The sequence below is a fragment of the Sphingomonas sp. BK069 genome (assembly GCF_014193405.1).
Taxonomy (GTDB): Bacteria; Pseudomonadota; Alphaproteobacteria; order Sphingomonadales; family Sphingomonadaceae; genus Sphingomonas.
Genome location: NZ_JACHZH010000016.1, coordinates 1 through 46,350 on the forward strand (window position 1 = coordinate 1; position 46,350 = coordinate 46,350).

Below are 46,350 nucleotides of genomic sequence, written 5' to 3' on the forward strand. Positions count from 1 at the left end.
TGATCGTCCGTCAGCCAAAACAGGTCGCTCATCCGGGTCTCCTTGCAGAGCCTGAATCAGATCGCGACGCTCACATCAATGGGTCCTGACCCTAGGGATGCGACACTAGGCCTTCTTCTTGCCGGCCAGCTCTTCAAGCATCTGCACTAGGGCCCGCGCGCCGGCGAGAGCCTCCTCGGCGCGGCCGTGAACCTCACCCAGGTTCTCGACATCGTGGCTCTGACGCATGGCAACGAGCTTGGCGTAGGCCTGATCGAGCGCCGCCTGCGTCTCCTCGATCTCTTTGAAGGTGTCCATTGGCTAGGCTCCCACGAAGCGCCAGCAAGCCGAATTGTGCTGTCATTGCAATGGGATCGGACCAGAGCGGAGGCATCTTCTCGCACCCGGTCTACAGACAACGTGCGCGCGATCGAGGCCAACTAACGGCGCAGTGCTGGGACCGCCGATAGCGAGGCATGACCCCGCCGACCGCAGCCTCGACAGCGTAACCGGATCATCTTGGCAGCGACCTCACCGTCACCCTTGAAGCGCTCGAGAATCCTCTCCGCTGGAAAGTTGATGGTGCGGCCGCACGCGCAGACGATCCGCATGTCGGCGCGATCAGCCGCCCACTCGCCAAGCGTTCGATAGGAGGTGTCATTCGTCGGCCGGCTGCTCACAGCGGCGAAACGTCCTCGTACCGTCCGGCTTTCCGCAGCTGCCTCACGATCCCGTTGAAGGCCGCGGTCACGCCCTGGGCGCGCCCGATCTCATTGGCCTGTGAGGCCGCGTCCCAGTAGAGCTCCAGCGGCCAGCGCTCAGGGCAGTGCGGCAGCAGGCATCGCAGCGCGAGGCGCACCTCGATCCCGTCGACCTTCGTCTCCGAGCATTTCGCCACGCCGGCACGCAGGATGTGCACCGACAACGCGATCACGACGCGCTGGTGCCGAGGCAGCGTCGCCACGGATCAGTGGAAGTCGTGCGACTTGAAGCGCACGACATCCTCAGGATCCATGCCCTCGGCATGCGGCGGCCAGTAGCAGTTGCGCGGCTCGGGGCTCCACTCCTTGTCGCCGCGGTCTGGGGAGCCGGGGTGCTGGGCGGCATCGCCGCGGCCGGTACGATGTGGGAAGGACATGTCACCCACGCGGTGGAGCAGGTCGCCGTGGTCGACGATGCGGTCGCAGATGACGTGGATGACCTCGCCCTCCTTCTGCACTCGCCCCTTCAGGCCGACCATGGAAGCCGACATCACGGTGCGACGCTGCGCTTCGAAACGGTCGGGCCAGAGGATGCCGTTGGCGATTCCGGTTTCGTCCTCGATCGTGATGAACAGCACGCCCTTGGCCGAGCCGGGCTTCTGGCGGACGAGAACGATGCCGGCGACCTCGACGTGGCGGCCATCGCGCACGCTGGCGAGATCCGCACAGCGCGTCACGCCGCGGCGCGTCAGCTCGTCGCGCACGAACGACAGCGGATGCGCGCGTAGCGACAGCTGCAGGTTGCGGTAATCCTCGATCACCTCACGGCCGTCGGTAAGCGAACGCAGCTGCACCTCGGGCTCGATCCCCTCGGCGCTCTGCGTCTCGGCCGCGCGGTCGGCTGCAGCGAACAGCGGCAGCGGTGCCTCGCCGAGCCCCCTCACCTTCCAGAGGCCCTGCCGGCGATCGGCGCCGAAGCTGTGGAAGGCATCGCCGTCCGCGAGCCCCTCGATCGCGGCGCGCTGCGCGCCGGAGCGGCGCCATACATCTTCGACGCTCTCGTAGGGCGTGGTGCTGCGCGCGGAGACGATCTTGGCGCCGTCTGCGTTCGACAGCCCTCGGATCTGTCTTAGGCCGAGCCGCACGGCCAGGTAGCGCCCGCGCGTCGGCTCGAGCGTGCAGTCCCACCGGCTCGCGTTAACGCAGGGCGGTCGCACCTCAACGCCGTGCTCGCGCGCGTCGCGGACAATCTGCGCGGGCGCGTAGAAGCCCATCGGCTGCGCATTCATGAGCGCGGCGCAGAAGACGTCGGGATGGTGGTGCTTCATCCAGCTGCTCGCGTAGGAGATCTTGGCGAAGCTGGCGGCGTGGCTCTCGGGAAAGCCGTAGGAGCCGAAGCCCTCGAGCTGGCGGAAGGTGCGCTCGGCGAACTCGCGCGGATAGCCGCGCACGACCATGCCCTCGACCAGCTTTTCACTGAAGTGGCTGACCCCGCCTGTGAACTTGAAGGTCGCCATGGCGCGGCGCAGCTGGTCCGCCTCGGCCGGCGTGAAGCCGGCGCCGACGATCGCGACCTTCATGGCCTGCTCCTGGAACAGGGGCACGCCGAGCGTCTTCTCGAGCACCGCGCGCAGCTCGGGGCGCGGGTACTCGGGCCGCTCGAGTCCTTCGCGCCGGCGCAGGTAAGGGTGGACCATGTCGCCCTGGATCGGGCCCGGCCGCACGATCGCGACCTGGATAACGAGATCGTAGAAGCGCCGCGGCTTCATGCGCGGCAGCATGCTCATCTGCGCGCGGCTCTCGATCTGGAAGGTGCCGAGCGTGTCGGCCTTCTGGATCATGGCGTAGACGTCTGGATCGTCGTCCTGCAGGTCGGCCAGCCCGACGCGGATGCCCTTGTCCTGCTCGAGCAGGTTGAAGGCGCGGTTCATGCAGCCGAGCATCCCCAATCCGAGAACGTCGACCTTCATGAACTTGAGTGCGTCGATGTCGTCCTTATCCCACTCGATGATCTGGCGGTCTTCCATGGCCGCGGGCTCGATGGGCACCAGGTCGTCGAGGCGGTCATGCGTCAGCACGAAACCGCCCGGGTGCTGCGACATGTGACGCGGCACCCCGATGAGCTTGCGCGCGAGGTCGAGCGTCAGCCGCAGCCGGCGATCGGCGATGTCGAGGTTGAGCTCGTCGACCTGCTTCTCGCCGACACCCTCGGCCGACCAGCCCCACACGAGGCCGGCGAGCGAGGAGGTCAGATCCTCTGGCAGGCCGAGCGCCTTGCCCACGTCGCGCACGGCCCCGCGCGCGCGGTAGCGGGTCACGACCGCCGTCAGCGCGGAGTGGTTGCGACCATAGGTTTCATAGATCCACTGAATGATCTCCTCGCGGCGCTCATGCTCAAAGTCGACGTCGATGTCGGGGGGCTCGCGGCGCTCGCCTGATACGAAGCGCTCGAACAGCAGCTCGTGCTTGATCGGGTCGATCGAGGTCACGCCGAGCACGAAGCACACGCAGCTGTTGGCGGCCGAGCCGCGGCCCTGGCAGAGGATCCCGCGCCGGCGCGCCTCGCGCACGATGGCGTAGACGGTGAGAAAGTAGGGCGCGTAGCCGAGCTCGCCGATCAGGCGCATCTCATGGGCGATCTGCGTGGTGTAGGCTTCCGGCACGTTGCCGTCGAACATCCGCTCGACCGCCTCGGTCGCCAGCTTCTGCAACGCCTCCTGCGCCGTCAGCCCCTCGATCAGGCGCTCGTGCGGATACTGGTAGGCCAACTCGCCGAGGTCGAAGGTGCAGAGCCTGGCGATATCAACGCTGGCCTGCAGTGCATCGGGGTAGGCGCGAAAGCGTCGGACCATCTCATCAGGCGATTTCAGCGCGCGATCGGCGTTCACCTCGCGGCGGTAGCCAAGCTCGTCGACGGTGCATTTCTCACGCACCGCAGTGACGACATCCTGCAGCAGGCGTGCCTCGGGCGCGTGGTAGAGGACGTCGCCGGTGACCACGGCGCGCACGCCAGCGCCGCCCGCCTGCCGTGCAAGCGCGTCGATGCGGACGGCGTCACCCGGCCGGCGCCGCTGGTAGAGCGCCATGTAGCTACGGCGCCCGTAGACCGCCTTCAGGTCCTGCAGCGCCGCCAGGTTCTCCTCGTCCGCCTCATGCGGCAGCAGGATGGCGATGACGCCGTCGGACCATGGCTCGAGGTCGTGCCAGTGGAGCAGGCACGCACCCTTCCCTGCCCGCTTCTTGCCGACAGTGAGCAGCCGCGTGATCCGCGACCAGGCGGGACGATCGGTCGGGTAGAGCAGCAGGCGACGCCCGCACGACAGATCCACGCGCGTGCCCGCGATCGAGCGCACGCCGGTCGCCTTATGCGCCTCCCATGCGCGCACGACGCCTCCGACCGTGCCGATGTCGCTGACGCCGATCGCGGGATAGCCGAGCAGGGCTGCGGCCGCGAACAGCTCCTCAGGGCTGGACGCACCGCGCAGCAGCGAGAAATGCGTGAGCACCTGCAGCTCGACATAGTGGGTCATCCGAAGACCCCGTGCATCCACCAGCTGAGGTCGCCGGTGTCCTCCTCGAAGCCGTCGCCGCGGCGGAACACCCAGTAGCGGCCGCCCTCTTCGTCCTCGACGCGGTAATAGTCGCGTACCGCCCACACCTCGGCCTCACGGCGCCACCACTCGCCATGGACGCGCTCGGGACCGTCGCCGGCGACGATCTTGTAGGTCTTGCCGCGCCACTCGAAGCGCCGCGGCGGCTGGTCGGGCATCAGCGCCATGACGCGGGCGAGCGGCTCCGGCCGTGCAAACAGCCGGATCGGCCGCGGCCACTTTGGCCAGGGTCCGGGCGTTTCGTTCGGGTCGAAGCGGGCGACGGCTCGCTCCGGCACATGGCTCTCGACTGGCGCCACGCGGAAGACGGCGCGCGGCCCGATCCTGCCGGCGATCACGTCGACGAGGCGCGCGGGGTCGCGCACTAGCGTCTCGCCGGCGAGCACCGCGCCGAGGTCAATCGCATCGAGCGGCTCGGTGTGCGGCGCCACGAGCCAGAACTGCTCGAGCCCCATGCCGGGATCGATCCGCTCGATCTTGAGCTTCAGCAGCCGCAGCAGGTGCGGCACCTCGCGCGTCGGCCGCGACGTGCCAACGGCGACCACCTGTTCGGTCCCCTCGACGCGCAGGCCGGTGAGCCGGAGGGCGCGCGCACCGAGACCGCGCTCCTGCAGCACGCCGGCGAGATCGCGCAGCAGGTCGCCCATGACCTGCTCTATCGCCTCGGCTGTGCCGATGGGCTCGAGCAGCCGGCGCTCGACGAGCGGCACCTCGGCATCCTCGCGCGGCGTGATCGGCTCCGCGACTGCGCCGAGCGCCTGGTCGAGCCGCGTGATCGCCGGCAGGCCGAGCCGGCGCGCGAGCGGCCCGCGCGCGACCGGCAGCAGATCCGCGATCGTCTCGAAGCCGAAGCGGCGCGCGGCACTGAGCGCATTGGGAACGAGGCGCAGCGCCACGATCGGCAGCGGCGCCAGCGCGCTGGCAGTCGCACCCGGCTCGGCGCGGATGAGGTCGCCGCGACCGTGGCGCGCGAGCGCGTGCGCGGCGCCGGGCGTGTCCGCGACCGCCACACGCGCCGTGAAGCCTGCCCGCCTGCAGAAGGCGAGCAACCGCCGGCAGAAGCGCTCCTCGCCGCCATGCAGGTGCTCGCAGCCGGCGAGATCAATCCAGAGACCATCGCTTGGGGAGACTGCGGCGATCGGCGACCAGCGGCGCACGGCCAAAAGCGCGAGCCGGTCGAGCAGCGCGGCGTCGGCCTGCGGTTCGGCCGGGCGGAAGTCGAGATCGGACACGAGCGCGCGCGCGTGGGTTGCCGCCATGCCTGGATGCACACCGAGCGCGCGCGCACCGTCACAAGCGGCAACCACCTCCTCGCGTCGGCCCACCTTGTCGATCAGCGCTAGCGGAGCGTGCTCGAGCGGCTTGGCGGAGGGCACGCTGATGCGCGGCGCGGGCGTTGCCGCCTTGTAGGGGTGGCTGGCAGCCTCCGAGCGCCGGCCGAGCTCGCGCATGGGCGGCTGTGCATGGGTCGGCAGCGTCGCGATCTGTGCCTCGACGTCGCCGCGTGACGGCATGCCTTCCCGCGCCCAGCGGGCGCCTGGCCGCCATCCCCCGCCCCGCGGCACCAAACAGGCGCCGGTGTCGTCGTCTACCGGCAGCTCGAGGACAGGCCTTTCAGGCTGCCGCGGAGCGGACCGTTCCAGCCGTCTCAGCCGCTCCACGGCCAAGCTCGGCAGGAACAGCGAGACGACCCGTCTCATCGCTGCCCTCCACAATCAGGGAGAAGCCTTCACCCCCACGCTGTCGGACGCACTCCACCGCCCATCTCGCTCTTCCCACACCCGCGACACCCAACCGCTCGGACGGCGCGGCACCGATCCGCCATCGCGTCCACGCGGCGGAGGGCTCGGCGAACACGTCCTGGTTGAGACCCCGCGCGCGGCGCAGCAGCAGCACCGGCATGTCGGCGTCGGCCGCGACGAGCTGGAGGCGGCGTGTCGCCACCATCGAGACCTTGCTCGCCTCTGCCACGATTGCAGCCGGCGTGCCGTCCCGCACCGCATCCTCGACGACCGCCAACAGCGCCGCGTCGTCCCACGGCTGGGCGTAGATCACGTTCGCCGATGGCAAGCCGGCCTGCTCGAGCGCGGGAGCGTAGAGGTCGGCACGGCAGCTAGCCCACAGCACCGGCCCCCCTGCGCCTACCGCCTCACGCGCGGCAATACCGGCGAGGAAGAGCGTGGTGGCGGCATCGTCGACCAGCGCGGCGCTCCGCGCAGTCGCCTCGTGCAGCGCGCCGGCGCGCAAACCCCCTGCCCCGAGCCGACTGTCCAGCGCTTCCAAGCCAAACGGCATGACGCGATAGTCAGCGGCAGGCGTAGCGATCGTCCGAAGATGCGCTATGCTGGGTGCGAAGGAATCAAGGGCGGCGGACATAAGGGACTAGACTCTACTCGTTCCCTTTATGTTCCGTAAATGAGAGCTGCTGGTCAAGCTCCGATCGGCTCGGTTTATCGATTCATGTGGAACGGCACCGCAACGAAGCACCAACAAAGCGGGTAAAAAGCGCTTTCCAGCGGCAGCGACGTGACTCATAGAATCCAGATGCCGATCCGCGCCGAAAACCGCTGGCTGTACCCGATCGACTGGCAGCAGCTGTCAGGCAGGATCCGGTTCGAGCGCGCCGGCAGGCGCTGCGAACAGTGTGGCCGGCCGCACCTTCAGCGTGTCGCGCATCTCGGTGACGGCCGCTGGTGGGATGCGCAGGCGGCGTGCTGGCGTTCGGACCGTGGTAAGCGGATTGCTGTGAAGGGCGGCTTCACGCTCGCCAGCGTACGGGTGACTTACGTCGTCCTGGCCTGCGCGCATCTCGATCATGATCCCAGCAACAGCGCACCCGCCAATCTCAAGGCGCTATGTCAGCGGTGCCACATGATTTACGATGCCGCTGAGCATCGCTGGCAACGCTGGTGGAACGCCTTTCGTCGACGCGCGCTGCGCGACCTGTATGAGGATCCGAGGATCACAAGGGAGCGCCAGGTCGGACGATGATTGCTCGTTGACGGCTGTCGAGGACTGGCGATCATGCATTCGCCAGGAGCGTTCTGTTAGTGCTCTATGAACGGCTCCTCCACGGCGCCGGTTAATTGCTCAGTGAATTGCGCGTGGCGATCGGCACAGCGTCCGCGGGAGACAACGCGGCCTCCTCGCAGCACATCGACGCCCGCCTCGAAGCTCGGATCGTTCGTGCCGTGGAAGCCTGTTTTGACGGTGCGTTCGTAGACGACGTAGGTCCATGGGCCGTTTCGGAAGGCAGCCTGCAGTTCACCTCCGCCTGAGAACCCCTCCTGGGCGTAGCGTCCATGATAGACCTCCAACTCGACCCGTCCCCGCCGTACGGAGCGATATACCAAGTTCGACCCGATCCTGACGACTGCGGCAGTCCGGTCGCCCATGCGGCACGCAAAGACCGTCCGGTCGGATGGGGAGGCTGCTGCTGCAATCAGGAGCGCCAGTAGCACCGTCACGAGCTACACTCGTCAGGGCCCGAAGGGCGATGCCGCCTGCAACCATTCATCGTCATCGCACGACCGTGACAGCGCCTTCCACGCTCACCTGATTGCCGCCGTTCCGCTTTGCGCTTCGGAGCTGCCGCCACGCCGCCTTAAGCAGCGCTTCCACTTCGCGGCCGCGGCTGGCTACGACGCCGGCAAATAGCGAGATCCGGCCAAGGGGCGCGTCGCTCTCGCGCACTTTCATTTCGCGCGCGCCAATCGCCTCGCATGCGGCTGTGACCATCTCTCCTGCGGCGCGCAGGTCCATGCCTTCGATGAGAAGCGCAAACGTGCCACCATCCCACCGGCTGACGAGATGGCTGCGAGCATGATCGGCGAGCGCACGTGCCACGACCTTAAGCAGCCGGTCCCCCACCCCCGGCGAATGACCGTCGTTGACCTGACGCAGCCCATCGACGTCGACAAGCGCGACACAGGTTGGGCTTCTTAGATCGCCTGCCAGCCGTGCTTCGAATGCAGTCCTGTTCGTCAAGCCTGTGAGGGGATCGTGCTGCCCCGCCAACTGAAGCGCGGACAGCTCCGCTCGGATCTGCCGCGCGCGGGCTGCAGCTTCAGCGAAACTCGCCTCGGCGCTCTCCGCGCGGCGCAGCATCGTGGCGAGCAGCGGCCCGGCGCTGGCGCCGGGCTCGTCAAGCAGCGCTGCTGACGCAGTAACCAGCTCACGGCTGAGATCGGTCGTGACCGCCATCGCATCCCCGACGATGTCGATCACGCGCATGGTGATGTGATCCAGCTCGGGGGCAAGCTCCGCCCGTACCGCTGGGCGAAGCTCTTGAACCTGCTCCTCGGTGAGCCGGACACCGCCGTCGATCGCGCCGTCCACCCGCTCTCGTAGCTGCTCATTGTCGCCGTTCAGGTACTCGTGGGCAAAGGCGTAATGGTCAGGGGTGTGGGCGAGACGATGCCGATCGAGGAAGACGAGAACGTCTGGCACGCCCTGCGGCCGCTTACGTCGATCTACCACCATCACCTCCGTCGTGATGCCCGATCCCTCCCCTTCCTGTGCGGGTAAGCTAGCGACTACAGATCTATGTTGCGATCCTTCATCGCCTCCGCGGCCAGGTCACCGATCGGATCCTCGCCACCGACCATCTCGAAAACGGCCGCGACGTCGTGATCGTCGAGCTTCGACAGCATCAGCTTGACCGCGCTGGCTCCCGCCTCATCCAGCACAAGCGTTGTGTCGTCGCTCGCCATCGGTAAGGTCCCCACGCTTTCAAAGGGAGTACGAATAGCATGAACGTTGGTGAGCTGGCCAAGGGCGTCGCAGCTGCGACGGGTACGAGCGAGACGGACGCGAAGAAGACGATCACCGCGGTATTCGACCAGATCGCGGCCGCGGCCGCGAAGGGCGAAGAGGTTTCCATCAACGGCTTCGGCAAGTTCACCGTGAAGGATCGGCCGGAGCGCGAGGGCCGCAACCCGTCAACGGGTGAGAGCATGACGATCGCCGCGTCGAAGAAGGTCGCCTTCACGGCTGCCAAGGGCCTGAAGGACAAGCTCTGAGGCACATGCGCCGGCGGGTTCGCTCGCCGGCGCCGACGGGAGGCGCGGATGTGCAATAGATATAGGCTCACAGCCAAGCAGGCCGAGGTCATGGCGACCTTCGGCATCCGTCCGCCCTATGAGCCCGATGAGACCTTCCCGGTTGGCGACATCTTCCCGACGGGAAAGAAGACGCCCTTCTATGGCGCGGTGATCGTGAAGGACGGCGAAGATCGCCGGCTCGAGCGCATGGAGTGGGGCGTACCAACCCAGGTGCCCAGCAAGCGCGATCCAGCGGTGAAGCTGACCAAGTACGTGACCAACGTGCGCAATCTCAGCTCGAGCTTCTGGCGATCGATGCTGACCACGCCGGCGCGGCGTTGCCTCGTGCCCGTGACGTCATTCTCCGAATACGGGGTCGCTCCTGGTGAGGACGGGAGAAAGCCGCTGCACTGGTTCGATGTGCCGAGCCGGCCAATCTTCGCGTTCGCCGGCATCTGGCGCCCTACAGAGCGCGGCAACGCCTATGGCTTCCTGACCACAGAGCCGAATGCGATTGTGGCTCCCATCCATCCCAAGGCGATGCCAGTCCTCCTCCACGACGGCGATTACGAGCGGTGGCTATCGGATCCATGGGACGAGCTGCAGGATCTCGTTGCCTATTATCCGTCCCAGCTCATGCGCGTTTCAGGAGATTAGGTTTTCGGCCGCCCCAATGGCTATCGCAGGTTGAAGAAGCGAGATTGAAGTGGTCAGAATGAGCCCCGGTGCCATTATCAAAGCACCTATAACACGGTTGCCAGCCTTTCTCGGATTTATATTAGCCCCATACCTCTACTTCACTGGCGCTTCCTACGAAAGCGCCAGATTGGACGAGTACGGACTGACTAACGCTGGGTTTGCGTCTTCTACATCCGACCGTATCTTCTCGGGCTTCAATCTACTTCTGGCCAACGTACTACCGCGGCTTGTAGAAATCCTAGCCTATAGCGTCGGCGCAACGGTTATCGCAGGCGCTTGCTCTTGGTCCCTGCTTACCAGCAAAAACACCAAGATAGTGCGCCTCCGATCGCGCCTGACGAGGGCTAGATCCGCTATGTTTGATCACGTGTCAGATCTCGGCATCGTGTTCTCCCCCTTTGCGGCGATAATTGCCATGATGCTTTTCTTAACACTGCTTCTAGGCTGGTTGAAGTTGATGGACCTAGGTCGGCGAAGCGGCATCTCTGATGCTCAACACCATCTACGAAGGATACAAGAGTGCGTCCGCTCTGCAGGGAAGGTTGCCGGGTGCACGAGACTGCTCGTGCGTTTCGATGGTAAAAGGTCGGAGCAGATTGTTGCAGCTGTAGTAGCTGCGGATAGCAGTCATATTGCTATTTCAAACGGACGCTACGTGCGTCTAATCGAGACGAACCAGCTTATTGCGATGCAGATAAGGAACCTAAAATTAAAGTAGCCTAACGCGGGCCGTGCTCGCTAGCTCCGGCGGCATTTTGCCCGTCGCCGTTCGCTGAGCTGACACACGGAGACGCCCCCCGCCCTCTCGTGCCGAGGACCCATTTGCGGTCATCAAGCAGGCCTGGATCGCTTCCCAATCCCTGCCACTCGTTCATGTTGATTGCCGTAGGTCGTATGTCGACGTGAGTGGTCGGCTGAGTGGCTCCGAGCGGCGAGCCAGCGATCCGCTAGCTAACCGGAACCTGATTGCTGGGCGTCAGAGAACGCACCGCTGTCTCACCGCGGTGATTTCGCGATGGTGCGGGCATGTCAGACCCGCTAATCGGCGCCGGTGCATGTTCCGCTTTGTTCGCTCGCTTCAGGATTAGCCCGCTTTCGCGCGGCGCCGGGCTCGGCCTTTCTTATGACCGACGAAGGCGCGCCTTCGACCCCAATCGAGCACGATATCGTGATTGCGGTGCGCGACGCGGGATGAGCGGGTCGGACGCGGCAGTCACTGGACCCCATGCCACCGACTGGCGCGAGACCGCACTGTACGCACCGGTCAAGGCGTTCCTCGAGGCACAAGGCTTTGCGGTAAAGGGAGAGGTCTGTGGCTGCGACGCCGTCGGGCTACGCGCCGGCGAGCCGCCGCTCATCGTGGTCGCGGAGCTCAAGCTCTCGTTCACGCTCGAACTGGTGCTACAGGCAGTGGACCGGATGCGCGGGGCCGATATTGTCTATCTCGCGGTTGCCGCCTCGCGTCGCGGGCGCGACCAGGACCAGCGGGTCACACGCCTGTGCCGCCTTCTGGGTGTTGGGCTGCTCGCGGTTGACCTGCGTCTCGGCCTTGTCACGATCCTCTGCGAGCCCGTGCCTTATCGCCCCCGCCCTAACTTACCGCTGCGTCGCCGGCTTGTGAAAGAACACACCACGCGGCGGGGTGATCCGAACCTCGGCGGTTCATCCCGCGAGCCGATCATGACAGCCTATCGCCAACGAGCGCTAGCATGCGCGGCCGCGATGCGGGACGACGGCGCGCGGCCGCGTGACCTGCGCCACTTGGCGGAGGACGCTGGCACCATTCTGTCGCGCAACGTCTACGGCTGGTTCGAGCGGGTGAGACCGGGTCACTATCGTTTGTCTGACAGCGGAAGAGCGATGATCGCACTTACCGCCGACGGATCGACGGCGACGGCGTGATCGTCGCGGACATGTCGCGCCTCTGATGCCCATCGACGCCTCGCCGAGCGCCACTCATTTCTCCTCAGAGACGAACACGCACACCGGCGGTTACGCGTCGACCGTTGTCAACAACACCTCGGAGCAGGCCAACTTCATTGTCATTGTAGATTTTAGCGTTCGTGGCGTTCGTGATATCTGCATTCAGCGTAATCATGCGGTTTATATCGTAGCTTGCTGAGATGTCGAGCTGCCCATATGATCGCTGATAGTCGCCATCACCGAACGTGCTGATCGGATCATTCACGAATCCGTTCCGGTAGTTGTAGGAAGCTCGGATGCCGAAGCCAGCCTTCTCGTAATAGCCCGCGATGTTGTAGCTGCGGGTTGATGCGCCGGAGATTGGGATCGCCGGCTCTCCTTGCGTAACGACGACGTCGCCAAGATCGAGATAGGTGAAGTTGCCGAGCACCCCCAAGCCGTCGAGCGCGCCAGGAAGAAAGGTGAAGGGCACCTGCGCGCCGAGCTCGAAGCCCTTGATCTTGCTGCCTGCGCCGTTGCGAGGCTGGCGAAGGAGGAAAACCTGCTCCCTGCTTCCGCCCTCCTCCAGCTGAACCGTCTGCGTCACCGAGGTGGCCGTGTTAACGATGAAGTTCTTCACGTCCTTATAAAAAAGCGCGGCGGACAACAGGCCCGACCCGGCGAAATAGTATTCCAGCGAGAGGTCGACCTGGTTCGACACGTACGGCCGCAGGTTGGGATTGCGCGCGCTGATCGTGCTCGTGTTGGCGTCCACGCTCAGTGTCGGGGAGAGCAGCCCGATGTCAGGCCGCGTCAGCGTGCGCGCGACCGCGCCGCGCACCTTCAGATGCGACGTGAGATCGTAGGAGAAATTGGCGCTGGGCAGCCATTCGGCATAGCTGTTGTCGATCGACACCGGTGTGGTGCCCTGGACCACCGTGATGATCCCTCCCCGACGTACGAGCAGGGTCGATAGGTCGGCAGCATTCCCGTCTGACGTCTGGTCCGTGCGGACGTAACGGAGACCTACGTTGCCGTTGAAGCGGTTCCCCAGCGCCCGTATGTCGACCTGACCGTAGGCGGCGTAGGACCGTTCGGTGACCTGGAAGTCGTTCGCGAGCTGGGTCTGGGGCGGCGCGATCGAGAGCAGCTGCGACAGCGGTAGGCGGTCGAAGAAGGCGCCTAGGTTCGGCGCGAGGTAAACGCCGAGTGACGGCTGGACAAACTTGGAGTAGTCGACCTGTGACAGGATCGGCGCGGCCGACGTGCTGCCGCCCTCGACCGTTGGATTGTAGGCCTGCCCCAGCGCGGTCGCGAACTGCTGAGACGTCAGGTTGAAGGTCCGCGAGCTGAATTCGCTGCGACGGTTCGCGAACATGCCTCCGGCCTTTAGCACGAGCGTCGAATCGGCAAGAGCGACGTCGCGCGCGACGTCGAGGCGGCCATCATAGTTGCGATCGATGCTGGGGGCGCGGTACGTGCCGCCGACTGCGAGGAGGTTGTAGGTTGACGGATCCAGCGGATCGTAGCCGCGATCGAAGGTGACCGCGGGTTCACGCCCCAGGTCACCGCCGGTGTCGTAGCCGACCCGGGCGCGCGAGTTGATGGCGAAGCCGTAGTTGGTCTCGGTACGTCGAGCCTTGGAGAAGGTAAATTCGGTAGAGACCTTGAGCTCGTCGAGGGTCCAGATCCCGCCGATAGCGCCGCTGAACAGTTGGTCGTGCGTGTCGATCGGTCGTGTGTCCGCACGGTGGTCAACGCCGTTGGCATCCAGAGCGGTCAGGTAGCCGTCCGCTACGGTGCTTCCGACGACACCTGCATTAGCTCCCTGGATGTTGGTAAAGCGGACCTGATGTTCGTTGTAGATCGAGTAGTCCTTGAAGTCCGAGAAGAAGCCGTCGGCGTAAAAATTCAGCGTTTCCGTCGGCTTGAACTGGAGGCCACCGATCATCGTCACGCGCTCGAACTTTCCGTCCTGTGCGACCAGGTTCGTGGTGTGGATGAAGCGGTACTGGTCGGCGAGATCGCCATCCAGGTTGTAATCGAGCGGCGGGTTGCGGCGGCTCTCCACCCCGTTCTCTGCGCCGTAGCCGAGATAGCCCGCCGAGAGCACGCGGCGCTTCTCATAGTTGACACCGAAGCTTGCGCCGAAGCGGTCGGTCACAACCTTGTTCACGAACAACGACGCGTGCGGCGTCACGCGATTGGGATTTTCCTCGTAGATGCCCTCCGCGGTGATCGCCACGACGTCACGGCCTGCGTCTAGTGGGCGTGCGACTCGGACGTTGACGAGGCCGGCCAGACCGCCCTCGACCTGCTCGGCGCTCGGCGACTTGATCACCTCGACGGCGCTGACGAAGTCGGACGAGAGGGAGGTGAAGGAGAAGCTGCGTCCGCCACCCGGCGTCGCGATCTGCCGGCCGTTGTACTGCGTCTGGGTGAAGTTCGGGCCGAGCCCGCGGAGCGCTACACGGGACCCTTCGCCCTTGTTGCGCGTGATCTGCACGCCGGTGACGCGCTGTAGCGATTCCGCGAGGTTCTGGTCTGGGAAGCGCCCAATGTCCTCTGAGGAAATCGCGTCGACGATGCCGACGTTGTCGCGCTTGAGCGCGGTCGCGTCCGCAAGGCTGCGCCGGATGCCCGTGACGACGACCTCCTCGCCGTCCGCGCCCGGCTCGACAGCACCGTCCCGTGCCGTGGGACTGGCGGCGGGAACGGTCTGCGCAGCGGCGGAAGACGCGATCGATACGGCCAACAGCGACGCCGCGCTGGCCAGAAGACCTTTAATCATGTTCTCTCTCCCGGTGGTTGCCGCCCGACGCTGACGACGGGTCGGCGATGCAGTGGTCTGGGCTCAGGCGCCTCCGACGGTGAGGATGATGCGGTCTCCGGCCCGTGCAGCCAGGCGTAAAGTTGCGTCCTCGGCACGCAGCGGCACGGCAGCGCCATCGCGCGACGCGGCACGGACACGCCGACCGGTGGGAAGGCGCAGCAGCGTCTCGGCGTCCCTCGCGAAGGTCAGCGCGGCATACACCAGCGCTCCCGAGCTCCAGCGCTGATCGACCGTGACGCCGCCGCGAGCGCGCAGACCACGCACGCTGCCATCTCGCCACGCGGGCGGCAGAGCGGGGAGCAGAGCTATCGCGCCGTCATGACTCTGGACGAGCATCTCGGCGATGGCGGCGGTGATCCCGAAGTTGCCGTCAATCTGGAAAATCGGGCCCTTGTCCGATGGATGCGTGTCGAAAAGGTTGTCGAGCGTGCTGGACTTGAAGAAGGCGTCGACCGAACCCTGACTTCGGGCGGCGTCGCCCATGCGTGCCCAGATGCAGGTCGCCCATGCACGGCTCCAGCCAGTCTGTGCTCCGCCGTTTTCCTCCCGACGTCGCATGGAGGCAGCCGCGGCCCGCGCCCATTCGGGCGTTCGACGGGGGCTGAACTCGTCCCCTGGATAGAGCGGGTAGAGGTGGGAGATGTGCCGGTGTCCCAGCTCGCTCTCGGCGAACTCGCGTGACCATTCCAGCAGCTCGCCGTGCCGCCCCGTCCGATAGAGCTCGAGCCGCCCGCTCAGTTCGCGCAGCCTGGCCGCGAACGCGTGATCCGTCCTCAGCAGCTCCGCCGTGGCGACGCAGTTGGTGAACAGCTCTCGGATCAGTGCAAGGTCCATTGTGCAGCCTGCACTGATCGAGGCCTTCCTGCCGTCAGGTGCGAGGAACTCGTTCTCGGGAGAGATCGACGGCGCTGTCGTCAAACGGCCGTTCGCCGGATCGGCGACCAGCCAGGCTTCGCAGAACTCCGCGCAGCTGCGCATCAATGGCCACGCGCGCTCGCGAAGGAACGTTACATCTCCACCGAAGGCATAGTGCTGCCAGACATGCTGCATCAGCCACGGACCAGCCATCGGCCAATTCGCCCAGACCGGTGTGGCATCACCCTCGCCGACCGGGTTCGCCATCGCCCAGAGATCGCTGTTGTGGTGCAGGCACCAGCCCGGCATCGCGTAATAGCTGGCGGCCACCGCGCGCCCCCGGATCGCCACGCGCTCGATCCAGTCGATCAACGCCGTATGGCAGTCGGCGAGGTTGGCCACCTCGGCCGGCCAGTAGTTCATCTGCGTGTTGATGTTCGTGGTATGATTGCTGCTCCAGGGTGGGCGCAGCTCGGCGTTCCATATGCCCTGGAGGTTGGCCGGCTGCGTTCCGGGCCTGGAAGTCGCAATGAGAAGGTAGCGTCCGAAATGGAAGAGCAGCGCAGCGAGCCCTGGATCAGTGGCGCGCGCGTTTTCCGCACGTCGAGCCGCGACTGTTCCCTCGCGCCCCGAGAGCGTCAGCTCGACTCGGCGATAGAGCGTCTGGTGATCCGCGACATGGCCGGCCAGCAGGGTATCGAACGGCGTTGCACGGGCGGCGTCCAGCGAAGAAACCGCGTTCGCCTCGATTGCCGCGGCTGGCAGATCGGGTGCCTGATCGAAGCGGCGGAACCCGGTTGCCGCCGTGATGCGGATCTCGACGCACGTCGCGCCGCGCACCACGATGGCCTCGCTCGACGCAACGACGCTGCCGCCATCCGCGGCGACATCGGCAGTCGCGACATACATCATGCCCTCGCCGGGCGTATCGTCGTAGCGGATCGGATCGGCTACCTGCTGATAATTCGGTGCGGCGTAGGCCGGTGCCTTCCCGCGCAGTGTAAGGCGGCTACCGCTAGCTTGTGCCGACCCATGAAGCAGCGTGGTTAGGGAAATGTCCGCGTCGATCAAACCGCCGTCGGCGAGCAGCCGCACCAAGATCATCTGCGCCGGGTGCGAGACGAACATCTCGCGCCGATGCCGCACCCCGCCCCGCCGATAGCTGACCTCCGCCATCGCCCGATCGAGGTCCAGCATGCGCGCGTATTCGCTGACTTCACCAGATCCCAACATGGCGATCACCAGATCGCCAAGGGGTGCATAGCTACTGGAATAGGGACCCTGCATGCGCTTGGCATGCTCGTCGGCCAGATGATAATCGCCGCTCATCGCCGCCTGCCGGGTTTTAACCAGCGCTTCGCGAGCGGTAGCGTTGGTGTCGTGGCCAGGCGCGCCTGACCATAAGGTGTCCTCGTTCAGCGATACGACCTCGCGATCGGTGCCACCGCGCACCATCGCCCCCAGTCGACCATTTCCGAGCGGAAAGCCGTCGACCCACCGCGTCGCCGGCGCATCCAGCCAGAGTCGGTGCGAGTCACTAAGAGAATGCTGAGCGCGAGCCGGCAGCGACGCCCAGCCAACAGCCGCGGCGGCGAGTGTACCGCCGGTGAGCACTTCACGTCGCGTTTGGCCGAGTGACATCGCCCCTCCGATCGAACGCCTTCTTCGAGGCTATTCCGGTTCACGATGGTGGCTCATGATTGCTCAAAGGGAAAGCTATTTTTCACCCGCGATGGAGATTCTCACGAATGAAAGTTCCTGCTCCATCAATCTGGTTCTCCCCAGAGCCTTGTACGTGCGGGCGTTACGCCCTGCCCGGCGCCATCTTCCGCTGCGGCTATAGCTTTGACGCGTGCTCTATCCCTCGCGCGGGCGGTCCGCTGCCTCTGGAGTAAAGATTGGCCTCGCTGCTGGAGGACCACTCCCGCCTGCGCCTAGAGCGCCAGTTGAACCATCTTGGCGGAACGCGATGGTCGACGGCGGCTTTGGAGCGGGGACCCAAAGTCGGTCACCAGCCGGTCTTTTGCCTTCTCCTGAAAGCGGTCGTTCGTTCAACTCGGCAGCGGTCTCGACCGACGCGCACCGCACGGATGCTCAGAGCGCGGGGCGGCCGGTCAGATAAGAGGTGACTGGCACGGACCCGCGGCCACTACGACGCATCCCGTGACACCTCGATGGGCGTGCGCCTCCCGGCGAAGATCGGTAAGAGAGGTGCCATCCTGGACGTGGCACCTGAGATCCCGATGATTGCGCCATCTTCGCCGAACCTACCAGCACGGCAGCTCCATCCTCAGGACCCTTGCGCGAGAGATGTTGGTAACGCAGACCGGATGGTCCGTTTTCGGGTCCACGCGCTAGGTCAGACGATAAGAAAATGCTCTTGATAGTCGATCGCAACCTCGAGATCGGCTCTTGCTACTAAGCGAAGGTGAGAACGCCTCGCACGTTCCACTTTTTACTTGATTGCCGGCAACCTTTACTGTTTCGGCGCGTCAATCCATCGACAGCCGAGCTTGCGGCTCTATCAGGAGCGAACCCAATGCCTTTCACGACCGAGAACGCCGCCTGCGCCAAGTGCACCTTCTTCGACACCAATGGCTCGGCTGACCTGGGCCTCTGCCGCTACAATCCGCCGATCAGCCAGCCCTCCGGCGACACCGCCGGTGTGTGGCCGAAGGTCGAGGCTAGCGACTGGTGCGGCCATTTCGAGCCGGCAACCGCCGCTTGAACTAATCGACGATTTTCCTCTGCAGAGAAACGAGGCTGGCTGGGCAGAGCGCCCCGCCAGCCTTTGGTCATTCCAGGGCCATTGACCGCGACCCAAGCGCAAGCTACATGCAAATCACTCGCAGTAGAGGGTGGGCGTGTACGACCTCATCGACCAACGCGTTAGGGATCTACCCGCCTTTGAGCATCGTACGCTGATGCGGCTCAGGCGCTGGGTGCATGCGGTGTCGCAGTCATTGAAGCCGCCTGCCGCCTCGCCTGATGATCCGTTTGGCCGGGCGATGCGATTGCTCGACGAAGGTTCGCGCGATGACCTTCTGATCCTTCGTCCGTGCCATGAGACCGTTGGCGAGAGCGAGGCGATCCTGGTGGCGCTCTGGCGCCTGACTCGCGTCGGCAGCGACGCGCTAGCCCGCGAGCTCGCAGCCAGACTGGTCGGCGCTGTTCGAACCGAACGGCTCGTGTTGGCCATCTCGGCGAGCCTGACGGAGTAGCTCAAACCTCAAGCGTGGAGAGCGGCCTAAGTCTACTCTGTAACGATTTGTATCGGTGCTAGTGACTCGCAAAAGCGAATAGCCTACCTCCGGCGCAGTTTCGGGGGACTAAGACGTGAGAATCTGGCAATTTCTTCTGGCAGCGGGCGCATGGTCCGTCGTCGCAGCCACGGCGCAGGCGGCGGAACACACCGACAACGGCGCGCCAGCGCCGGACGCGCAACGCTCCGACGAGGTGCTGGTCGTCGGCAAGAGCTATGGCCGTGAGGTCGGCAAGACCGTCACCCCGCTCAAGGATACGCCGAACACCGTCAGCGTAATCGAGCGCGACCAGATCGAAGCGCAGAACCTGTTCACGCTCGAGGATGCGCTCACCGTCACCAACGGGATCACCGTGACGGGTATCGGCAGCGAGGATCCGGCGTTCAACTCGCGCGGCTTCGCGATCAACAACTACCTGATCGACGGAGTGCCGACGCAGTCGTTCGGCTTCCCAGGTGTTGTGCCCGACCTCTTCTTCTACGACCGGCTCGAGGTGCTGCGCGGTCCCGCGGGGCTGTTCACCGGCGCTGGTAATCCCGCCGGCAGTATCAACCTGATCCGCAAGCGCCCACTCGAGACGACGCGATTGCAGGCGTCCGCGGGATACGGAAGCTACGAGAACCTGCGCCTCGAGGTGGACGCCTCGACCCGCGTGGGAACGGCGGTCGGGGTGCGCGTCGGTGCGATGGCACAGGATCAGGACCAGTTCTTCGACACCGCGCATCGCAGCCGCTGGGGCGCCTTCGCAGTCGGCGAAGTCGCCGTCGGCGAGCGCACAACCCTGACGGCCGGCGTCTACTATGACCGCTTCAAGCCCGCCATCCAGTCGGGACTGCCAGGCTATGCTGGCGGTGCCGACGGCAGCGAGGGGCGCCTGCTCGACGTGCGCCGCTCCACCTACCTTGGCGCCGATTGGAACCGCTTCGACTCCGAGACCTGGACCGGCTTCGTCGAGCTCGCCCATCGCATCAGCGATCGCTGGACGTTGCGCGCGACCGGGTTGGTCGCCAACGTCGATCGCGTCGACAAATACAGCTACGTTGGCAATGCGGCGATCACGCCCGCCAACGCTGGCCTGACGAACCACATCGCGTTCCTCGGCGACAATGGCCAGCGCACGCGCTCGTTCGACTTCAACGGCGTCGGCACCTTTCCCGCCTTCGGGCGCGAGCAGACGCTGATCCTGGGCGCTGACTATCAGGCGCAGGATTATATCTCCTATTTCGCGCGCATCTCCAATTATGCGCAGATCAACGTATTCGATCCAGTCTACCCGGCCGAGCCGCCGCTCGACCCGCGGGCTGACCTGCCGCCTTATCCGATCCAGGGCACACTCGGCCGGTGTGTCGAGGTGCCGCGTGAGTGCGTTGCCCAGTCGCCGGGAGCTACCCGCACCTACGTTGAACAATACGGCCTCTATGGTCAGCTGCGCCTGTCACCGATCGAACGCGTGACGCTGGTAGGTGGCGGTCGCGCGACCTGGTGGTCGAGCGACGTCGATACGCTCAATCGCTTCACGGGCGCGCCGACCGCACGATCGCAATACGGCTACGAGGCCCGGCTCACGCCCTATGCCGCGGTGCTGTTCGACGCCACGTCGAACCTGAACCTCTACGCCAGCTATGCGGACAGCTTCACGCCGCAGGCGCCACCCGCCAATCGCGCCCGACCCGACGGCCGCTCGGTCGAACCGTTGATCGGCGACCAGTACGAGGTGGGCAGCAAGCTGTCTCTGATGAACGATCGGCTGCTGCTCTCCGTCGCCGGTTATCAGATCCGGCAGACGAACCGGCTGGTCAATCCGCCCGAGCTGCCCGACATCGTGCTGCAGGCCGGCCGTGTCCGCGCACGCGGGATCGAGGCCGAGGCCACCGGCGAGATCCTGCCTGGCTGGCGAATCAACGGCGGGTACAGCTACACCGACACCGAATATCTGGAGGATAACGAACCGCAGTTCGAAGGCATCGCGCTGCTGCCGATCATTCCCAAGCACATGATCAAGGCCTTCACGAACTATGCGCCCGAGAGTGGCCCGCTCGCCGGCGCGAGCATCGGGGGATCGGTCACCTGGTTCTCCTCCACCTACGGCGGCAATCCTGTGCTCTACAACGCGAACGGTTCGGTGCGGAACGTGTCGACGATCGTCCGTCAGGATGCCTATGCCGTGGTCGACCTGCGCGCCGGCTACAAGCTCAGCGAGCAGCTCTCGCTTTCGGTGAACGCGAGCAACCTGCTCGACAAGACCTATTATGCGCGCATCTCCAGCACCGGTCGGGGCAACTTCTACGGCACGCCCCGTACGGTGTTCGGCACCATCCGGTACACCTTCGAGTGACCGCGGGCGACGCGCATGCGCGCGCGCGATGGGCGCGCCGCGGCGACCTGACGCTGCGCGTCATCGCCGCCGTCCCGCTCGGCTACGCCGTCGCAAGTCTCTGGGCCATGGCGCTGGCGCGGCTGCTGCCGGGCACGCGGTCAGGGGCAACCGTCGCCGCCGCGCTCATCGCGCTCGCGCTGTGCGCCGTCGCGGCCATGTGGGCCTTCGCTGCCAGGACAGGCTGGCGCGCGACGTGGACCCTGCTCGCGCTCGGCGCGGTGGCAGGCGCGATAGCTTGGTCCTCGATCCTGACGGGTGGACGCGCATGAGCAAAAGCTTCCGTCAGTCGCAATCCTTCCTGCACACCTGGTCCGGGCTGCTGCTCGGCTGGATCCTGTTCCTCGTGTTCGCGGCCGGCACGATCGCCTTCTGGCGGGAGGGTTTGAACCGGTGGGCGCAACCGGAACTCACGCGGGTCGAGGACCCCGCACGTGTCCTCGCGGGCGCACAGCGCTTCCTCGAGAAGCGCGCGCCTGATGCGAAGAGCTGGCTGATCACGGTCGCGAGCGAGCAGTCGCCGGGAGCTCAGCTGTTCTGGGTGCCCCAGCCGAAGCCAGGAGAAGCCAAGGGTCATGGCCGCCGCGGCGGACGTAGACGCCGGGACAACCGAGCCCTCATCGGTGCCGACGGGCACGTCGCCCATGCCCGCGAGACCCGGGGCGGCGACTTCTTCTACCGCTTCCACTTCGACCTTCACTACATGCCGGTGATCTGGGCGCGCTGGCTGGTGGGGTTCGCCAGCATGATGATGCTGGTGGCCATCCTCACCGGCGTCGTCACCCACAAGAAGATTTTCCGCGACTTTTTCACGTTGCGACGCCATAAGGGGCAACGCTCGTGGCTGGACGGGCACAACGCCACCGCGGTGCTGGCGCTACCCTTCCACCTGATGATCACCTACACCGGTCTGGTCACGCTGATGGCGCTGCTGATGCCATGGGCGGTAGTCGCCAACTATACCGACCAGCGAGGCATCAACGAAGCCTTGTTCCCGACGGCGAGCGAGGGCGTACGCAGCGGCCGCGCCGCGCCGCTGGTCGATCTGATCGGTATCGCGGCCGACGCCGAACGCCGCCTCGGCGCCCCGGTTGCTTTCATCGAGGTGAGCGAACCGGGCGACGCCGCGGCGCGCATCACTGTGAGCCAGAGCCCGAGCGCTATGCTCAACACGCGCACGCCTCGACTGGCCTATGAGGGCGCCACAGGCCGTCTCGTCTGGACGTCGCCGCGACCGAGTGCCGCAGCAGAGACTGCCGGCGTCATGATCGGCCTTCACGCCGGTCGCTTCGCCGGCGATGGTCTGCGGTGGATCTACTTTCTGTGCGGCGTCGCGGGCACGCTGATGGTCGCGAGCGGCCTCGTGTTGTGGACGGTCAAGCGGCGCGAGCGCCTGCCCGATCCGACCCGGCCTCATGTCGGATTCCGCATCGTCGAACGGCTCAACGTCGCGGTGATTGGTGGCTTTCCGCTCGGCGTCACCGCATGGTTCTGGGCGAACCGACTTCTCGCGACTGACCTGCGCGGCCGCGCTGAAAGCGAAATACAAGCCCTGTTCGTTGTGTGGGCCGTCTGCGCATTTATCGCCCTGCTCTGCCGACCTCGCTACGCCTGGAGCGTGCAGTTCGGGCTGACGGGCCTCGCCCTCATCCTGCTGCCCGTCTACAATACGGTGTTCACTGAACGCGGTTTGCTCGCTTCATTGATGAGTGGCGACCAGATGCTTGCGGGCGTCGATGCGACCCTACTTGCCTTCGGGCTTGGCTATCTGGCGCTCGCTCGCCGAGTGGCTAAGGCCCAATCGCCGGCACGTTCCCGCCGAGTTGACCGGAGCCTGTCGTCGACCGTCCAGCTAGCTAAGCCTAAGGAGGTTGTCGCGTGAGCTTCGTTGTCGTCCTGCTGACAGCTGCCGCCTTCCTCCTTCTGGGATTGGCGACCCACGAACACCATCGGCGCCACCTGCCCCTTCCTCTGACACCAGCTTCGCGGAGGCGTGCTCGCGTAGTTGGCTGGCTGCTGCTGGGAGCCGCTCTCCCACTAAGCGTGCTCGATCAAGGACCAATCTTCGGGCCGGTGTTCTGGGTCGCGACGTGCATGTCAGGAGCCGGTTTAGCGTTCGTCCTGCTCAATGTCATACATGCGCCGGATAGCAGGCCAACGAAGCACTAAGCTATCGCCTTTACCCCGTCTAAAAAGCTCGCCTCGTTGCAGCGACCCACAATGCGACATTGGCGACCGCGGGTCCGCGTCTCAATAGCGGACGCCCATTCATGTTTCGGTTGGCTCGCTATCACTGTGAGGACACAAGACTTCTACCATCTATTGGCAGACCTTCCGGGTTTCGCACCGCATCGATGAAAGCGCGCAACGCTGGCGCCATCTGGCGCTGTTGCGGGTAGCACAGGAAATGGCCTGGAAACGGCACCGACCAAGGCTCGAGAAGAGCAACCAGCCCCCCAGCCGCGATTAAATCCTGGACCATATACTCGACCGGGAACGCAATGCCCGCACCGCCGACCGCGGCGCGAATGCTCATCTCCTTATCGTTGACGATCAGCGGGCCATCGACTGTCACCTCGAACCATGCGCCCCTTTCATAGAACTCCCATGCGTAGGGCAATGTCCGGCCCGGCCAGCGCCACCGTATGCAGCTATGGTCGATAAGATCGCGCGGATGTTCCGGCGCGCCGTTGCGCTCGAGATAGGCGGGCGCGGCGACAGCGATCTGGCGCAGCTCGGGGCCTAGCCGCACCGCAACCAGGTCCCGCTCGATCACTTCGCCGATACGGAGCGAGGCATCGAACCCGTCAGCGACCACATCGACCACCGCATCGTCCACGGTAAGATCGAGCACGACGTCGGGATAGGCCGCGGCAAATCCACCCAGCATCGGCGCGATATAACGCTCGGCGGCAGAGCGGAACGCATGCACGCGCACCGTGCCGGCTGGGCGATCGCGTGTCCGCCTCACCTGGCTCAAGGCGCTGCCAAGTTCGGACACTGCCGGGCGTACTCGCCGCAGGAGCATGTCGCCGGCCTCTGTCAGCGCGACACTGCGAGTCGTGCGCACCAGCAGCTGCACGCCAACACGATCTTCGAACCCTCGCACCATCTGGCTGAGTGCGGACGGCGACACGCCGAGCATCTCGGCTGCCCGGCTGAAGCTGAGCAATTCGCCAACGGCAACGAAGGCGCGCAACTGGTTATAGTCGCTGCCCGAGAGTGGCATTTCCACAAACGACCTCCCGATTCTTTAGCCACGCTTATAAGCATAATCAGATCAGCGTGCATTCTGCACCACCCCTGGCTGCGGCATTAGCCCCGTCGAGGAGATTGCACATGAAGACATGGTTCATCACCGGCATTTCGCGAGGCCTGGGATTGGAGCTCGCCAAGGCCGCGCTGGCACGGGGCGATACCGTGATCGGCACCACTCGCGGCGCGCCCCCAGCCTTGGCCGAGGGATCGGGTACGTTGCATGTACTCGCCCTCGACATGGCCGACGCAGCCGGGATCGCGGCAAGCGTCGAACAGGCGTTCGCGATTGGCGGCGCGATCGACGTTATCGTCAACAATGCAGGGTATGGGCTTTTAGGCGCGATCGAAACGGCCACCGACGAGGAAGCCGCCCGGCTATTCGACGTGGACGTGTTCGGTCCATTCCGGGTGATCCGCGCAGCCATGTCGTATCTGCGGGCGCAAGGAAGCGGCCATATCGTCAACATCACGTCGATCGCAGGTCGCGCGCCCGGTCCCGCCTGCGCGCTATACTCCGCTGCCAAATACGCGCTTGAGGGCCTGTCCGCCGCCCTAATTCATGAAGTCGCGCCCTTGGGTATAAAGGTGACCGCAGTCGCTCCCGGCGCGTTTCGTACCGACTTCCTGTCCACACACTCGATCCGCAAGAGCCGTCTGGAAGACGCTGCCTATTCCGGCACGATCGGGCAGGCTTCCGCTGCATTCGACGCGGCGGACGGGCAACAACTCGGCGACCCCGCACGAGCCGCGCAGGTGCTTCTCGAACTCGTCGATTCGAGCCAACCTCCGCTGCATCTGCTGCTTGGCTCAGATGCCCTGAGCCGAGCCCGAGCGAAACTGGATGCAGTCACTGTCGAGATAGATAAATGGGAGTCGATGACGCTCAGCACCGATTTTCCAACGTCGACAAGCTGATCTCAGGGCCGCGCGCGATGGTAGTCTCGCAAGGCTATACGACATGGGCCGTCAGCAACGCGGCTCCATTACATCCGCTCGGATGACCACCAAACATTTGCTCAGCATGATGGCGGGTCGGACCCAACAACGGCCACTCTGGACGTACCGCCCACCTCTCAAATCCAGACGTTCGTTCACCTCGATCTGCAACAATCCTTACAGCGCGAGCGGAAGCAGAAGCTCGACATGGCCGGGAGGCCCGGGCCGTGCGCCGATCTGGCCCCCGTGGAGCAGAACCACCTGACGCGCGAAGCTGAGGCCGATGCCGGTACCCCGTGCCTTGGTCGTGAAGAAGGGGAGGAAGACATCATGGACGAGCGACAGGGGGATACCCGGCCCATCGTCCTGCACCACGAGTCGAACCTGGCCATCCTCCGTCGGCGTAGCCGTCACCGTGATCGACGCCGCCGGCGCGGCCGCCTCGCCCGCGTTCTTGAGCAGGTTGAGCAACACCTGCGACAGCAGTCCGCGGTCACCGCGCAGCGCCGGTAAGGCCGGCGTGACCGTGAGCGCGAGCGTCGCTCCCCCACCCGCGGCACTGGCGCGAAACAGCCGCGCCACCTCGTCGAGCAACTCGACCAAATCGACCGCTTCCGCTGCGATCACCGGCGCCTCACTGAACTGACGGTAGCTGCCGACGAACCGCTCCAGCTCGCCCGCACGCCGCGCCAGCGCCGCGGCTGCGAGCCGCGCGTCGGCGAGATCGGCGCCGTCGTCCGCCATCGCCGCGGCGACGAGCTGCGCGAGCGAGGTCACCGGCGTCAGCGAGTTCATGATCTCATGGGTGAGGACGCGGACGAGATCCACCTGCGCCGCCAGTTCGGCACCGTCGAGTTCGGCCTGGATCACCTTGCACGCGACGATACGCCGCGGCGCGCTGCCAGGCGCCTCCAGCAGGGTCACGTCGATCGCCACCCGCTGCGGCAGGCCACCGAGCGCGAGATGCGCCAGCCGCGTCGGTGCCGGTGCGGTGCGCGCGACCGCATCCGCGAAGTCACGACCGTAGCGCACCAGTGCGTCCGCCGGGCAGGGCCGGTCGCGTCCGAACAGGCGGCGTGCCGCCTTGTTGGTGAAATGAACGCTTCCGTCCTGTTCGACCAGCAGCAGGGCCACCGGGGCGCCATCCACCAGCGCCTCGGCGAAGCGGACCTTGCCGAGCGTGGCGGCGCGCTCATCCCGCAGGCGTGACATCGCGCGATCATAAGCGGCGCCGAGATCGTCGAAATTGGCCCCGCGGCGCGGGCGCGCGAAGGACTGGCTCAGGTCGCCCCGCTCCAGCGCGGCGACGAAGCGCGCCAGCTCGGCGTTGCCCTGATCGATCAGCCGCCACACCGCCGCACCGGCGGCGACGGTGGCGCCGGCGCAGAGCAGCGCAGCGGTCGGCGCGCGCCACCACGCCACCAGCACCGCGGTCACCGTCGCCAGCGCGAGGAACAGCGCGGCGCGTAGCGCGAGGCGCAGCGCGAGCGAGTGGCTAGAGACCGTGCTTCTCCATCCGGCGGTAGAGCGCGCCGCGCGAGAGGCCGAGCGCGGTCGCGGCGAGCGAGATGTTGAAGCCGTTCTTCCGCAGCGCCTCCTCGATGACCTGCCGCTCGACGCGGTCGAGGTTGAGCTCGCCGCCAGTCTCCGACGGAGACGCGGGTGTGGCGGCGGCCGCGGGCGCGCCGCGGGTGAGCGGGAAGTCGACCAGACGATAGCCGTCGCCCTCGGCCAGGATCACGGCGCGCTCGGCGGCGTGCCTTAAGGCGCGGACATTGCCGGGCCAGTCATGCGCCACCAGCTCGGCGAGCACCTCCGCCGGGAGCGCGCGGACCGGCTTGGCGTAGCGCGCGGCATAATCGTCGAGGAAGCGCGCGAGCAGCGGCGCGATGTCGTCGCGCCGCTCGCGCAGCGGCGGCAGCTCGATCTCGACGGTGTTGAGGCGGAACAGGAGGTCCTGGCGGAAGCGCGCCTCGTCGCCCAGCTCCGACAGCGGCAGGTTGGTGGCGGAGACGACGCGCACGTCGATGTCGACCGGCGCGTTGGCGCCGACCGGGGTGACGCGGCGCTGCTCCAGCGCGGTGAGCAATTTGGGCTGGAGGTGGAGCGGCAGGTTGCCGACCTCGTCGAGGAACAGCGTCGATCCGTTTGCCGCGGCCAGCCTCCCCGGCCGGTCGGCACGCGCGTCGGTGAAGGCTCCCTTGACGTGACCAAAGAGCTCGCTGTCGAACAGCGTCTCGGACACCGCGCCCAAATCGACCGTCACCATCGCCGTTTCGGCGCGGCCGGACAGGCGATGCAGCTCGCGCGCGACCAGCTCCTTGCCCGTGCCGTTCTCGCCCAGGATCATCACGTTGGCGTCAGTCGGCGCGGCCTTCTCAATCAGCGAGCGGACGCGCGCCATCGCCGGTGAGTCTCCCAGCAGCGTCGACCCCGTCGCCGCCGCGCCCGCGCTGGCGTCGCGGCGCGAGCGGCCGAGTGCCGCGGCGTTGGCGACGGTGGCGAGCAGCCTGTCGTTGTTCCAGGGTTTGGAGACGAAGTCGGTCGCTCCCTGCTTCATCGCCGCGACGGCAACGGCCACGCTGGTGTGAGCGGTAATCATGACGACCGCGACTTTGGGATCGGCGCGCAGAATCGCACCGAGCCAGCGAAAGCCCTCGCTCCCGTCGGTCGCACCGCGGGCGAAATTGGCGTCGAGCAGGACCGCGTCATACCCCCGTGCGGCGATCATCGCCGGCGTCTCATCGGGCCTGTCGGCGGTGTCGACGCGGCGGAACAGCCGCCCGAGCAGCAACTTGGCCGAGAGCAGGATATCCTCGTCATCGTCGATGACCAGACAGCGATCGAAGCGGGGCGAGTCCATGGAGCTAAGTGCGGGCATGTCCGCCAACAGATCAAGATGCATGCCAAAGAGGAGCGACGAGGCGCAGGGTCGGACCGCGCGGTGCGATTGTCCGCTCGCGGACGCAGGACTGTCCGAGAATGGACACGATTCGGCCAGAGGCGCCCGCGCCATGCGACCCCATCCTCGACGACGAGCAATTGGCACGGTGCCTGCAACGTCTCCCTGCGTCGACGCCAACGCCGACGTGAGAAGGAGAAAGCTCATGATCACCCACGCGCAACACGCCCTCTGCTCGCTGTTGAGCATCGCCGGCGCCGTCACGCTCGTCCTCGCCGCCGCCCCCGCGACGGCGCAGTCGAGCGACGTCGAGCCGATGCGTACCGCCCATGTCAGCTACGCCGACCTCGACCTCGGTCGACCGGCGGGCCGCGCCACCTTCGAGCGCCGTCTCGCCGGCGCGGCCAGCCAGGTCTGTGCCGCCAGCGTGTGGCAGCGCTACGCCGTCGACCCGACGTGCCGCGAGCGTGCGCTGGATCGCGCCCGGCGCGCCGCGGGCATCGTCCGTGACTGATCGCGCGCTCTCGGCGGCCGATGGCGCGCACGCCGAGAGCGGCGCCGGGATGGACCGTCGCGTCACGTCTCGCGGCCGCTGGGCCACGAAGCCATGGCGGCGCGTCGCGCTCGCCACCGGCGCGGTCGCACTGGCCTTCTTGGTCTGGTGGTGGCTGCCGGCTGCGGACTCCGCCAATGTCGCGCTCGCCGACGTGCAGACCGCTGCGGTGCGCCGCGCTCCGTTCGACGACAATGTCCCGACCCGCGCCACCGTCGCACCTCAGCTGATCACCTTGGTGGGCGTGGTGCAGGGCGGCCAGGTTCAGCGTCTGCTGGTCCAGGACGGCGCCACGGTGACCGCCGGTCAGCCGCTCGCGACGCTCGCCAACCCGCAGCTCCGTTTGGATATCCTGACGCGCGAGGCGCAGATCGCGAGCCAGCTCGGGCAGCTCTCCGCAGAGGACCTAAGCCTCGAGCGCGGTCAGCGCGACCGCGACACCCAGGTCGCCGGCGCCGACTATGATCTCATCAAGGCGCGCCGCGACCTGATCATCCGTGAGCAACTCCACCAAGAGGGCTTCCTGTCCGACGCTGGCCTGCGCAGCTACCAGGAGGAGGCGAGCTACCAGCGGCGCCGCTCGCGCCAGCTCCACAGCGCCGAGGGGGCCGAGCGCGGCATCGCCGGCCTGCAGGCGCGTCGCCTCGCGGACACGCGCGCGCGGCTGTCGAGCAATCTCGCGGCGGTGCGCGACGGTATGGACTCGCTGACGCTTCGTGCGCCCGCGACCGGGCGGTTGACCAACTTCACGATCCAGCCCGGCCAGTCGCTCGAGCCGGGTGATCCGGCTGGGCAGGTCGACAGCGAGGGCGCGTGGAAGTTAGTCGCCGACGTCGACCAGTATTTTCTCGGCCGCGTTGCGGTCGGCCAGCGCGCCACCACCGAGGGCGCGGCGCTGAGCGTGAGCAAGGTGCTGCCTGCCGTCACTAACGGTCGCTTCCGCGTCGAGCTGACGTTCCGCTCACCGCCGCGCGGGCTGAACCGCGGCCAGGCGATGGACGCGACGATCGTACTGGGTACACCGCGCGCCACCATCGTCGCGCCCGTAGGCGGCTGGCTCGACAGCGACGGTGGCGCCGTGGCCTACGTGCTCGACGCCCGCGGCCGCCACGCCACCCGGCGCGCCATCCGCATAGGGCGCCGCAACACCGACTCGGTGGAGATTCTCGCCGGCCTCGCGCCGGGCGAGCGGATCGTCACCTCCGACACCGGCGCCTTCAACAAGGCCGCCATCATCAACCTGAGCTAGGGGAATATTCGTGATCGAGCTCCGGGCTATCCAGCGCCGCTACATCTCCGACGAGGTGGAGACCACCGCCCTCGCCGACATCAACCTCTCCGTTCGCGCGGGCGAGTTCGTCGCCATCATGGGGCCGTCCGGCTGCGGCAAGTCGACCCTGCTCAACACGCTCGGCACGGTCGACCGGCCATCGTCCGGGCAGTATTTGTTCGAGGGCCACGACCTGGCGAGAGAGGATGAGACCGCGCTGGCGCAGTTCCGCGCGCGCACGCTCGGCTTCGTGTTCCAGAGCTTCAACCTGATCGACGAGCTGACCATCGCCGAGAACATCGAGCTAGGCCTCGCCTATCGCCGTGACGGTCGCGGCGACCGGCGCCAGCGCGTCGAGGCGGCGATGGACCGGGTCGGCATCTCGCATCGGGCACGCCACTATCCGCATCAGCTCTCGGGCGGTCAGCAGCAGCGCGCCGCCATCGCGCGCGCGGTGGTGGGCGATCCGAAGCTGATCCTCGCCGACGAGCCTACCGGCAACCTCGACACTGAGAACGGCGCGCAGGTAATGGGCATCCTCGATTCGCTGAACCGTGCCGGCGCGACGATAGTCATGGTCACTCATTCGCCAGCGCACGCCGACCTTGTCGGGCGGCGGATCGACATGCTCGACGGGCGCGTGGTCGCCTCGGTCGCGCGGCAGATCTGAGCGCCGACATGGATCGCTTCACGCTCGTCGCCTTCTGGCGCTCGCTCACCCGCCACCGCCTCTACGCCGCGCTCAACATCGGCGGCCTGGCGCTCGGCATCGCGGTGTTCCTCGTGCTCGGCCTCTACGTCCGCTTCGAGACCTCCTACGAGAAGTGGCTGCCGGGCTGGCAGGACCTCTACCTCGTCGGGGGGGCGGGCACCGGCGCACCGGAGGATGCGGCCCATACGCAGAACTCCCCAGTCGCCGCGCTCACCGCGATCCGCGCCGACCTGCCCGGCACGATCGGCACGCGGGTGCAGAGCCGCGACGTCGCGGTGGTCCGAGACGGCATCGGCGTGCGCGAGCGCCTCGCATCGGTCGACCCGGACGTGTTCGCGGTGTTCCGGCTGAGCCCGGTCGCGGGCGCGCTGCCGCCGTCATTTCGCGATCCGAGCCAATTGGTGATCACCGCGCGCACCGCCGCGAAATATTTCGGGTCCCCTACCGCTGCGCTAGGTGGCACGCTGCCGGTGACGAGCCGCGGCCAGCAGACCGATTATCGCGTTGTCGCGGTCGTCCCCGATCTGCCCGACGCGTCCGAGCTGCGCTTCGACCTGATCGCGCCGATGACCTACTCGGAGTCGCCTGCCGATCCCGATTATAAGTCGAACCACCAGTGGAACTACAACAGCGTCGAGACCTTCGTCCGGCTCCCCGGGCGGGAGGCGGCGGAGCGGTTCGCGGTGGCGCTGCCGGCACTGGCGGCGCGCCACGTCACCAACGAGACTCCCGAGGTCCCCGACTATCGTTTCGCCTTCAACGTCCGACCGATCGCGTCGCGCCATTTCGAGGCGCCCGGCTCCAGACTGATGGTGGCGACACTCGGCATCATCGGGTTGCTGACGCTGCTCGTCGCCGTGGTGAACTACATCAACCTGGCCACCGCGCGCGCCGGGCTGCGCGCGCGCGAGGTGGGAATGCGGAAGGTGCTCGGTGCCGATCGCGCTGCCCTAATGCGTCACTATCTCGGCGAGGCAGTGGTCACCGCGCTGGCTGCCGCCGCGCTGGGGCTCGCTCTCGCCGAGCTGGGCGTGCCGCTGATCAACGCGGCGACCGGGCTGACGCTCTCGATCCGCTACGCCGGCGTCGATGGCGTGCTGCTGCCGCTGCTGCTGCTCGCGCTGGTGGTGGGACTGACGGCGGGCCTGTACCCGGCGATCGTGCTAGCGCGCGTCCCTGCCGCCGCGGTGCTAGCCTCGGCGCGCGGCCCGGGCGGCGGCCACGCCGGCGCGCGCGTCCGTGAGGCGCTGGTCGTGTTCCAGTTCGCGGTGACGATCGCGCTGATTGTCGGTACCGCCGTGCTCGTCGCGCAGACGCATCACGTCCGCAGCGCCGACGTCGGCTACGACCGTCAGCAGCTGCTGCTGGTCCGCTCCTACGCCAGCGCCAGCCTCGACGAGGCGCAGCGCACCGACCTGCTGCGCCGCTTCTCCGCACTGCCGGGCGCTCGGTCGGCGGCAGCGGGCACCAGCGTTCCCGGCATCGGCAACTATGTGTCGGCAAACACCTATGCGGTGCCCGGCTTGCCCGGGTACGGGCCCTCGATCGAGTTCTACTCGGTGTCGCAGGGCTATTTCGAGACGCTGCGTGCGCGGCTGCTCGCCGGGCGGCTGCTCGACCCGGCGCGCCCGGCCGACCGCGACCCCGACATCGCGCAGGATGGATCAAACACGAACGCTCCCGCCAACGTGGTGATCAACCGCGCCGCGGCGCGCGCATTCCACTTCGCCTCACCCGCCGACGCGATCGGCCGGACGGTGGGACCCACCGAGGGGCCGCGCACGATCGTCGGCGTGATCGAGAATATGCGGGTCGATTCGGCGCGCCGACCGGTGTCGCCCACGCTCTATCTCTTGTCGGCGCGCACGGTGAAGAACGGCATCGCCGTGATCCGCTTCGACGGCGACACCAAGACCTTTCTCGAGCGCGCCCAGGCCGAGTGGCGCGGAACGGTACCGCGGCTGCCGTTCGACGGCTACACCGCTGTGCAGGCGCTCGACCGGCTCGGCAAGTCCGACCAGCAGATGGCGAACCTGTTTGCGATCGGCGCGATCCTGGCCGTCGCGATCGGATGTGTGGGGTTATGGGGCCTCGCGTCCTTCACCACCGCCCGGCGCACACGTGAGATCGGCGTGCGCAAGACGCTGGGGGCGACCTCGAACGACGTTGCCAAGCTGCTCGTCGGGCAGTTCCTGCGCCCGGTGTTGTTAGCGAATCTGATCGCTTGGCCGCTCGCCTGGGTAGCGATGCGCACGTGGCTCGCTGGGTTCGACGACCACGTCGCCTTGTCCCCGCTGTTCTTCCTTGGCGCGAGCGCGCTGACGTTGGTGATCGCGGTGGTGACGGTGCTGTCGCAGTCGATCCGCGCGAGCCGCGCCACCCCGGCGTGGGCGCTGCGACATGAATAGACGACTGCTGCTCGCGGCCGCGTCGCTGGCGGTCGCCGCCGCGCCTACGCGCGCCGAGACCCTGGCCGAGGCTGTCCGCGCCGCGGCGGCGACCAGCCCGTTGCTCGCCGCGGCGAGGGCACGACAGGACGCCCGCGCCGAACTGCCCGAACAGGCGCGGGCGCTCGGTCGGCTCACCGCCGTCGTCGAGGCGAACGGCGGCTACGACCGCTTCTACGGTGGTGGCAACACCGCCGGTGGCGTGTCCGCCGACTTGCCGATCTGGACCAGTGGGCGGGTTCGCAGCGCGGTACGCGCCGCGAACGCCGACGCGGCCGCCGGTGTGCAAGCGCTGCGCGACGTGGAGGCAAGCGTGCTGATCGACGTAGTCGCCGCCTTCGCCGACCTACTGCTCCAGCAGCAGGCGTTGGCGATCGCGAGCGCGCAGATCACGTTGCTCGATCGGCAAGTTGCTGAAGCAGAGGCGCGCTTCCGGCTGGGGACCGGCACGCAGACCGACGTGATGCAGTTGCGCGCCCAACGTGAGGGGGCGACCGCGACGGAGCTGAGCGCCCGTGCCGCGCTCGCCGCCGCGGAGGCGCAGTACCGCGCCCTGGTCGGACGCGCTCCCGGACGGCTGGAGCAGCCTAGCGCGGCGCTACCCGGCCTGCCCTCCAGTGCGTTGGCGGCGCGTGAGCGCGCCGTTCAGGCCAATCCTGGCGTACTAGCGGCGGCATCAGACGAGCAGGCAGCCCGCGCGCGGGTCGATCAGGCCCGCTCTGAGGGCGCGCCATCGCTCGGCCTCGGCGGCAGCTATGGCTACGGCTTCGCATTCGGGTCGCGCGACGGTGCGCTCCGAGCCGCGAGCGCAGGAGTGACGTTTCGCCTGCCGCTGCTGACTGGCGGCGTCGTGGCATCGCGCGTGCGCGCCGCAGCGGCGGGTGCACGTGCCGCCGGCTATGATCGTGATGCGGCGGAGCGCGAGGCCGTGCGCAACGCCGACACCGCCTGGTCCAACGCTGCCGCGGCTCGCGCGCGTGTCGACGCGGGTGAGCGCGCGGTGGCGGCCGCCACGCGTGCGCTGGAGGGCGTTCGCGCGGAATATTCACTGGGGCTTCGATCCACACTGGACATTCTGATCGCCGATCAGAGCCTGCGCGGTGCGCAGCTCTCGTTGGCCGGCGCACGCAGCGACTTAGTCGTCAATCAGGCCGTGCTCCTGCGCTCCGTAGGCGCCCTCAACGCTGGCATCTTCGGCTAACGGTTACTAGGCCGTGGTTGCCACAACCGCGCACCGTGGGCGCCTCGCAGGGCGACTGTACCCAAAAGCGATCACTCAGGGGCTTCTGCCTGACACCCAATCCCGGCCGCTCGTTCATATCGGTGCCCGGTACATCTGGGTGTCCTCGAAGCGGTCGGGTCGCCTGCTCTGGGGGAAAGGGCTTCCCGGGTTTGCATCGCCTTCAACCACATTCTGGCTTATGCACGTCGGCGATACACGTCGCTGGATCGACGAAGCCTGGCTCACACCTCATCGCTACTACGATGTCTCCTAGATGCTGCTGGCGTTCTGAGGCGTACCGCTCGCCGCTAGGGGGTCGGCGTGGATCTGCGTCACGCCCTGAGGTGCTGCTCAACATCACCAAGATGGAGCGTGACCGCCCGCCCGGGCAGATAGATGGATAGTCTCTGCCGCTCCTCTTCGTTGAAACGAGCGGCTTTGATCAACAGATCCCGGATCGCCGCCCGCCCGACGACCCTGTCGCCGCCAAGCCAGCCACTATCAAGAGCCACCTCAGGAGCTAGGATGAGGAGACCATAAGCGTCAGGTTCGAAGTGCTCGATGATGGCTGTGTCCTTCGTGCGGCTTTGCCGCTTCACTTCAACAATCAAGGATTCTTTTAGTGGATTGAGGGTGTGCACCGGATGGGGCCCTGCCTCGGGAGGATGGGCGATCGAAGAGGAGGCGCGCGATCTGCCTCGCTCCGCAGAATGCACCGTGGATCTGGAACCGGCGACGATCCGATGCATGTCAGGCGGCGAGCCGCTCGGCCACGATCGCTCGGTCACGCCCTTCCCGCTTCGCGCGGTAGAGGGCCGCATCAGCGCTCGCGACGAGCGGCGCATTGTCTCGGCCGAGGCCGGCGCCCCACTCGGCCACGCCGAAGGACAGGCTGACGGCACCCAACGCTTGCGCGCCCTGTCGCGGCCGCAGTGCACCCAGTGCGACGCGCAGCCGCTCGATCCGGGGCAGCAGCGCCGCTGCCGTCGCTCCCGGCGCGATAATCGCGAACTCCTCGCCGCCGTAGCGGCACGCGACGTCACCGTCCCGGAAGTGCTCCCGCAGCGCGGCGCCGACGAGTTGTAGCACCGCGTCGCCTGCTTCATGGCCGAACTCGTCGTTGAAGCGCTTGAAGTGATCGACGTCGCACATGACGAAGGCGAGCGGCGTCCCGGCACGGGCGGCGCGCGCAATCTCCAGCTGGAGGGCCTCCTCCATGTAGCGGCGGTTGTGCAATCCGGTCAGCGCGTCGCGGACGGTCTGCTCTCTCAGGTCGCGCTGAAGGCGATGATTGACGAGGGCCGAGGCGATGTTCTCGCCGAGCGCGTTGAGCCGGAACGCTTCCTCGGCGCCGACGACGCCCTGAAGGTAGAGCAGGCCGATGACTTCGCCGCCGGCGAGCAGCGGCTCGCAGCGGTACGCGCCGGCACCGCCCGCAGCGTGACGACACCCAACCTCGTGGCCGTCGCCGAGCACGACATGACCCTGGCCGAGACGCAGCGCCCAGCACTCGTCCGGGCCGAAGCTCTCCGGAAGAGACCCGCTCTCGCCCCAGCCGGCAAGGCGTACCAGCAGGTTGCGCGAGTTGTTGTGAGCGTAGAGCGCCCCCGCCACGCCGGGCAGCACCTGCGGCACGTAACAGTCGATGATCTGCGCCAGCTCGGCGTCGGTACGCGCCGCCTGCAGTCGATGCGCCATGTCGCCGAGCCGCGCGATCACGTGTCCCCGCGTCTCCAGCGCTCCCCGCTGCGCGAGCAGGTCGGCGTTGGCCGCCTGGAGTCGACCATCGGTGGCACGTTGCTCGCCCAGCGCCTCGCTGAGCCGCTCCGCCATCCGGTTGTATCCGCTGGCGAGACGATCAAACTCGAGCGAGCCGGTGCGCGTGTCGAGTCTGCTCTCCCCTGCCCCGTCTCCCAGCGCCGCCATGGCGTCGAGCACACGACGGAGCGGGCGACGTACGCCGATCGCCACCGTGCCTACCAGAAGCGCGAGCAGCATCGCGACCAGCGGGCCGCCGACCATCACCGCCCGCTTGGTGCCGGCGAGCCGCGCCTCCGCGTCCGCCGCGCGCTGCGCCAGCAGGTCGCGCTCGCGCTGTAGCAGGAGGCCGGCCCGACGATCGACCTCGGCCATCAGCTCGCGCCCTTGTCCGCCGGCGACGATCCGCGTCGCCGCCGCGAAGTCGCCGCGGCGGCCCAGCAGCAAGGGCGTGCGCAGCACCGCGATGCGTCGCGCGACCGCCTCGTTGAGCGCGACGGCGCGCTCGTGCTGAAGCGCATTGTCGGCTGTCAGCCGTTCGAGCCGGCCGAACTGACGGGTCGCGTCTGCGAGCCGCTGGTCGACCGTCGCGACGAAGCGGAGGTCCTGCGTCAGCAGGAAGCCGCGCTGACCTGACTCTGCCTCGCGCAGCTCGGCGAGGGCCTCGTCGAGGTCAGCGATCACCTGCTGGGAGTGAGTCACCCAGGCGAAGCTCTCGCGCGTCTCCAGCGACGATTGCAGCAGAAGCGCGATCAGACAGGCCAGCGCGGCACCGACGATAACGCCCAGGGCGGTCACGCGCGAGATCAGCGAGGGGAACACGGCGAATGATCCAGATCAATTTGCTACGATCCGGGCGTACGGCCGCCATGGTTTCTGACACGTTAAGAACAAGCGCCAGCTCAAGCGCATGAGCTCCGCCGACGCCACTCTCGCCCCTTGCGCGAGCGAGCATGCCGCTTCCAACGCGCCCGCCCATAAAGTTTACCGTCTGCACCTTGCCGAGGAACCGCATGCTGATCTAGATCAACTTGTGGAAGGGAGCCTCCAGTAACATGCTGCGGACGTTGAGCGACTATCATCGTCGGATTGTGTTGGGTCTGGATGAAATTAGACGCTTGTGCCGGGACGATGCTCCGGACCCGGTCATTTTGCCCCGCGCGCGGGCCGCGCTTGGACAGGTCAGCATCGAACGCAGTCGCTTTATCAACCAAGTGGTTGTACCTCGGCTGTTGGTGAGCGCGAACTATGCCTCCGCGCGAGACATGCTAGCCTTGCAACGCTCATTTGCTGCTTATCGCTTGGTGTCGGATCAGCACGTGTCTCATTGGACAGATGAGACGATCGCTGCTGACTGGCAGGGCTACCGCGTCGCGGCCGCTGCTATCTGGCGCATGATGGAAGAACAGATGGATGATGAGCAGGACCTCATCAGCAGGCACCTTGAACATGTCAATCTTTGATTGGTGATCGTGTCGGCCGCTTCAAGGATCCTAAGGGGACCCAATTGCGGTCATTCGTGAGCAAAGATCGTCTCACCGAAATCGGACGTTCATACATGCTCGGCACGTCGGGCGGTTGGCTGTGCTGGCTTGAACGAGGTTGCGCCTCTTCTTGCGATCTCGAGAAGCAACCCGAGCCCAATGGAAAGGCCGCTCCGTGAACTAGATGCGCACCTCAGTCCCAACGACGACGAGCTGATGGGATGGGATGCAGAAAGAGTCGCCCGTCGGCGCGGTGTTACGCTGCATAGACACGAAGATCTCCTCTCGCCAGGGCGCCATACCCGCGATCCCGGAATCCGAGATGATCGTTTCCTGTCCGATATAGTAGCTGACCTCTTCGAACTGATTAGCGTCGAAGAGGTCAGTAGCGGCCAAGCCGGCAGGTATGTTGATGTTCTCCATAAAGCCGAAGCTCAGGATGACCCGGTGCACGTTCGCGCAGATGAGGGAGATCTCGGCCCGGTCGTGGCCAGGTACGAATGGCGTCTCCGCTACCTGAACCGAGACAAGGACGACGCGCTCCTGAAGCGCTCTGTTATGCCGGACGTGCTGCGTTAGTGCCAACGGTATGCCGCTGGTGGCAGCGCTCAGGAAAGCGCCGACGCCCTTGGTGCGGCAATCGACTGCTCTATCAAGTCGATGAACGAACGTGTCTTCGCCCTCGCGCTGGTGTGCACGCGACTGCTCCACCAGCCGAACGCCGGAGCGCCACGTGAGCATGAGGAAGGCGACGACAACCGCAATGACGAGCGGGAACCAGCCGCCTTCAAGCAGCTTCACGCCGTTCGCCGCGAAAAACACCAAATCCAAGGCGAAAAAGGCACCGTTGACGAGCACCACCAGCAGCGGATTGTAGCCCCACCGCAGCGCCACCAGTGCCGCCAGGAAGGTCGAGATCGCCATCAATCCCGACACGGCGATGCCGTAGGCGCCAGCCAGGCCTTCGGATGAGCGGAAGATGAGCACTGCCGCGAGCGTCCCTGCCGCGAGCAGCCAGTTAGCAAGCGGCAGGTAGACCTGTCCCTCCTGATCCGCCGCGGTATGGCGGATGTCCAACCGGGGCAGGAAGCCAAGCTGGATCGCCTGCTGCGTCAGCGAGAAGACCCCTGAGATGATCGCTTGGCTGGCAATCACGGTGGCCGCAGTGGCAAACACGATCAGCGGATAGTGCGCCCAGCCGGGTGCCAGCTCGTAGAAGGGGCTGACGAGCGCGGCGGGGTTGGTCTCGATCAGCGCCGCCTGACCCAGGTAGTTAAGGACCAGCGCGGGCAGTGCGACCGCGAACCAGGCAAGGCGGATCGGAAAGCGTCCAAAGTGCCCCATGTCCGCGTACATCGCCTCGCCTCCGGTGACGGCCAGGAAAACCGCCCCGAGCACTGCGAAGCTGACCGGGATGGGCGATCGCAGCAGGAAGCCAATCGCTTCCGCCGGATTGAGCGCCTGCAGCGCTGCCGGATGTCGGATCACTGCCGCGATGCCGAGCAAGGCGATCGCCAGAAACCAGACCAGCATCACTGGCCCAAAAATTCGCCCGATGAAGCCGGTGCCGCGCGCCTGCACGACGAACAGGCCGATGAGGATAACAATCGTGATGGGGAGGATAGCCGGAGCTAGCACTGGCGCATCCACCTGCAGTCCCTCCACCGCACTTAGCACCGAGATGGCCGGTGTGATGACGCCGTCGCCGTAGAGGAGCGCGGCGCCGACGAGGCCGAGCACGAGGAGAGCCGCCTGTCTCGTCCGCGGCTCGGCGTGCCGAGCGCCAAGCAGCGCGAGCATGGCGACAACGCCGCCTTCGCCGTCGTTATCAGCACGAAGGATCAGGATCGCATACTTGATCGATACCACCACCACGAGCGACCAGATGATGAGCGAGGCGACGCCAATCGCTGCGACTCCCGGAGCGCCACCTGCGGCGGTGACTGCGACCTTGAAGGCGTAAAGCGGGCTGGTTCCGATGTCGCCGTAGACGACGCCGAGCGCCGTCAGCCCAGCGGCGATTCCCGTCCGATGCTTGATGCCTTGCTGATCCGGCCGATGAACGTCCATGTGCCCCCTTCATCCGCGGATCAGCCGCCCTGCCCCACGCAACGCCGAGGAACTTACTTCGGTCTCAACACAGATCAGGTCCCGTCCAATCTGGCGAAACCGCTCATGCCAAGTTCGCGCCCAAGCGCCCGATACCGCCTCGCGCGTGCGGGCGCTGGTTCAGGCTGCGCGCTCTGCCGGTATGGTGCGCTCTCCGACAACCTCGAAGGATCCCCCGTCCACGAGCACCTGTGCGCTTAACGGGCGGCAGTTGTAGCTGGAAGCCATGGAGGCGCCGTAGGCACCGGTCGCATGGAAGACCGCCAGATCGCCTCGCGAAACCCGGTCAATCTCCTGGTCAGTGCCAAAGGTGTCGCCGGTCTCGCAGACCGGACCAGCCAGGTTGGCGACCATCGTCTCGCCGGAGGGCTGAACGGCGGCGAAGCGGTGAAAGGCGCCGTACATCGCCGGCCGTGCCAGATCGTTCATTGCCGCGTCGACGATAACGAACGGCGCTGCCGTGCCTGGCTTCACCCATATGACGCGGGTCATCAGCACGCCGGCAAGCCCGGCGATAATCCTTCCGGGCTCGAAGGTTAGACCGACGTTCCACTGCGCGGAGACGCGAGCGACCATGGCGGCATAGTCGGTCAGCGAAGGGATATGATCCTCCTCGCGGTACGGGATGCCGAGCCCTCCACCCAGGTCGACGCGGGTAATCACATGGCCACGCGCCCGCAGCTCCAGGATGAGCTCGCCGATGCGGCGGTACGCCGCCTCGAGCGGAGCAAGATCGCTAAGCTGGCTGCCGATGTGCAATGCCAGCCCATGCAGGTGCAGCCCATCTAGCCGGCCCAGCCGGTCGTAGATGTCGGCGGCATCGGCGATGCCCACGCCGAACTTGTTCTCGCGGCGACCGGTCGAGATCTTGGCGTGGGTGCCCGCGTCGACGTCGGGGTTGACGCGCAGCACCGCCGGGGCGCGCTGACCCCGAACGTACGCGAGGCGCGAGAGCACTCGCCCCTCTTCCTCCAGCTCGAGGTTGAACTGGCCGATGTTGGCGTCGAGCGCATCGCTGAGCTCGCGGTCGGTCTTGCCGACGCCCGAAAAGACGATGCCGGCCGGCACCATGCCCGCGTCGAGCGCACGGCGCAGCTCGCCACCCGAGACGATGTCCGCACCGAAGCCGCGCCCAGCCAGCAGGCGTAGCACCGCGCTGTTCGGATTGGCCTTTACCGCGAAGGCGAAGCGGGCCGCAGGCAGCGTCCGCAGCGCCGAGCGAAACGCATCCGCTGCGTGACGCAGGGCGGCGGCCGAGTAGACGTGCACCGGCGTGCCGACTGCCTCCGCAATCGCCGAGAGCGGCACGTCCTCGGCGTGAAGGGCGCCTTCCTTGTACTCAAAGAAGCTCATCGTCGATCCGTCGCTCACAGGCCGAAGCCGTCGCTGTTCTGCCCACGCCGACGCACGCGTGCGGCATGGACCGCGGTTGCGGTGTGATAGTGGCCGCGCCGCTCGGCGCGAAACACCTGCGCCACGCGCTTGCCGTGTACCATCAGCGGCAACCCGAGCAGGGCGACGATGAAGAGCGGCACCATCAGCGGTGATCGATCCAGCATCAGGCAGGCCGCACAGGCGCCGGCGAACAGGGCGAAGCCGGTGGCCTTCCAGGCGAGGTCGCGAAAGGTCACGCGAGCATACCCCCGATCGCCACGGCGGCTGGATCGCCCACGACGCGGTCACCCGCGGCTGCCAGCAGCTCGCTGAGACCCGCCCGATGATCGTCGCTCGCGGTGCCGTGCCAAAGCACAATGTCGGCCGGGAAGACCGCCTCCTGGGCCAGCGCCTGCGCCATGTCGGCCTGGTCAAAAGTGAGGCCGATCGCACCGTCTCGCATCATGCCTGCAGCCGAGCGCGCACGCGCGATCATCGCCGGCGAACCGTCGACGCCGCGCGCCTCGATAGCGGTGAAGCCGAGCGCACGTGCCTCTCGCGCTGCCTCGATCAGCAGCGCACCGTTGCCGCAGTCGGCATCGACGATCCGGACGGAGCAGCGGTGCCGCTGCCGCAGGTCTGCGAGCGCCGCGATAAGCGGTAGCCAGCGCGGATCGGTGTGAACCGTGCGCGAGCCCGGCACCGCGAAGTCGCGCGCTGCGCGGGGACCGTTGGCCGTCGACAGGCCGGCCTTCTTCATCGTCGCTGTCATGATGACTCCCTTCAGGCCACGCGCACGAGCGCGCGCTCGCCGGCAGGGACCGGACCAAACGGGATGAGGGGCTTGAGCGGCTTGACCGCCATCTCGAGGCTGGCGTGGTAAATTTCGCGCTCGGCGTGAGCGAAGCTCAGTGCGGCGCCACGCGAGGTGAAGCGTCCCTCAAGCTTGCCTGCGCCGTCCTGGACGAGCCAGTGGCCCGCATGGTCCTGACCGACGTAGATGACCGGGCCGCGTTCGTCGGGCTCCGGGAGAGGTTCAGACGACATGATCGTTACTGATGCCTTCGATGAACGGGTAACACGTGCCCGCCCATCTCAGCTACGCGTGCTCCCATAGTCTTTCGAGATCGATACGCGGGATCGGCATAGTGGCGGCATAGTGCGTCAACGGCTCGTCGCATCTAGCCGCTGGCTCACAGCCAGCGAGCGCGCCTGAACCGCCAGTACAGCGCCGAGCAGATCGTAAGAATGGCCACCAGCGTGGCGGGGTAGCCGTAACGGCTGTGCAGCTCGGGCATGTGCTCGAAGTTCATGCCGTAGATGCCCGCGATCGCCGTCGGCACCGCCAGGATCGCCGCCCAGGCGGCGAGCTGGCGCGCGATCGCGCCGGTGCGCTGCTGCTCGATCAGATTGCTGAACTCGAACACCGAGGTGAGCAGCTCGCGCAGCCCACTCGTCATCGCCTCGACACGGCGGACGTGGTCGAGCACGTCGCGGAAGTAGTGCCGTGCCTCGGCGTCGACGCAGGGTAGCTCGCTCTTAGCGAACTTGCGCGCCACCTCCTCCATCGGCACCAGGATTCGATCGAACCGCATGAGGTCACGGCGCAGCGCGAAGATGCGCGCGATCTCGGCGCGATCGAGGAAGGTGTCGAGCATGCGCTGCTCCATCGCCGCGACCTCCTCCTCCAGCGCAGTCACAAGCGGCAGATAGCCGTCGACGATGAAGTCGAGAACCGCATGGAGGACATAGTCTCCGCCTTTGCCGAGCAGGTCGGGCGCTGCCTCTAGATGCTCCCGCAGCGGCCGGTGCGATCGGGTCGAGCCCTGACGCACGGTGATGATGTGGCTGTGCCCAAGGAACGCGGCGGTTTGGCCGTAGACAATGCGACCGCCGCACAGGTAGGCCGTGCGACCGATGACGAACAGCTGATCGCCGTAGACGTCAACCTTGGGCAGTTGCCCGTCCTTGAGCGAGTCCTCTACCGCGAGCGGATGCAGGCCGTAGAGCCGCTGCAATGTCTCGATCTCGTCGGCACACGGGTCGCTGAGCCCGATCCAGACGAACTCCGAGCGGTCGCTCGGACAGCTGACCTGCTCCTCGATCGCGATCTCGCGAACGCGGCGTCCATGGCGGTACAGGTAGGCGGCAATGACCGGCACAAGCGAGAGCGCCTCAGCGGTGCCGGTGAGCGAGGCTCGCCGTCTGCCGCACCTTCACCGATCGTGCACGGGCAACCGCGATGACGTGGCGGGCCTGCATCAGCGAGGCCGAGCGCCGCGTGTCGAACGCCCCACTGGTAGGCGGGACCGGGCGCGTAAATCGCTCCTGCAGCGAGGGCGCTGGCTCCAGGCGAGCTTGGGGCGGTGGCTCGAGCAATTTTCGGCCGTGGACCAGAAGGAGTATACCGCAGGTCGCCAGCACGAAGCTGAGCAGTCCCAAAGCGAATTCGGCAGGGTGCGCCTGTCCCGTCGCGACCGTCTCGTACACAGCACGGTGGAGCAGAGATGTGCCGGTCGCGGCAGCGAGTAGCAGGGCGCCGAGCAGGCGAGCGGGGATCTTACGCACCTGACGCCGCCTTTGCTTCGACGATGCGCAGGCTAAGCCGTCCATCGATCCTAGCCACCGCGCCCGCAGACGACGCAATCGCGACCTGCGGCTGCCCAGCCCTCTCCGCCTGAGCAAAACGCCGCGCCGCTTCGGCCGAGGCGAAGCGACCTAGCAGCATTCCCGCGCTCTCGCGCACGGTCCAGCTGCCATCGGCATCACGTCCAACGACGAGCAGCGCAGGCTCCTTGATGTTGTTCATCGAGAGTTGCTCCATCAGAGAAGAGATGCTCACGCGGACGCGGTGTCGCCACCGCGCGCTCACCTCCACCTCGTCGAACAGGCGCCGACCCAGCGTGAGCAGGAGACTGCCAGCGCTCGCCGCCACGAAGCCTAATGCGGCGAGGACGAAGGAGGTCAGGCCAGCCTTCATCGGCGGCACATGCATCGATGCCAGTCGCGCCACGGCTACGTAGGAGAGCGCGCACAAAGACAGACCGCCGGCGCGAAGCGCGAGGTCACCAGATCTCGATCGATGCCACTGAACCATGCCACCATCCTCGTTGAGGTGGCGATCCAGCTATCGTGCGCGGCGTAGCAGTTCGAGATCGAAAGTTGGGATCTCCATAGCGGCGACGTAGTGGTGCGCCGAACGCCACCGATTGAGAAGTCAGAAGGGAATGGTGGTGACCTCTACGTTGGACCTCCGTGATATCTCCATCGTGACCCACTTGCGGCCATTCGGGGTGCCTCGTCGGCTTCCCGACTTCGGTCATTCGTTCAGCAGATCGACCGGGAACGGCGGGTTACGATCTAGAACGCAGCCAGCGAGTGTGAGTGCACTAGGCCTGCGACCCGTCACACAGCTGGGCGTCCCAGCCCAGCATGGCTGTGTCGACAACTGCTGTCAGTTCGTCGAAGCTCGAACCATCGCGCGCGATTAGCGACATGCCATTCTGCACGGTTTGTACGAAGCGAGCGAGGGTTTGCGTGTTCACCGATCGATCGATCTCACCCGCGGCTTTCGCCTTCTCTATGCGGTCTTTGAGCCGAATAAGCGTGACGTTGCGTGCGGAGACTACGAGCGCGCCTAGTCCCTCGTGCCCCTCGGCTCCCACAGCGGACAAGGTCACCATACAACCGTTCGCGGCCTCAATTAGGCCTGCCGCCGTGTCGCGGAGGAACGCGTAGACTGCGTCCCGCGCCGTCTCCGCTGCGAAAAAGCCGCCCCACGTAGCCGCTTCATGCATGCGCCCGTAATGCTCCAGCGCTTCGGCGTAGAGCGCCTCTTTCGAGCCGAAGGCCGCATAGAGGCTCGGCGACCCGATCCCCATCGTCGCAGTCAGATCGGAAATGGAAGTCGCGGAATAACCTTTGCGCCAGAACAGGTGCATCGCCGCGGCCAGCGCTCTCTCGCGATCGAACGCGCGCGGCCGGCCACGGCGAACCGCTCCACATCTCGCATCGCTTGCGTCCTCATTCTGCATCGGTCGACATATAATTCATTGACGAGCGCCTGCAAAGCGCACACCTATTCTGTATCACCCGACACAGAAAGGATTCGACAGTGCAGGAACTGAACGGCAAGCGGGCGCTCGTGACGGGCGGCTCGCGCGGCATCGGCGCGGCCATTGCGATCGCGTTGGCTGACAAGGGTGCGGACGTGGCAATTACCTATGAGCGGTCGGCGGGGCGTGCCGCAGAGGTGGTCACGGCGATCGAGCAGAAGGGCCGCAAGGCCGTGGCGATCCAGGCCGACAGCGCCGACCCGGCGGCGATTCAGCGTGCGGTCGCCGAGGCGGCCTACGCGCTCGGCGGCCTGGACATTCTCGTCAACAACGCCGCGATCGCACGCTATAACAGCATCGCCGACTTCACTGTCGACGACCTAGACGCTCTTCTTGCGGTCAACGTTCGCGGGCCAGTGCTCGCCACCAAGGCGGCGATCCCGCATCTCCATGCAGGCGCTCGTATCATCAATATCGGCTCAGGCGGCGCAGACCGGATCGTGGGGGCGACCGGCACCGTCTACTACATGACCAAGTCGGCCCTCCAATCCTTTACGCGCGGCCTGGCGCAGGAGCTAGGCCCGCACGACATCACCGTGAACCTCGTCCAACCGGGCTCGACGAACACGGAGATGAACCCAGAGAACGGTGAGTTCGCCGACTTTCAGCGGAGCCTCATTCCGCTTGGCCGTTTCGGTCAGCCCGAAGATGTCGCCGCGGCGGTCGCGTTCCTGGCGACGCCCGCTGCTCGGCAGATCACCGGGGCCATCCTCAACGTCGATGGCGGGGCGCTCACCTGAGGAACGCTTCGGCACGGCGCACCGGTTGGTTGGGCCGTGCCGATCTAATCGGACACTGCGATTCGGACCGACCAAAATTAGTCACTCAGACGGCGCTGATCGCTTCTTGATTTCTCGCCGTCGTCTAATAGCGGGGTTTGCAAGCGCCTTTGTGTGGGGACGTCATTTGCCGGGGCACGGTCGTCTTCGCGGTCGACATGAGCCGCCGCAT

General features: G+C 66.4%; 42 protein-coding genes. 18 read left to right on the plus strand and 24 right to left on the minus strand.

Translation table 11 applies throughout. The annotated features are described in order from the left end of the window. Positions 1-105 precede the first annotated feature (105 nt). From FHY02_RS21715 to FHY02_RS21735, 5 genes are all read right to left on the minus strand, one after another. Positions 106-297, minus strand: a complete 192-nt coding sequence (locus FHY02_RS21715; protein ID WP_183926281.1) for a hypothetical protein — start codon at positions 295-297, stop codon at positions 106-108. 358 nt (positions 298-655) lie between these two features. After that, positions 656-943, minus strand: a complete 288-nt coding sequence (locus tag FHY02_RS21720) for a hypothetical protein (RefSeq protein ID WP_183926283.1) — start codon at positions 941-943, stop codon at positions 656-658. A gap of 3 nt (positions 944-946) precedes the next feature. Further along, entirely contained in the window at positions 947-4,210 is a 3,264-nt protein-coding gene (locus FHY02_RS21725; protein WP_183926285.1) for an error-prone DNA polymerase, read from the minus strand. Next, the gene (locus FHY02_RS21730) at positions 4,207-5,805 is read right to left on the minus strand and encodes a DNA polymerase Y family protein (RefSeq protein WP_260173071.1); all 1,599 of its coding nucleotides are present in this window, start codon (positions 5,803-5,805) and stop codon (positions 4,207-4,209) included. Before FHY02_RS21730 ends, FHY02_RS21725 begins: the two co-directional genes overlap by 4 nt. Before the next feature lie 100 nt (positions 5,806-5,905). After that, positions 5,906-6,586, minus strand: coding sequence for an ImuA family protein (locus FHY02_RS21735; protein WP_260173072.1), 681 nt, complete (start codon positions 6,584-6,586; stop codon positions 5,906-5,908). A 249-nt stretch (positions 6,587-6,835) separates the two neighbouring features. Here FHY02_RS21735 and FHY02_RS21740 point away from each other — a divergent pair, with 249 nt between their 5' ends. Then, on the plus strand, positions 6,836-7,282 hold the full coding sequence (locus tag FHY02_RS21740; RefSeq protein WP_183926289.1) for a hypothetical protein: 447 nt from the start codon (positions 6,836-6,838) through the stop codon (positions 7,280-7,282). A gap of 56 nt (positions 7,283-7,338) precedes the next feature. Here the strand turns inward: FHY02_RS21740 and FHY02_RS21745 are convergent, their stop codons facing one another. Genes FHY02_RS21745 through FHY02_RS21755 form a run of 3 tightly spaced genes read right to left on the minus strand, consistent with a single transcriptional unit; the run spans position 7,339 to position 9,003 of the window. Next, complete coding sequence (locus tag FHY02_RS21745; RefSeq protein ID WP_183926291.1) at positions 7,339-7,758, minus strand: hypothetical protein; 420 nt, start codon at positions 7,756-7,758, stop codon at positions 7,339-7,341. A 52-nt stretch (positions 7,759-7,810) separates the two neighbouring features. Next, positions 7,811-8,773: a GGDEF domain-containing protein gene (locus FHY02_RS21750; RefSeq protein ID WP_260173073.1), complete on the minus strand. Its 963-nt coding sequence runs from the start codon at positions 8,771-8,773 to the stop codon at positions 7,811-7,813. Positions 8,774-8,826: 53 nt separating this feature from the next. Then, entirely contained in the window at positions 8,827-9,003 is a 177-nt protein-coding gene (locus tag FHY02_RS21755) for a hypothetical protein (RefSeq protein WP_183926295.1), read from the minus strand. Positions 9,004-9,042: 39 nt separating this feature from the next. On the opposite strand from FHY02_RS21755, the gene FHY02_RS21760 reads away from it, so the two are divergent. The 3 genes from FHY02_RS21760 to FHY02_RS21770 all read left to right on the plus strand — a co-directional run bounded on the left by FHY02_RS21760 (position 9,043) and on the right by FHY02_RS21770 (position 11,934). Then, positions 9,043-9,312 (plus strand): HU family DNA-binding protein, encoded by a 270-nt coding sequence (locus FHY02_RS21760; RefSeq protein ID WP_183926298.1) that lies wholly within the window; start codon positions 9,043-9,045, stop codon positions 9,310-9,312. 48 nt (positions 9,313-9,360) lie between these two features. Beyond that, positions 9,361-9,990, plus strand: coding sequence for an SOS response-associated peptidase (locus tag FHY02_RS21765; RefSeq protein ID WP_183926300.1), 630 nt, complete (start codon positions 9,361-9,363; stop codon positions 9,988-9,990). A gap of 1,233 nt (positions 9,991-11,223) precedes the next feature. Beyond that, positions 11,224-11,934 (plus strand): DUF2161 domain-containing phosphodiesterase, encoded by a 711-nt coding sequence (locus FHY02_RS21770; protein ID WP_183926302.1) that lies wholly within the window; start codon positions 11,224-11,226, stop codon positions 11,932-11,934. A 64-nt stretch (positions 11,935-11,998) separates the two neighbouring features. Here FHY02_RS21770 and FHY02_RS21775 read toward each other — a convergent pair whose 3' ends face one another. Together FHY02_RS21775 and FHY02_RS21780 are read right to left on the minus strand one after the other, a co-directional pair. Further along, positions 11,999-14,725, minus strand: coding sequence for a TonB-dependent receptor (locus FHY02_RS21775; protein ID WP_183926303.1), 2,727 nt, complete (start codon positions 14,723-14,725; stop codon positions 11,999-12,001). A gap of 63 nt (positions 14,726-14,788) precedes the next feature. Continuing rightward, positions 14,789-17,263: a glycosyl hydrolase family 95 catalytic domain-containing protein gene (locus FHY02_RS21780; protein WP_183926305.1), complete on the minus strand. Its 2,475-nt coding sequence runs from the start codon at positions 17,261-17,263 to the stop codon at positions 14,789-14,791. A gap of 898 nt (positions 17,264-18,161) precedes the next feature. On the opposite strand from FHY02_RS21780, the gene FHY02_RS21790 reads away from it, so the two are divergent. The 6 genes from FHY02_RS21790 to FHY02_RS23505 all read left to right on the plus strand — a co-directional run bounded on the left by FHY02_RS21790 (position 18,162) and on the right by FHY02_RS23505 (position 23,428). Continuing rightward, complete coding sequence (locus FHY02_RS21790) at positions 18,162-18,350, plus strand: hypothetical protein (protein WP_183926309.1); 189 nt, start codon at positions 18,162-18,164, stop codon at positions 18,348-18,350. Between the two features lie 136 nt (positions 18,351-18,486). Then, complete coding sequence (locus FHY02_RS21795; protein ID WP_183926311.1) at positions 18,487-18,843, plus strand: hypothetical protein; 357 nt, start codon at positions 18,487-18,489, stop codon at positions 18,841-18,843. A gap of 115 nt (positions 18,844-18,958) precedes the next feature. Next, positions 18,959-21,220 carry a TonB-dependent siderophore receptor gene (locus FHY02_RS21800; protein ID WP_183926313.1) on the plus strand — a complete coding sequence of 754 codons (2,262 nt, stop codon included), beginning with the start codon at positions 18,959-18,961 and terminating at the stop codon, positions 21,218-21,220. Then, complete coding sequence (locus FHY02_RS21805) at positions 21,217-21,531, plus strand: hypothetical protein (RefSeq protein ID WP_183926315.1); 315 nt, start codon at positions 21,217-21,219, stop codon at positions 21,529-21,531. The genes FHY02_RS21800 and FHY02_RS21805 overlap by 4 nt, the downstream gene beginning before the upstream one ends. Continuing rightward, on the plus strand, positions 21,528-23,141 hold the full coding sequence (locus FHY02_RS21810; protein WP_183926317.1) for a PepSY domain-containing protein: 1,614 nt from the start codon (positions 21,528-21,530) through the stop codon (positions 23,139-23,141). Before FHY02_RS21805 ends, FHY02_RS21810 begins: the two co-directional genes overlap by 4 nt. After that, a complete protein-coding gene (locus FHY02_RS23505) occupies positions 23,138-23,428 on the plus strand; it encodes a DUF3325 domain-containing protein (RefSeq protein WP_183926319.1) in 291 nt (96 codons plus the stop codon). The genes FHY02_RS21810 and FHY02_RS23505 overlap by 4 nt, the downstream gene beginning before the upstream one ends. Before the next feature lie 121 nt (positions 23,429-23,549). Here the strand turns inward: FHY02_RS23505 and FHY02_RS21820 are convergent, their stop codons facing one another. After that, positions 23,550-24,488: a LysR family transcriptional regulator gene (locus FHY02_RS21820; RefSeq protein ID WP_183926363.1), complete on the minus strand. Its 939-nt coding sequence runs from the start codon at positions 24,486-24,488 to the stop codon at positions 23,550-23,552. Positions 24,489-24,598: 110 nt separating this feature from the next. Here FHY02_RS21820 and FHY02_RS21825 point away from each other — a divergent pair, with 110 nt between their 5' ends. Then, complete coding sequence (locus tag FHY02_RS21825; protein ID WP_183926321.1) at positions 24,599-25,432, plus strand: SDR family NAD(P)-dependent oxidoreductase; 834 nt, start codon at positions 24,599-24,601, stop codon at positions 25,430-25,432. A gap of 198 nt (positions 25,433-25,630) precedes the next feature. Here FHY02_RS21825 and FHY02_RS23400 read toward each other — a convergent pair whose 3' ends face one another. After that, positions 25,631-26,890, minus strand: coding sequence for an ATP-binding protein (locus FHY02_RS23400; protein ID WP_183926323.1), 1,260 nt, complete (start codon positions 26,888-26,890; stop codon positions 25,631-25,633). Between the two features lie 58 nt (positions 26,891-26,948). Then, positions 26,949-28,316 carry a sigma-54 dependent transcriptional regulator gene (locus FHY02_RS21835; RefSeq protein ID WP_183926325.1) on the minus strand — a complete coding sequence of 456 codons (1,368 nt, stop codon included), beginning with the start codon at positions 28,314-28,316 and terminating at the stop codon, positions 26,949-26,951. Positions 28,317-28,560: 244 nt separating this feature from the next. Here FHY02_RS21835 and FHY02_RS21840 point away from each other — a divergent pair, with 244 nt between their 5' ends. Genes FHY02_RS21840 through FHY02_RS21860 form a run of 5 tightly spaced genes read left to right on the plus strand, consistent with a single transcriptional unit; the run spans position 28,561 to position 34,538 of the window. Continuing rightward, a complete protein-coding gene (locus FHY02_RS21840) occupies positions 28,561-28,869 on the plus strand; it encodes a UrcA family protein (RefSeq protein ID WP_183926327.1) in 309 nt (102 codons plus the stop codon). Beyond that, entirely contained in the window at positions 28,862-30,157 is a 1,296-nt protein-coding gene (locus FHY02_RS21845) for an HlyD family efflux transporter periplasmic adaptor subunit (RefSeq protein WP_311731911.1), read from the plus strand. Before FHY02_RS21840 ends, FHY02_RS21845 begins: the two co-directional genes overlap by 8 nt. Positions 30,158-30,167: 10 nt before the next feature. After that, positions 30,168-30,848, plus strand: coding sequence for an ABC transporter ATP-binding protein (locus tag FHY02_RS21850; RefSeq protein ID WP_183926329.1), 681 nt, complete (start codon positions 30,168-30,170; stop codon positions 30,846-30,848). Positions 30,849-30,856: 8 nt separating this feature from the next. Beyond that, positions 30,857-33,298, plus strand: coding sequence for an FtsX-like permease family protein (locus FHY02_RS21855; RefSeq protein WP_183926331.1), 2,442 nt, complete (start codon positions 30,857-30,859; stop codon positions 33,296-33,298). Beyond that, positions 33,291-34,538, plus strand: a complete 1,248-nt coding sequence (locus FHY02_RS21860) for a TolC family outer membrane protein (protein WP_183926333.1) — start codon at positions 33,291-33,293, stop codon at positions 34,536-34,538. The genes FHY02_RS21855 and FHY02_RS21860 overlap by 8 nt, the downstream gene beginning before the upstream one ends. Positions 34,539-34,891: 353 nt before the next feature. On the opposite strand, the gene FHY02_RS21865 is transcribed toward FHY02_RS21860, so the two are convergent. Both FHY02_RS21865 and FHY02_RS21870 read right to left on the minus strand, forming a co-directional pair. Then, positions 34,892-35,200 (minus strand): hypothetical protein, encoded by a 309-nt coding sequence (locus FHY02_RS21865; protein WP_183926335.1) that lies wholly within the window; start codon positions 35,198-35,200, stop codon positions 34,892-34,894. Between the two features lie 109 nt (positions 35,201-35,309). Then, positions 35,310-37,139 (minus strand): diguanylate cyclase, encoded by a 1,830-nt coding sequence (locus FHY02_RS21870; RefSeq protein ID WP_183926337.1) that lies wholly within the window; start codon positions 37,137-37,139, stop codon positions 35,310-35,312. 233 nt (positions 37,140-37,372) lie between these two features. Here FHY02_RS21870 and FHY02_RS21875 point away from each other — a divergent pair, with 233 nt between their 5' ends. Then, positions 37,373-37,780 carry a hypothetical protein gene (locus FHY02_RS21875; RefSeq protein ID WP_183926339.1) on the plus strand — a complete coding sequence of 136 codons (408 nt, stop codon included), beginning with the start codon at positions 37,373-37,375 and terminating at the stop codon, positions 37,778-37,780. Between the two features lie 201 nt (positions 37,781-37,981). On the opposite strand, the gene FHY02_RS21880 is transcribed toward FHY02_RS21875, so the two are convergent. The 9 genes from FHY02_RS21880 to FHY02_RS21920 form a co-directional block, all read right to left on the minus strand. Then, the gene (locus tag FHY02_RS21880) at positions 37,982-39,871 is read right to left on the minus strand and encodes a potassium transporter Kup (protein ID WP_183926341.1); all 1,890 of its coding nucleotides are present in this window, start codon (positions 39,869-39,871) and stop codon (positions 37,982-37,984) included. Positions 39,872-40,030: 159 nt separating this feature from the next. Beyond that, positions 40,031-41,263: a diaminopimelate decarboxylase gene (gene lysA, locus FHY02_RS21885; RefSeq protein ID WP_183926343.1), complete on the minus strand. Its 1,233-nt coding sequence runs from the start codon at positions 41,261-41,263 to the stop codon at positions 40,031-40,033. 14 nt (positions 41,264-41,277) lie between these two features. Beyond that, a complete protein-coding gene (locus FHY02_RS21890) occupies positions 41,278-41,541 on the minus strand; it encodes a hypothetical protein (RefSeq protein ID WP_183926345.1) in 264 nt (87 codons plus the stop codon). Further along, positions 41,538-42,056 (minus strand): methyltransferase domain-containing protein, encoded by a 519-nt coding sequence (locus FHY02_RS21895; protein ID WP_183926347.1) that lies wholly within the window; start codon positions 42,054-42,056, stop codon positions 41,538-41,540. The genes FHY02_RS21890 and FHY02_RS21895 overlap by 4 nt, the downstream gene beginning before the upstream one ends. 11 nt (positions 42,057-42,067) lie before the next feature. Then, positions 42,068-42,331: a hypothetical protein gene (locus FHY02_RS21900; protein WP_183926349.1), complete on the minus strand. Its 264-nt coding sequence runs from the start codon at positions 42,329-42,331 to the stop codon at positions 42,068-42,070. 146 nt (positions 42,332-42,477) lie between these two features. Further along, a complete protein-coding gene (locus tag FHY02_RS21905; RefSeq protein ID WP_183926351.1) occupies positions 42,478-43,446 on the minus strand; it encodes a magnesium and cobalt transport protein CorA in 969 nt (322 codons plus the stop codon). Positions 43,447-43,459: 13 nt separating this feature from the next. Then, positions 43,460-43,852 (minus strand): hypothetical protein, encoded by a 393-nt coding sequence (locus FHY02_RS21910; protein WP_183926352.1) that lies wholly within the window; start codon positions 43,850-43,852, stop codon positions 43,460-43,462. Next, positions 43,845-44,381, minus strand: coding sequence for a hypothetical protein (locus FHY02_RS21915; RefSeq protein WP_183926354.1), 537 nt, complete (start codon positions 44,379-44,381; stop codon positions 43,845-43,847). Before FHY02_RS21915 ends, FHY02_RS21910 begins: the two co-directional genes overlap by 8 nt. Positions 44,382-44,673: 292 nt before the next feature. Next, on the minus strand, positions 44,674-45,318 hold the full coding sequence (locus FHY02_RS21920; RefSeq protein ID WP_183926356.1) for a TetR/AcrR family transcriptional regulator: 645 nt from the start codon (positions 45,316-45,318) through the stop codon (positions 44,674-44,676). An 80-nt stretch (positions 45,319-45,398) separates the two neighbouring features. Between FHY02_RS21920 and FHY02_RS21925 the strand changes: the two genes are divergently transcribed. Beyond that, positions 45,399-46,139, plus strand: a complete 741-nt coding sequence (locus FHY02_RS21925; protein ID WP_183926358.1) for an SDR family oxidoreductase — start codon at positions 45,399-45,401, stop codon at positions 46,137-46,139. Positions 46,140-46,350 lie beyond the last annotated feature (211 nt).

Bases quoted from the DNA above. Each gene is read 5' to 3' on its own strand.
- FHY02_RS21825 (WP_183926321.1), top strand. From the start codon at position 24,599: ATGAAGACATGGTTCATCACCGGCATTTCGCGAGGCCTGGGATTGGAG.
- FHY02_RS21715 (WP_183926281.1), bottom strand. From the start codon at position 297: ATGGACACCTTCAAAGAGATCGAGGAGACGCAGGCGGCGCTCGATCAG.
- FHY02_RS21765 (WP_183926300.1), top strand. From the start codon at position 9,361: ATGTGCAATAGATATAGGCTCACAGCCAAGCAGGCCGAGGTCATGGCG.
- FHY02_RS21855 (WP_183926331.1), top strand. From the start codon at position 30,857: ATGGATCGCTTCACGCTCGTCGCCTTCTGGCGCTCGCTCACCCGCCAC.
- FHY02_RS21860 (WP_183926333.1), top strand. From the start codon at position 33,291: ATGAATAGACGACTGCTGCTCGCGGCCGCGTCGCTGGCGGTCGCCGCC.
- FHY02_RS21725 (WP_183926285.1), bottom strand. From the start codon at position 4,210: ATGACCCACTATGTCGAGCTGCAGGTGCTCACGCATTTCTCGCTGCTG.
- FHY02_RS21750 (WP_260173073.1), bottom strand. From the start codon at position 8,773: ATGGTGGTAGATCGACGTAAGCGGCCGCAGGGCGTGCCAGACGTTCTC.
- FHY02_RS21735 (WP_260173072.1), bottom strand. From the start codon at position 6,586: ATGCCGTTTGGCTTGGAAGCGCTGGACAGTCGGCTCGGGGCAGGGGGT.
- FHY02_RS21875 (WP_183926339.1), top strand. From the start codon at position 37,373: ATGCTGCGGACGTTGAGCGACTATCATCGTCGGATTGTGTTGGGTCTG.
- FHY02_RS21920 (WP_183926356.1), bottom strand. From the start codon at position 45,318: ATGCAGAATGAGGACGCAAGCGATGCGAGATGTGGAGCGGTTCGCCGT.
- FHY02_RS21880 (WP_183926341.1), bottom strand. From the start codon at position 39,871: ATGGACGTTCATCGGCCGGATCAGCAAGGCATCAAGCATCGGACGGGA.
- FHY02_RS21900 (WP_183926349.1), bottom strand. From the start codon at position 42,331: ATGTCGTCTGAACCTCTCCCGGAGCCCGACGAACGCGGCCCGGTCATC.
- FHY02_RS21740 (WP_183926289.1), top strand. From the start codon at position 6,836: ATGCCGATCCGCGCCGAAAACCGCTGGCTGTACCCGATCGACTGGCAG.
- FHY02_RS21820 (WP_183926363.1), bottom strand. From the start codon at position 24,488: ATGCCACTCTCGGGCAGCGACTATAACCAGTTGCGCGCCTTCGTTGCC.
- FHY02_RS21775 (WP_183926303.1), bottom strand. From the start codon at position 14,725: ATGATTAAAGGTCTTCTGGCCAGCGCGGCGTCGCTGTTGGCCGTATCG.
- FHY02_RS21810 (WP_183926317.1), top strand. From the start codon at position 21,528: ATGAGCAAAAGCTTCCGTCAGTCGCAATCCTTCCTGCACACCTGGTCC.
- FHY02_RS21730 (WP_260173071.1), bottom strand. From the start codon at position 5,805: ATGCCGTCACGCGGCGACGTCGAGGCACAGATCGCGACGCTGCCGACC.
- FHY02_RS21915 (WP_183926354.1), bottom strand. From the start codon at position 44,381: ATGGTTCAGTGGCATCGATCGAGATCTGGTGACCTCGCGCTTCGCGCC.
- FHY02_RS21840 (WP_183926327.1), top strand. From the start codon at position 28,561: ATGATCACCCACGCGCAACACGCCCTCTGCTCGCTGTTGAGCATCGCC.
- FHY02_RS21755 (WP_183926295.1), bottom strand. From the start codon at position 9,003: ATGGCGAGCGACGACACAACGCTTGTGCTGGATGAGGCGGGAGCCAGC.
- FHY02_RS21770 (WP_183926302.1), top strand. From the start codon at position 11,224: ATGAGCGGGTCGGACGCGGCAGTCACTGGACCCCATGCCACCGACTGG.
- FHY02_RS21760 (WP_183926298.1), top strand. From the start codon at position 9,043: ATGAACGTTGGTGAGCTGGCCAAGGGCGTCGCAGCTGCGACGGGTACG.
- FHY02_RS21835 (WP_183926325.1), bottom strand. From the start codon at position 28,316: ATGGACTCGCCCCGCTTCGATCGCTGTCTGGTCATCGACGATGACGAG.
- FHY02_RS21790 (WP_183926309.1), top strand. From the start codon at position 18,162: ATGCCTTTCACGACCGAGAACGCCGCCTGCGCCAAGTGCACCTTCTTC.
- FHY02_RS21895 (WP_183926347.1), bottom strand. From the start codon at position 42,056: ATGACAGCGACGATGAAGAAGGCCGGCCTGTCGACGGCCAACGGTCCC.
- lysA (WP_183926343.1), bottom strand. From the start codon at position 41,263: ATGAGCTTCTTTGAGTACAAGGAAGGCGCCCTTCACGCCGAGGACGTG.
- FHY02_RS21780 (WP_183926305.1), bottom strand. From the start codon at position 17,263: ATGTCACTCGGCCAAACGCGACGTGAAGTGCTCACCGGCGGTACACTC.